Origin of the sequence: Streptomyces sp. NPDC006450, assembly GCF_040612195.1 — a bacterium.
GTDB lineage: Bacteria > Actinomycetota > Actinomycetes > Streptomycetales > Streptomycetaceae > Streptomyces.
Window position 1 is genome coordinate 1 of sequence record NZ_JBEXPT010000031.1, and the last position, 56,358, is coordinate 56,358.

General features: G+C 72.2%; 45 protein-coding genes. 17 read left to right on the forward strand and 28 right to left on the reverse strand.

Going from position 1 to position 56,358, the window contains the following annotated elements; translation table 11 throughout:
• The coding region (locus ABZY57_RS12905; protein WP_356511143.1) for a hypothetical protein at positions 1-269 on the forward strand (269 nt) is incomplete at its 5' end.
• Between the two features lie 176 nt (positions 270-445).
• Here ABZY57_RS12905 and ABZY57_RS12910 read toward each other — a convergent pair.
• Positions 446-1,453 (reverse strand): stage II sporulation protein M, encoded by a 1,008-nt coding sequence (locus ABZY57_RS12910; protein WP_356511145.1) that lies wholly within the window; start codon positions 1,451-1,453, stop codon positions 446-448.
• Positions 1,454-1,567: 114 nt separating this feature from the next.
• Between ABZY57_RS12910 and ABZY57_RS12915 the strand changes: the two genes are divergently transcribed.
• A complete protein-coding gene (locus tag ABZY57_RS12915; RefSeq protein WP_356511147.1) occupies positions 1,568-2,497 on the forward strand; it encodes an RDD family protein in 930 nt (309 codons plus the stop codon).
• Here the strand turns inward: ABZY57_RS12915 and ABZY57_RS12920 are convergent, their stop codons facing one another.
• Together ABZY57_RS12920 and ahcY are read right to left on the reverse strand one after the other, a co-directional pair.
• Complete coding sequence (locus ABZY57_RS12920; protein ID WP_356511148.1) at positions 2,498-3,118, reverse strand: hypothetical protein; 621 nt, start codon at positions 3,116-3,118, stop codon at positions 2,498-2,500.
• Positions 3,119-3,230: 112 nt separating this feature from the next.
• A complete protein-coding gene (ahcY, locus tag ABZY57_RS12925) occupies positions 3,231-4,682 on the reverse strand; it encodes an adenosylhomocysteinase (RefSeq protein WP_356511149.1) in 1,452 nt (483 codons plus the stop codon).
• A gap of 354 nt (positions 4,683-5,036) precedes the next feature.
• On the opposite strand from ahcY, the gene ABZY57_RS12930 reads away from it, so the two are divergent.
• Positions 5,037-7,088: a fructose-specific PTS transporter subunit EIIC gene (locus ABZY57_RS12930; protein ID WP_356511151.1), complete on the forward strand. Its 2,052-nt coding sequence runs from the start codon at positions 5,037-5,039 to the stop codon at positions 7,086-7,088.
• A gap of 60 nt (positions 7,089-7,148) precedes the next feature.
• Here ABZY57_RS12930 and ABZY57_RS12935 read toward each other — a convergent pair whose 3' ends face one another.
• The 6 genes from ABZY57_RS12935 to ABZY57_RS12960 all read right to left on the reverse strand — a co-directional run bounded on the left by ABZY57_RS12935 (position 7,149) and on the right by ABZY57_RS12960 (position 13,014).
• Complete coding sequence (locus ABZY57_RS12935) at positions 7,149-8,093, reverse strand: cation diffusion facilitator family transporter (protein ID WP_356511152.1); 945 nt, start codon at positions 8,091-8,093, stop codon at positions 7,149-7,151.
• Between the two features lie 93 nt (positions 8,094-8,186).
• Positions 8,187-9,359 (reverse strand): mannose-6-phosphate isomerase, class I, encoded by a 1,173-nt coding sequence (gene manA, locus ABZY57_RS12940; RefSeq protein WP_356511154.1) that lies wholly within the window; start codon positions 9,357-9,359, stop codon positions 8,187-8,189.
• Positions 9,360-9,398: 39 nt separating this feature from the next.
• On the reverse strand, positions 9,399-10,532 hold the full coding sequence (locus tag ABZY57_RS12945) for an SIS domain-containing protein (RefSeq protein ID WP_356511155.1): 1,134 nt from the start codon (positions 10,530-10,532) through the stop codon (positions 9,399-9,401).
• 83 nt (positions 10,533-10,615) lie between these two features.
• Entirely contained in the window at positions 10,616-10,801 is a 186-nt protein-coding gene (locus ABZY57_RS12950) for a Trm112 family protein (protein ID WP_215149771.1), read from the reverse strand.
• 389 nt (positions 10,802-11,190) lie between these two features.
• Positions 11,191-12,561 carry a phosphomannomutase/phosphoglucomutase gene (locus tag ABZY57_RS12955; RefSeq protein WP_356511157.1) on the reverse strand — a complete coding sequence of 457 codons (1,371 nt, stop codon included), beginning with the start codon at positions 12,559-12,561 and terminating at the stop codon, positions 11,191-11,193.
• Between the two features lie 78 nt (positions 12,562-12,639).
• Positions 12,640-13,014 (reverse strand): DUF3499 domain-containing protein, encoded by a 375-nt coding sequence (locus tag ABZY57_RS12960; RefSeq protein ID WP_356511159.1) that lies wholly within the window; start codon positions 13,012-13,014, stop codon positions 12,640-12,642.
• 225 nt (positions 13,015-13,239) lie between these two features.
• On the opposite strand from ABZY57_RS12960, the gene ABZY57_RS12965 reads away from it, so the two are divergent.
• Entirely contained in the window at positions 13,240-13,623 is a 384-nt protein-coding gene (locus ABZY57_RS12965) for a metallopeptidase family protein (protein WP_356511220.1), read from the forward strand.
• 150 nt (positions 13,624-13,773) lie between these two features.
• Here the strand turns inward: ABZY57_RS12965 and ABZY57_RS12970 are convergent, their stop codons facing one another.
• The 3 genes from ABZY57_RS12970 to ABZY57_RS12980 all read right to left on the reverse strand — a co-directional run bounded on the left by ABZY57_RS12970 (position 13,774) and on the right by ABZY57_RS12980 (position 19,521).
• Positions 13,774-15,261, reverse strand: coding sequence for a DUF5719 family protein (locus tag ABZY57_RS12970; RefSeq protein ID WP_356511161.1), 1,488 nt, complete (start codon positions 15,259-15,261; stop codon positions 13,774-13,776).
• The gene (locus ABZY57_RS12975) at positions 15,258-18,911 is read right to left on the reverse strand and encodes a glycosyltransferase family 2 protein (RefSeq protein ID WP_356511162.1); all 3,654 of its coding nucleotides are present in this window, start codon (positions 18,909-18,911) and stop codon (positions 15,258-15,260) included. The genes ABZY57_RS12970 and ABZY57_RS12975 overlap by 4 nt, the downstream gene beginning before the upstream one ends.
• 346 nt (positions 18,912-19,257) lie before the next feature.
• Positions 19,258-19,521 (reverse strand): WhiB family transcriptional regulator, encoded by a 264-nt coding sequence (locus ABZY57_RS12980; protein WP_112450237.1) that lies wholly within the window; start codon positions 19,519-19,521, stop codon positions 19,258-19,260.
• A gap of 660 nt (positions 19,522-20,181) precedes the next feature.
• Here ABZY57_RS12980 and ABZY57_RS12985 point away from each other — a divergent pair.
• The 3 genes from ABZY57_RS12985 to ABZY57_RS12995 are packed head-to-tail and all read left to right on the forward strand — an operon-like array spanning position 20,182 to position 23,044.
• The gene (locus ABZY57_RS12985) at positions 20,182-20,733 is read left to right on the forward strand and encodes a cysteine dioxygenase family protein (RefSeq protein ID WP_356511164.1); all 552 of its coding nucleotides are present in this window, start codon (positions 20,182-20,184) and stop codon (positions 20,731-20,733) included.
• Between the two features lie 50 nt (positions 20,734-20,783).
• Positions 20,784-21,743 (forward strand): 2-phospho-L-lactate transferase, encoded by a 960-nt coding sequence (gene cofD, locus ABZY57_RS12990; protein WP_356511166.1) that lies wholly within the window; start codon positions 20,784-20,786, stop codon positions 21,741-21,743.
• Positions 21,740-23,044, forward strand: coding sequence for a coenzyme F420-0:L-glutamate ligase (locus tag ABZY57_RS12995; RefSeq protein ID WP_356511168.1), 1,305 nt, complete (start codon positions 21,740-21,742; stop codon positions 23,042-23,044). Before cofD ends, ABZY57_RS12995 begins: the two co-directional genes overlap by 4 nt.
• Before the next feature lie 39 nt (positions 23,045-23,083).
• On the opposite strand, the gene ABZY57_RS13000 is transcribed toward ABZY57_RS12995, so the two are convergent.
• Complete coding sequence (locus ABZY57_RS13000) at positions 23,084-24,166, reverse strand: DNA-3-methyladenine glycosylase 2 family protein (RefSeq protein ID WP_356511170.1); 1,083 nt, start codon at positions 24,164-24,166, stop codon at positions 23,084-23,086.
• Between the two features lie 302 nt (positions 24,167-24,468).
• Positions 24,469-25,905 carry a peptidoglycan recognition protein gene (locus ABZY57_RS13005; RefSeq protein WP_356511172.1) on the reverse strand — a complete coding sequence of 479 codons (1,437 nt, stop codon included), beginning with the start codon at positions 25,903-25,905 and terminating at the stop codon, positions 24,469-24,471.
• Positions 25,906-26,054: 149 nt separating this feature from the next.
• On the opposite strand from ABZY57_RS13005, the gene ABZY57_RS13010 reads away from it, so the two are divergent.
• The 4 genes from ABZY57_RS13010 to ABZY57_RS13025 all read left to right on the forward strand — a co-directional run bounded on the left by ABZY57_RS13010 (position 26,055) and on the right by ABZY57_RS13025 (position 31,995).
• Entirely contained in the window at positions 26,055-26,804 is a 750-nt protein-coding gene (locus ABZY57_RS13010; RefSeq protein ID WP_356511174.1) for a TIGR03089 family protein, read from the forward strand.
• A 179-nt stretch (positions 26,805-26,983) separates the two neighbouring features.
• Complete coding sequence (locus ABZY57_RS13015) at positions 26,984-28,255, forward strand: LCP family protein (RefSeq protein WP_356511176.1); 1,272 nt, start codon at positions 26,984-26,986, stop codon at positions 28,253-28,255.
• Positions 28,256-28,477: 222 nt separating this feature from the next.
• Positions 28,478-30,214, forward strand: coding sequence for an LCP family protein (locus ABZY57_RS13020; RefSeq protein WP_356511178.1), 1,737 nt, complete (start codon positions 28,478-28,480; stop codon positions 30,212-30,214).
• A 101-nt stretch (positions 30,215-30,315) separates the two neighbouring features.
• Positions 30,316-31,995, forward strand: coding sequence for an LCP family protein (locus tag ABZY57_RS13025; protein ID WP_356511180.1), 1,680 nt, complete (start codon positions 30,316-30,318; stop codon positions 31,993-31,995).
• Positions 31,996-32,097: 102 nt separating this feature from the next.
• Here the strand turns inward: ABZY57_RS13025 and ABZY57_RS13030 are convergent, their stop codons facing one another.
• Positions 32,098-33,123 (reverse strand): glycosyltransferase family 2 protein, encoded by a 1,026-nt coding sequence (locus ABZY57_RS13030; protein ID WP_356511182.1) that lies wholly within the window; start codon positions 33,121-33,123, stop codon positions 32,098-32,100.
• A gap of 141 nt (positions 33,124-33,264) precedes the next feature.
• Here ABZY57_RS13030 and ABZY57_RS13035 point away from each other — a divergent pair, with 141 nt between their 5' ends.
• Positions 33,265-34,794, forward strand: coding sequence for an LCP family protein (locus tag ABZY57_RS13035; protein WP_356511185.1), 1,530 nt, complete (start codon positions 33,265-33,267; stop codon positions 34,792-34,794).
• 12 nt (positions 34,795-34,806) lie between these two features.
• Here the strand turns inward: ABZY57_RS13035 and ABZY57_RS13040 are convergent, their stop codons facing one another.
• A complete protein-coding gene (locus ABZY57_RS13040) occupies positions 34,807-35,616 on the reverse strand; it encodes an SGNH/GDSL hydrolase family protein (protein ID WP_356511187.1) in 810 nt (269 codons plus the stop codon).
• 112 nt (positions 35,617-35,728) lie between these two features.
• Positions 35,729-36,271 (reverse strand): acyl-CoA thioesterase, encoded by a 543-nt coding sequence (locus ABZY57_RS13045; RefSeq protein ID WP_356511189.1) that lies wholly within the window; start codon positions 36,269-36,271, stop codon positions 35,729-35,731.
• 106 nt (positions 36,272-36,377) lie between these two features.
• Here ABZY57_RS13045 and ABZY57_RS13050 point away from each other — a divergent pair, with 106 nt between their 5' ends.
• Entirely contained in the window at positions 36,378-37,727 is a 1,350-nt protein-coding gene (locus ABZY57_RS13050) for an LCP family protein (protein ID WP_356511191.1), read from the forward strand.
• 76 nt (positions 37,728-37,803) lie between these two features.
• Here ABZY57_RS13050 and ABZY57_RS13055 read toward each other — a convergent pair whose 3' ends face one another.
• Positions 37,804-38,886, reverse strand: coding sequence for an NDP-sugar synthase (locus tag ABZY57_RS13055; RefSeq protein WP_356511193.1), 1,083 nt, complete (start codon positions 38,884-38,886; stop codon positions 37,804-37,806).
• A 251-nt stretch (positions 38,887-39,137) separates the two neighbouring features.
• A complete protein-coding gene (locus tag ABZY57_RS13060; protein WP_266878075.1) occupies positions 39,138-40,310 on the reverse strand; it encodes an acyl-CoA dehydrogenase family protein in 1,173 nt (390 codons plus the stop codon).
• 251 nt (positions 40,311-40,561) lie between these two features.
• Between ABZY57_RS13060 and ABZY57_RS13065 the strand changes: the two genes are divergently transcribed.
• On the forward strand, positions 40,562-41,905 hold the full coding sequence (locus ABZY57_RS13065; protein ID WP_356511196.1) for a UDP-glucose/GDP-mannose dehydrogenase family protein: 1,344 nt from the start codon (positions 40,562-40,564) through the stop codon (positions 41,903-41,905).
• A gap of 152 nt (positions 41,906-42,057) precedes the next feature.
• Entirely contained in the window at positions 42,058-43,380 is a 1,323-nt protein-coding gene (locus ABZY57_RS13070; protein ID WP_356511198.1) for a glycosyltransferase family 87 protein, read from the forward strand.
• Between the two features lie 65 nt (positions 43,381-43,445).
• Here ABZY57_RS13070 and ABZY57_RS13075 read toward each other — a convergent pair whose 3' ends face one another.
• The 4 genes from ABZY57_RS13075 to ABZY57_RS13090 form a co-directional block, all read right to left on the reverse strand.
• Positions 43,446-44,522, reverse strand: a complete 1,077-nt coding sequence (locus ABZY57_RS13075) for a membrane dipeptidase (RefSeq protein WP_356511200.1) — start codon at positions 44,520-44,522, stop codon at positions 43,446-43,448.
• A gap of 205 nt (positions 44,523-44,727) precedes the next feature.
• Positions 44,728-45,930 (reverse strand): dipeptidase, encoded by a 1,203-nt coding sequence (locus tag ABZY57_RS13080; protein WP_356511202.1) that lies wholly within the window; start codon positions 45,928-45,930, stop codon positions 44,728-44,730.
• Positions 45,927-46,466: a 5-(carboxyamino)imidazole ribonucleotide mutase gene (purE, locus tag ABZY57_RS13085; protein ID WP_356511203.1), complete on the reverse strand. Its 540-nt coding sequence runs from the start codon at positions 46,464-46,466 to the stop codon at positions 45,927-45,929. The genes ABZY57_RS13080 and purE overlap by 4 nt, the downstream gene beginning before the upstream one ends.
• Before the next feature lie 342 nt (positions 46,467-46,808).
• Complete coding sequence (locus tag ABZY57_RS13090; RefSeq protein ID WP_356511205.1) at positions 46,809-47,948, reverse strand: 5-(carboxyamino)imidazole ribonucleotide synthase; 1,140 nt, start codon at positions 47,946-47,948, stop codon at positions 46,809-46,811.
• A gap of 212 nt (positions 47,949-48,160) precedes the next feature.
• On the opposite strand from ABZY57_RS13090, the gene ABZY57_RS13095 reads away from it, so the two are divergent.
• A complete protein-coding gene (locus tag ABZY57_RS13095) occupies positions 48,161-48,709 on the forward strand; it encodes a GtrA family protein (RefSeq protein ID WP_356511207.1) in 549 nt (182 codons plus the stop codon).
• 106 nt (positions 48,710-48,815) lie between these two features.
• On the opposite strand, the gene ABZY57_RS13100 is transcribed toward ABZY57_RS13095, so the two are convergent.
• Positions 48,816-50,081: an ATP-binding protein gene (locus ABZY57_RS13100; protein WP_356511209.1), complete on the reverse strand. Its 1,266-nt coding sequence runs from the start codon at positions 50,079-50,081 to the stop codon at positions 48,816-48,818.
• Between the two features lie 39 nt (positions 50,082-50,120).
• Positions 50,121-50,798, reverse strand: coding sequence for a response regulator transcription factor (locus ABZY57_RS13105; protein WP_243335168.1), 678 nt, complete (start codon positions 50,796-50,798; stop codon positions 50,121-50,123).
• A 494-nt stretch (positions 50,799-51,292) separates the two neighbouring features.
• On the opposite strand from ABZY57_RS13105, the gene ABZY57_RS13110 reads away from it, so the two are divergent.
• Positions 51,293-52,789 carry an oligopeptide:H+ symporter gene (locus ABZY57_RS13110; RefSeq protein WP_356511212.1) on the forward strand — a complete coding sequence of 499 codons (1,497 nt, stop codon included), beginning with the start codon at positions 51,293-51,295 and terminating at the stop codon, positions 52,787-52,789.
• 84 nt (positions 52,790-52,873) lie between these two features.
• Here the strand turns inward: ABZY57_RS13110 and ABZY57_RS13115 are convergent, their stop codons facing one another.
• The 3 genes from ABZY57_RS13115 to ABZY57_RS13125 form a co-directional block, all read right to left on the reverse strand.
• The gene (locus tag ABZY57_RS13115; RefSeq protein WP_356511214.1) at positions 52,874-54,163 is read right to left on the reverse strand and encodes a hypothetical protein; all 1,290 of its coding nucleotides are present in this window, start codon (positions 54,161-54,163) and stop codon (positions 52,874-52,876) included.
• Positions 54,160-55,422 carry a hypothetical protein gene (locus ABZY57_RS13120; RefSeq protein WP_356511216.1) on the reverse strand — a complete coding sequence of 421 codons (1,263 nt, stop codon included), beginning with the start codon at positions 55,420-55,422 and terminating at the stop codon, positions 54,160-54,162. Before ABZY57_RS13120 ends, ABZY57_RS13115 begins: the two co-directional genes overlap by 4 nt.
• The coding region (locus tag ABZY57_RS13125; protein ID WP_356511218.1) for a hypothetical protein at positions 55,419-56,358 on the reverse strand (940 nt) is incomplete at its 5' end. The genes ABZY57_RS13125 and ABZY57_RS13120, both read right to left, overlap by 4 nt.

Genomic DNA, 56,358 nt, shown 5'->3' on the forward strand with positions numbered 1-56,358 from the left:
AAGGAACCTCATCCACCGAAATGGACGGGGTATCAACTTTTGGCGTTGATTTTTGGCACGCTGTTGAGTTCTCAAGGAACGGACGCTTCCTTTGTACTCACCCTCTCGGGCTTTCCTCCGGGCTTTCGTTCTCGCGTTTCCGACTCTATCAGAGTCAGTCTCGCTTGTTTTCCGCCTTCCAGTTCTTCGCTTTCGCGTTTCCCTTTCCGGCGAGTCCGACTCTATCAGAAGATTTCCACCGGATTTCCCGGCTTCAGTTTCCTGAATGAAGAGTTGGTTGTGCCCGCTTGGAATTCAATTCCTGGGGCGAGAGAGACTCTAAACCATCACTGCCGAACTTGTCCAGTTCGAGGCAACCGTTCGAATCTACCTCCCCGCAGCCGTCGTGTCAACGGTGTTTGCGGGACGACGAGGAGACTAGCAGCTCAGCACGGCCCTACGCACATCAGGCCGCGGTGGGGAGCGTCGCCGTCCGGTCGGCCTGCTCCACGTCGCCCGTGTCGCCGGCTCGGGCCGCGCGGCCGCCCAGGACGTAGACGTAGAGCAGGAAGGCCGCCTCGGCGGCCACGCCGATGCCGATGCGGGCCCATGTGGGCAGGCCGGAGGGAGTGACGAAGCCTTCGATCAGGCCGGAGAGGAAGAGGACCGCAGCCAGGCCGACGGCCATGCCGAGGGCGGCGCGGCCCTGTTCGGCCAGGGCCACGCGGCGGGTTCGGGGGCCGGGGTCGATGACCGTCCAGCCCAGGCGCAGGCCCGTACCGGCGGCCACGAAGACGGCGGTCAGTTCGAGCAGGCCGTGCGGGAGGATCAGGCCGAGGAAGACGTCGAGGCGGTCGGCCGAGGACATCAGGCCGATGCCGACGCCCAGGTTGAGCATGTTCTGCCACAGGATGTACAGGACCGGCAGGCCCAGGAAGCCGCCCAGGACCAGGCAGATCGCGGCGGCCTGGGCGTTGTTCGTCCAGACCTGGGCCGCGAAGGACGCCGCGGGGTGGCTGGAGTAGTACGTCTCGTACCCGCCGCCCGGCTTCGTCATCGCCTTCAGGTCTTCCGGAGCGCCGATGGCGTTCTGGATCTCCGGGTGGGTGGCTATCCACCAGCCGACGAGCACACCGACGGCGGTGGAGATCAGTGCCGTGGGTATCCACCAGCGGCGGCTGAGGTAGACGGCGGCCGGGAATCCCGAGGTGAAGAAGCGGGCGGCGTCGCGCCAGCCGGACCTGCGGGTGCCCGTCACCGTGGCCCGGGCTCGTGCGACGAGCTGGGTCAGGCGGCCCGTGAGCATCGGGTCGGGGGCACTGGACTGGACGAGGGAGAGGTGGGTGGCCGTGCGCTGGTAGAGCGCGACGAGTTCGTCCGCTTCGGCTCCCGTCAGGCGCCGGCCGCGGCCCAGCAGCTGTTCCAGGCGGGCCCACTCGGCCTGGTGGGCCGCAACGAAGACGTCGAGATCCATGCGGTTGGCGCTCCCCTGCCCCTGGTCCCTCTGGCATTTTCTCCTGCTTGCCTCGTCAGCTTGGCAGACTGGAGGCCGATGGGGCGGGGCAGGTCACGTGAAGGGTGTGCATCGGTGAGCGATCTGGTGACGGGGGACGCGGTCGTCCTGGGGCTGCGGCCGGCGAGACTGCCGAGCCGGGCGCTGGCGATCCTGCTCGACCTGGTCGTGTACGTCGCCGGGTACCTGCTGATCTCCGTAGGGCTGGTCCTGGCCACCGCTTCGATGGACGGGGCGGCCCGGGCGGCCGTGTCGGTCGCCTCCTTCGTCCTCATCATGGTCGGCGTGCCGATCGCGGTGGAGACGCTGAGCCACGGGCGTTCGCTCGGCAAGCTCGCGTGCGGGCTGCGCGTGGTGCGCGACGACGGCGGGCCGATCCGCTTCCGGCACGCGCTGGTGCGCGGGGCCTTCGGTGTCTTCGAACTGCTGCTGACCTTCGGATCCGTGGCCTGCATCGCATCGCTGTTCTCCGAGCGGGGGCGGCGGCTCGGGGACGTGTTCGGCGGGACGCTGGTCGTCCGGGAGCGGGTGCCGGGGGCGCGGGTGATGCCGGTGCCCCCGCCGCCGCCATGGCTGGCCGGGCGGTTCGGCGGGCTCGACCTGTCCGCGGTGCCCGACGGGCTGTGGCTGGCGATCCGGCAGTACCTGACGCGCATGGACCAGCTCGATCCGCAGGTGGGCGCCGCGATGGCGGCCCGGCTCGCGGACGACCTGGTGGCGCGCACGGGGGCTCCGCCGCCGGCCGGGGTGCCCGCCGCCGCGTTCCTGATGGCCGTGGTGCACGAGCGGCAGTCGCGGGACGCCGCGCGGGCCTTCCGGCAGCAGCCCGCTCCCGGGGCGGCTCCGGTTGCGTACGGGCAGCCTTCGCCCGTGGTGATGCCGGCCGTGGCGGCTCCCGCGGTGGTGCCCGTCGCGGCTCCCGCGGCTCCGGTGGCACCCGCGTCCGTACCCGCACCCGTACCTGCGGAGCCGCCGAAGGCGACCGGGTTCGCGCCGCCCGCCTGACTAGTCGGTGAAGGCGGAGGGCGGGGTCTCCAGGTGTTCGAGTTCGATGCCGGGGGCCGAGAGGACCACGTCCCCGGCGATGTGGACCGTGTGGATCTCTCCGGTGTCCAGGGCGGTGACCCGGTACTCGTCGACCAGCAGCGGGCCGCTGTCCGTGGGGTGCTCCGCGCGGTGCAGGAGGGCCCAGGCCTGGTCGGTCGTACGGGCCGCCAGGACGGGGTCGGTCAAGGCGACCAGGCGGACGCGGGTGGCGGGGGCGCCGGGGGTCAGGCGCAGCAGCCGGGCCGTGGCGACGAGGAAGGCCGGGGAGGTGCCGGTGAAGCCGGCGGCCCCGGGGACGTTACCCTCGGTGGCTTCCGCTCCGGCGGGGTCGGTGCGGACCCAGGTGATCCCGTCGATGGCGGCGCCGCGGACCTGCCAGCTGGAGGCGTTGACCTCGAGGCGGATGGGGCGGCCCAGTTCGTCGACGGCCAGGTCGACGGAGCCGCGGTGAGCGCCGTCGGGTGCGGTGAGCTGCGAGACGTAGCGCCAGCCGGAGGGGCCCGGGGCGCAGTGGAAGTGCTCCTCGCCGAGGGGGGTGTGGTCGTGCGGGTCGTGGAGCGAGTAGCGGCCTCGGGGCATGGGCGTCTTCCTGGGTTTCGGGCGGGTACGGGGCAGGCCCCCGGCACGGATGCCGGGGGCCTGACGCGTGGGTGCTGCTGGGTGCCGCGTGGGTGCTGCGGATCCGTGGGGATCAGTAGCGGTAGTGGTCCGGCTTGTACGGGCCGTCCACGTCCACGCCGATGTAGGCGGCCTGCTCCGGGCGCAGGGTGGTCAGGCGGACGCCGAGGGCGTCGAGGTGGAGGCGGGCCACCTTCTCGTCGAGGTGCTTGGGGAGCACGTAGACGTCGGTGGGGTACTCGGCCGGCTTGGTGAAGAGCTCGATCTGGGCCAGGGTCTGGTCCGCGAAGGAGTTCGACATGACGAAGGACGGGTGGCCGGTGGCGTTGCCCAGGTTCAGCAGGCGGCCCTCGGACAGGACGATGAGGACCTTGCCGTCGGGGAACTTCCAGGTGTGGACCTGGGGCTTGACCTCGTCCTTGACGATGCCCTCGATCTTCGCGAGGCCGGCCATGTCGATCTCGTTGTCGAAGTGGCCGATGTTGCCCACGATGGCCTGGTGCTTCATCTTGGCCATGTCGGCGGCCATGATGATGTCCTTGTTGCCGGTGGTCGTGATGAAGATGTCGGCCGTCGCGACGACGTCGTCCAGGGTCGCGACCTGGTAGCCGTCCATCGCCGCCTGCAGAGCGCAGATCGGGTCGATCTCGGTGACGATGACGCGCGCGCCCTGGCCGCGCAGCGACTCGGCGCAGCCCTTGCCGACGTCGCCGTAGCCGAAGACCACGGCGGTCTTGCCGCCGATGAGGACGTCGGTGGCGCGGTTGATGCCGTCGATGAGGGAGTGGCGGCAGCCGTACTTGTTGTCGAACTTCGACTTGGTGACGGCGTCGTTCACGTTGATCGCCGGGAAGAGCAGGGTGCCCTCGGCCATCATCTCGTAGAGGCGGTGGACGCCGGTGGTGGTCTCCTCGGTGACGCCGCGGATCTCGGACGCGAGCTGCGTCCACTTCTGCGGGGCCTCGCCCAGGGTGCGGTTGAGGAGGGTCAGGATGTGGGCGTACTCCTCGGAGTCCGCCGTCGACGGGTCCGGAGCGGCGCCGGCCTTCTCGAACTCGACGCCCTTGTGGACGAGGAGGGTGGCGTCGCCACCGTCGTCGAGGATCATGTTCGGGCCGCCGGTGGGGGTGTTCGGCCAGGTCAGCGCCTGCTCCGTGCACCACCAGTACTCTTCCAGCGTCTCGCCCTTCCAGGCGAAGACGGGGACGCCCTGCGGGTTCTCCGGGGTGCCGTTCGGGCCCACCGCGATGGCGGCGGCCGCGTGGTCCTGGGTGGAGAAGATGTTGCAGGAGGCCCAGCGGACGTCGGCGCCGAGGGCGACGAGGGTCTCGATGAGGACGGCGGTCTGCACGGTCATGTGCAGGGAGCCGGTGACGCGGGCGCCGGCGAGCGGCTGGGTGGCCGCGTACTCCCGGCGGATCGACATCAGGCCGGGCATCTCGTGCTCGGCGAGGGTGATCTCCTTGCGTCCGAAGACGGCGAGGGAGAGGTCCGCGACCTTGAAGTCGGTAAATGCGGCAGTCATGTGGGTGCTGCTCCTCGTGAGGTGGAGAGGTGGGTACGGCTGAGCCGCGCACCGTCGTCCAGACGGCGCACAAGGCACTCAGTCCGTCGGGGGTCCTCTCTCCCCTCGGCCGGTCTCGAAGACCGCCCGACCGCCATCAGCAGCGACGCCTGACACTGATGACGAATCTACACCGATCGGCGGAGCACGGCCCAGGTGACCTGAGGGCAAGTCTGGTGTGGAGTTCGGGGCCTCCGGCGGAAGATTAGGGGCCTTTCGGACTTTTGATCCACCCCTTACCTGCAGGAGGATGCCGGTGGGTCGGGTTGTACGCGCGATCCCGCAGGACAACGCATGTGGCGTGAGGAGATTCCAGTGACCAGTCCGGCAGGCCCTCCCGAAGGCGGGGACGCGAGCGGGCGGAAGCCCGTGAAGATCGTCGCCGTGACCGCGTGCCCCACCGGTATCGCGCACACGTACATGGCCGCGGAGAAGCTGCAGCAGGCCGGCGACCGCCTCGGCGTCTCGATCAAGGTGGAGACCCAGGGTTCGATCGGGGCGGAGAACGTGCTCTCTGACAACGATGTCAGGGAGGCCGACGCCGTCATCGTCGCCGCCGACAAGGAGGTCGACCTCGACCGGTTCGCCGGCAAGCGGGTGCTCTCCACCGGCGTCGCGGACGGCATCCACAAGCCGGAGGAACTGATCCGGCGCGCGCAGGGCGCGCCGGTGCAGGCCGGGACCTCGGCGGCGCCGGGCAGCGGCGGCGGTGGCAAGCAGCGCAGTCAGGCGTACAAGGCGCTGATGAACGGCGTCTCCCACATGATCCCGTTCGTGGTCGTGGGCGGTCTGCTGCTGGCCGTGTCCCTGTCCCTCGGCGGGCACGCGGACGCCCAGGGCGGACTGGTCATTCCCGAGGGGACCTTCTGGTTCTACGTCAACAAGCTCGGCGTGACCGGCTTCTCGCTGATGCTGCCGATCTTCTCCGGCTACATCGCCTACGCGCTGGGCGACCGGCCGGCCCTGGTACCCGGCATGATCGGCGGCTTCCTCGCCGCGGACGCGGTGCACATCTACGGGGCCGAGGCGAACGCCGGCTTCCTGGGCGCCATCGCGACGGGCTTCCTCGCGGGCTATCTGGTCGTGTGGATCAAGAAGGTCAAGGTCCCCAAGGTCATCCAGCCGATCATGCCGATCATCGTGATCCCGATCGTGTCGACCGTGGCGCTGGGCCTGTTCTACATCTATGTGATCGGCAGGCCGATCTCCTGGCTGTTCACCACCCTGACCGACTGGCTGAACGGGATGACGGGCTCCAGCGCGATCGTGCTGGGCACCCTGATCGGGCTGATGATCGCCTTCGACATGGGCGGTCCGGTCAACAAGACCGCGTTCCTCGTCGCCGTCGGCCTCATCGGCACCAACAACCACGTCATGGGCATGGCCGCCGCGGCCATCCCCGTCATGCCGCTCGGCCAGGGCCTGGCCACGCTGCTGCGCCGCAAGGTCTACAGCGACGAGGAGAAGGAGACCGGGCTCGCCGCCCTGTTCATGGGCTTCTTCGGCATCTCCGAAGGAGCGATCCCCTTCGCCGCGGCCCGGCCCGCGCAGGTCATCCCCGCGAACATGCTCGGTGGCGCGGTGGCCGGTGCGATCGCCGGTGTGGCCGGGGTGCAGGACTCGGTGCCGCACGGCGGGCCGATCGTCTCGCTGTTCGGTGCGATCAGCGGAGTCGCGATGTTCTTCGTGGCCATCGCCGCCGGTACGGTCGTGACCGCGCTGACCACGAACGCGCTGATCGAGTTCAAGCTGCGCCGGGAGGGCGCCGCCTCCGCTCCCGCGGTCCTCGCGCCGGAGCCGGCCCTGGTCGGCGCGGGTGCCCCCGTGGGCGCCGGTGGGGGTGCGGGCGCCGGGACGGCCGTACGGGCGCAGCCGGCCGCAGCGGCCCCTGTGGCCGCGGGCGGACCGCCCGAGGTGCTGTCGGGGTACCTCACCGAGCAGACCGTGAAGACGGAGCTGGCCTCGGACTCCAAGGAGGCGGCGATCCGCGAGATGGCCGAGATGCTGGCCACGACCGGCAACGTCACCGACGTGGACGAGCTCGTACGGGTCGCCCTGGCCCGGGAGGCGCAGGGGACGACGGGCCTCGGCGAGTCCATCGCGATCCCGCACGCCAAGACGGACGCGGTGACCCGCCCGACGGTGGGCTTCGCCCGGTCCGACGAGGGCATCGAGTGGGGTGCGCTGGACGGGACGAAGGCCCGGCTGGTCTTCATGATCTCCGTGCCGGAGGCCGCCGCCGGGGACGAGCACCTGCGGATCCTTGCGCTGCTGTCGCGCAAGCTGATGGACACCGGCTTCCGGGAGCGGCTGCAGGCCGCGCCCGGCAAGGCCGCGATCCTGGACGTGCTGCGCGAGATCCAGTAGCCGCGGAACGTGAAGAGCCCCCTGCGTGCGTGCAGGGGGCTCTTCGTGTCGGGCGTGGGGTCAGTGGCCCGGGTTGGTGCCCTTGGCCGCGGCCTCGGCGTTGAAGATGTCGGGCTCCAGGTAGATCACGCGGGCGATCGGGACCGCTGCCCGGATGCGGGCCTCGGCGGCGTTGATGGCGTTGGCCACCTCCGTCGCGGTGTCGTCGCTCTGGACGGAGATCTTCGCGGCGACCAGGAGCTCCTCGGGGCCGAGGTGCAGCGTGCGCATGTGGATGATGCCGGTCACGACGTCCCCGTCGACGACGGCGGCCTTGATCTTCTCCACGTCCTCGGTGCCCGCGGCCTCGCCGAGCAGCAGGGACTTGGTCTCGGCGGCGAGCACGATGGCGATGGCGATCAGCAGGACGCCGATGCACAGGGTGCCGATGCCGTCCCAGACGCCGTTGCCGGTCAGCAGGGCGATGCCGACGCCCCCGAGGGCGAGGACGAGGCCAATGAGGGCGCCGAGGTCTTCGAGGAGGACCACGGGGAGCTCGGGGGCCTTGGCGCGCTTGATGAACTGGCCCCAGGTGAGGCTGCCGCGGATCTCGTTCGACTCCTTGATCGCGGTGCGGAAGGAGAAGGACTCCGCGATGATCGCGAAGACGAGGACGCCGACCGGCCAGTACCAGTGCGTGATCTCGTGCGGCTCGTGGATCTTCTCGTAGCCCTCGTAGATGGCGAACATGCCACCGACGGTGAACAGCACGATGGAGACGAGGAAGGCGTAGATGTAGCGCTCGCGCCCGTACCCGAAGGGGTGTTCCGGGGTCGCCTCGCGCTTGGCCTTCTTGCCGCCCAGCAGGAGCAGGCCCTGGTTTCCGGAGTCCGCCAGCGAGTGGACGCTCTCCGCGAGCATCGACGACGAGCCGCTGAAGACGAAGGCCACGAACTTGGCTACCGCGATGGCCAGATTGGCGGCGAGTGCCGCCACGATCGCCTTGGTACCGCCCGACGCGCTCATGGTTGCGATGTATCCCTTCCTCGGTGCGGCGCCCCGGGCCGGGACGCCGCGCTACGGCCGCAGATTCTCACAGCCACCGAGAGGGACGGTACGTCAGACCACCACAGTGGCACGGAAGACGGTGCCGATTCCGGACAGTTCGACCTTTTCGCCGGCCGGTACGAAGACCGACTCGCCGGGTGCCAGGGCCAGTTCGCCGGACTTCGCGGAGTTCGCCGTCGGGGAGCCCGCCGTACACAGCAGGATCTGCGCGGTGGCGTCGGGGACGACCCGGGGTGCGCCGCCGGGGGCCAGGACGAAGCGGGAGAGCCGGAATTCGTCGATGGGGGTCTCGTAGACCTCCTCGCCGTTGCCCTCCGGACGCAGGATGCCGGGGTCGCCGGGCTCGAAGAGGGTGACCTTCAGGAGCTCCGGCACGTCGATGTGCTTGGGGGTGAGCCCGCAGCGCAGGACGTTGTCGGAGTTGGCCATGAGCTCGACGCCGAGGCCGTCGAGGTAGGCGTGCGGAATGCCGGCGCCGAGGAACATGGCTTCACCGGGCTGGAGTTGCACGTGGTTGAGGAGCATCGCGGCGATGACACCGGGGTCGCCCGGGTAGTGGTGGACGAGTCCGGCGTACGGGGCGTACGGGCCCCCGAGCCGCTCGGCGGCGGCCGCGGCCTCGGCGACCGTATGGGCCGTCTCGGCCCGGTCGGCGGTCAGGACGGCGGTGAGCACCTCGCGCAGGGCCGCCTCCTCGGGGTGTGCCCGCAGGAGGTCGGCGTAGGGCTTCAGGGAGTTGACGCCGAGGCCCTCCAGCAGGGCGGCGGCCTCCAGCGGCGGGCGGAATCCGGACAGGCCCTCGAAGGGGGTGAGGGCGCAGACCAGCTCGGGCTTGTGGTTGGCGTCCTTGTAGTTGCGGTGCGGTGCGTCGATCGGGACGCCGCGGCGCTCCTCGTCCTCGAACCCGGCCTTCGCCTGGGCGAGGTCGGGGTGGACCTGGAGGGAGAGCGGGGCGCCGGCGGCGAGGACCTTGAAGAGGAAGGGGAGCCCGGGGCCGAACTTGCGGACGGCGGCGGCTCCCAGTTCGCCTTCGGGGTCGGCCGCGATGACGTCCGAGAGGGACCTCTCGCCCGCTCCGCGATCGAGGCGTGAGGGGGCGCCGGGGTGGGCGCCCATCCACAACTCGGCCTGGGGTTCGCCGGTCGGTGCGACTCCGATGAGTTCGGGGATCGCGGTGGTCGATCCCCAGGCGTAGGGGCGGATCGTGTTCGTGAGGCGGTCCATCGGTCGTCTTCCTGGGCTAGAGGGGCGCGTTCGTGCGCCTCAGCTGTGTCCCCCGGAGGCCAACGCCAGGTAGGCGGTGGCGAAATCCGTGACGGCGAGGAGTTCGGCGAGCTGCTCCAGCTCTGTGCCCTCCTCCGGTGCGAGCTCGCTGATGGCCGTGTCGTGGCTGAGGGCGAGCTCTCGTGCGGCAGGGGCGGCTGTCAGTCCGCCTGCGGGCCGGTCGCGCAGCAGGACGATGCGTGCGCGAAGGGCCTGCGGTTCTTCCACTCGGTCGCGGAAGAAGTCGTCGGGGTCGGCGCCGGCGGCGAAGGCGCCGGCGAGCAGGACCCCGTGGGCCGGGAGGGCCTCGGGAAGGTCGGCGGCGAGTGCGGGCCGGCCGGCGAGTTCGGCGAGGGTGGCGGCGAAGCGGCGCCCGGCGGGTCCGGCGGCGGCGCCCTCGCTCCAGATGAGCGGGAGGGAGTCGGCGAGCTCGGCGGCCAGGGTCTTGGCCGGGTTGGTGTAGGTGGCGATGGCGGGGCCGCAGCGTTCGGCCGTGCGGTCGAGCCGGTCGGCGACGAGCTGCAGGGTGTGCGGGGCGGCGGTGATCAGGCCGACCCGGTCGAGGAGCACCAGCAGCGGGGTCAGCAGGGCCCAGAGGGCGCCGGGGCCGGCCGCGGCCGACTCGTCGTACTCCTGGTACGGGGCCTTGGCCATCGGTACGAGGAGCCCGTGCGCGCCGTCCACCGCTTCGCTCAGCGGCGAGCGTTCGGGGGCGACGGCGACGACGGTGGAGCCGCGCCGGTAGGCCTGCTCGGCGAGGACCGCGAGGCCGGGCTCGGTTCCGTCGGTGGTGGCGATGAGCAGCAGGTCGACGGGGCCGGCCCAGCCGGGCAGGGTCCAGCGCAGGGCCCCGGCGGCGTGCGCGACGCCGGTCGGGTGCAGCCGGATGACGGGCGCGGAGGCGCCGGCGAGCGCCCCGAGCAGGTCGGCGACCCCAGAGGAGGCGGTGCCGGGCCCGGCGATGAGGACCGCGCGGGGGCGGCCGTCGGGGTGCAGGTCGGCGAGACCGGCCTCGGCGGCGTGCCGGGCCGCGGTGCGTACCCGTGCGCCCGCGTCGGCAGCGCCGCGGAGCAGGCCGCGGCGGTCGGCGCGGGCGAGATCGTCAGGTGCGTCGAGGAGTGACTCGTCGAGCATGGCGGCCTCCGGCTATGTCTGTGACGGAACCAGTGTGGTGACGGAACCAGTCTCGGCTTTTGCGCGGGGTGGCGACAGGAGGCTCAGGCGGGGCGGCGCGCCTCGTCGACGAGGAGCACGGGGATGCCGTCGCGGACCGGGTAGGCGAGACCGCAGTCCTGGCCGGTGCAGATCAGCTCGGGAGCCGTTTCGTCCGCCGACTTGTCCTGGAGGGGGGAGTGGCAGGCGGGGCAGGCGAGGATCTCCAGCAGGCCGGCTTCGAGCGGCATGGGGTGCTTCCCTTCGGGGATGAGGATCGGGCCAGGTCAGCCTACCGCCGAGTCACCTCTGGTGACGGGTGGAGGAGCACCTCTGGTGACGGGTGGAGGAGTACCTCTGGTGACGGGTGGAGGAGTACCCCCGGTGCCGGGTGGAGGAGTACCTCTGGTGCCGGGTGCAGGAGCACCCCCGGTGCCGGGTGGAGGAGCACCCCCGGTGCCGGGTGCAGGAGCACCCCCGGTGCCGGGGGCGTGGAGGAGCACTCGGCGTACGGCAGGGATCAGGTGCGGCGGCGCTGACGGGCTGCGCCGCGGACCCCGCGCCTCGAGCTCCGGCAGGCTGTTCCTGCCGGCCGGAGCCTGTGGGCACGGGCGTCGTGGTGCGCGGGGCCGTCTGTGGTTTACGCGCGGATGAGGGCCAGGACCTCGTCGCGGACCTTGGCGAGGGTGGCCTCGTCGCGGGCTTCGACGTTCAGGCGGAGCAGCGGCTCGGTGTTGGAGGCGCGGACGTTGAACCACCAGTCGGCGCTGGTCGCGGTGAGGCCGTCCAGTTCGTCGAGGGTGACGCCCTCCATGGAACCGTAGGCGGCCTTGACGGCGGCGAGGCGGGCCGTCTGGTCGGCGACGGTCGAGTTGATCTCGCCGGAGCCCGCGTAGCGGTCGTAGGAGGAGACCAGGGCCGAGAGGGGGCCGTCCTGGCCGCCGAGGGCCGCGAGGACGTGGAGCGCGGCGAGCATGCCGGTGTCCGCGTTCCAGAAGTCCTTGAAGTAGTAGTGCGCCGAGTGCTCGCCGCCGAAAATGGCGCCGGACTTGGCCATCTCCTCCTTGATGAAGGAGTGGCCGACGCGGGTGCGGACGGGGGTGCCGCCGTTCTCGCGGACGACCTCGGGAACGGACCAGGAGGTGATCAGGTTGTGGATCACGGTGCCGGTGCCGCCGTTGCGGGCCAGTTCGCGGGCGGCGACCAGGGCGGTGATGGCGGACGGGGAGACCCCCTCGCCGCGCTCGTCGACGATGAAGCAGCGGTCGGCGTCGCCGTCGAAGGCGATGCCGAGGTCGGCGCCCTCGGCCAGGACGCGGGCCTGGAGGTCGACGATGTTCTTCGGGTCGAGGGGGTTGGCCTCGTGGTTCGGGAAGGTCCCGTCCAGTTCGAAGTACATGGGGACCAGGTCCAGCGGGAGGCCCGTGAAGACGGTGGGGACGGTGTGCCCGCCCATCCCGTTGCCCGCGTCGACGACGACCTTGAGCGGACGGACGGCGGTGAGGTCGACCAGGCCCTTCAGGTGATCGGCGTAGCCGGTGAGGGTGTCCTGCTCGGTGACGGTGCCCGGGACGGTGCCCTCGGGGATCGCCGGTGCGCCCTCGTCGCTCCACTTCTCGGCGAGCTCGCGGATGGTGGAGAGGCCGGTGTCCTGGCCGACCGGGGCGGCGCCGGCCCGGCAGAGCTTGATGCCGTTGTACTGCGCCGGGTTGTGCGAGGCCGTGAACATCGCGCCGGGCAGGTCCAGCTTGCCGGAGGCGTAGTACAGCTGGTCGGTCGAGCACAGACCGATGAGGGTGACGTCGACGCCACGGGCGGCCGCGCCGCGGGCGAAGGCCTGGGACAGGGCCGGGGAGGAGGGCCTCATGTCGTGGCCGACGACGATGGCCGAGGCGCCGGTCACCTCGACGAAGGCGGCCCCGAACAGTCCTGCCAGGTGCTCGTCCCACTCGTCCGGCACGACGCCCCGTACGTCGTACGCCTTGACGATGTTCGAAAGATCGGTGGCCACTGCCTGCCCCCCTGAAGGTGATGTGCGGTGAGGCAAACCTACCGTGGACGCCGTGCGGCTTCTCGGATCAGCCCGATGTCAGGCGTCCGGCGAACGCAGGACGCGCAGGTGTCCGCGCCGGGTCTCCCCGGTGCTGGGACCGCCCTGACCGCTGCCGCCGGACCCGGCCGCGCGCTCCGGCGGACGGGCCGCCTCGCGCACGGCGTTGGCGAGGGCTTCCAGGTCGTCACCGGTGGGACGCGAGGGCGCCGAACCATCGGTGAGGCGTACGACGTCCCAGCCGCGCGGGGCGGTCAGGCGCTCCGAGTGCTCGGCGCAGAGGTCGTAGCAGTGGGGTTCGGCGTAGGTGGCGAGCGGGCCGAGAACTGCGGTCGAATCGGCGTAGACGTACGTCAGAGTCGCGACGGCAGGGCGGCCGCACGCGGTGCGCGAACAGCGACGTACAAGGCTCACGACGTTGGACGGTACCGCACTCTTGACCGGGCCGCGACGACTCTCCCCCGGCCGCTCCCCCGTGTCGTGCGATCTCCCCCGCCCCGGCGCGGATGTGCGGGCTACGCTGCGGGGGTGACGGACAGCACTCTGCCTCCCCCTCCCGTGCCCCCTGCCGCCTCCCTGCCCGGCGGGTCCGCCGCCGGTGAGCCGCGGGTGCGGCGGCGCGACCGGCACGGCCGCGGGATGCGCGGCCCGGTGGCCCCTCCGCAGGTACCGCTGTCGGCGAGCCGGGGGGAGCTCTTCGGAGACCTCGTACGGGACTCCGTGGAGCGGCTGGAACGGCGCTGGCCGCAGCTGGCGGAGGTGGAGTTCATGATCGGCGACGTGCCCGGTCCGCCGGGCGGCGCCGAAACCGGCTGGAACGACGAGGCGGTGCCGCTGGGCGCGCTGGCGGAGGCCGGCGGTGGTCGGCCGGCCCGGATCGTGGTGTTCCGGCGGCCGGTGGAGATCCGGGCCAAGTCGCGGGACGAGCGGGCGATGCTGGTGCACGAGATCGTGGTGGAACAGGTCGCGGAGCTGTTGGGGCTGTCGCCCGAGACGGTGGATCCGCGGTACGGGACGGACTAGCGGGGCCGGTCCGCGGCGGATCGCGCTGCGTTGCCCTGCGGGGCCGTCCCCTACCCGCCCTTCCACCGTTCCCAGGGCTCCGTCCCGACCCGGTCCTCGAACGCGCGGCGGCTCACAGACGCAGCCGCCGGACCGGAATCGCCCGGGGGGTTACCCGGTGAGGACCGAGAGGTCCTGGGTGGCCTTGGGGACCGAGACCGTGGAGTGGTCGTCGGAGAGGGTCTGGGTCGTGAACATCGGGATGCCGTCGCGCGGGATCGTCAGGGTGCGGGACGCGTGGACGGGGCCGCCGGAGACGGTTTCCACCGTGAGGGCGTAGGCGCCCTTGCCGCCCGCCGGGGCGAGGGTCAGGGTCTGCGTGGTGCCCCCCTTGACCGTGACCTCCTGGGAGGCGGGTTCGCCGCCCTCGGTGCCCGGCGAGGCCGTCACCTTGACCTTCGCGTCGGCCCCGGCCGGGGCCGTCAGCGACAGCAGGGTGGCGTTCGCCTCGGGGCGGTTGTCGGCGACGGTCGCCCGCGCACCGATGGGGGCGGCCGCCTGGATGAAGCCGATCTCCTGCTTGGCGCCGGTGCCGCGGACCACCCGCAGCGCCGCGACCACCGGGACGGTCTTCTTGACGTCGGCCGGGGACAGGACGAGGGAGCCCGGTTCGCCGCGGGTGACGTCCTTGAGGTCGACGCTCGCGGTCATGCCGGCCTTGACGTGGAGCTGCTCGCTGCCCGCGGGGCTGATCGAGCCGGTCGGCCCGGCCAGCTTCACCTTGAGGTCCGCGTCCTCGTCGCCGGGGGCGAAGGCGACCAGGCGTACGGAGGTGGCGTCCGCCGGGATGCCGGGCAGGACCAGGGTCCCGGTCGGGTCCACGGAGGCGGGCAGCCAGTCGGAGCCGACGCCTTCCTCGCCCGACCGGGCGGTGGCCCCGACCCGGCCCGCACGGGTGGTCACGTGCGCGGTGAGGTCCGCGAGCTGCGCGCCGGGGGCGAGGGAGGCCAGGGAGATGGCCTTGGTGGACTTCGGGTCGATGCGGATGTTCTCGCTGGTGCCCGCTTCGGCCTTGACCGTGCCGTCCGGGCCGAACATCTTGATGTCCACCACGGCCGCGGTGTCGTCGGGGTTGGTGAGGTGGACGTAGTCCTCGCGGCCCTTGGCGGTGCTCACGCCGGGGAACCAGAAGTCGGTGCCGGGCGCGGTGCAGCCGACGCCGAGCACGCCGCGCGTACGTCCGACCGAGACCACGGTGGTCTGCTGCGCGCTCCAGCCGGGGGCGAGGAACCCGTCGGCCACGCCGCTGAGTGCGGGGGCCTCGGCGCCGGAGGCCTTGGCGCCCATGGGCTTGCCGGGCTCCTTGAGTTCCAGGACGGGCTTGGCTTCCTTGGTCGCGCCCAGCAGCCGGGCCGTGCCCTTGCCTCCCGGGGCGGCCGCGCCCGGGGTGATCGACGTGTACAGGGTCTCGGCGATGTCGGAGGTGCTGGGCGCGGGGCACACCAGCAGGGACCGCTCGACCGGCATCCGGGCCGCCGGCTTGCCCGCCGCGGCCGTGGAGGCCCCGTCGGCGGCCGGTGCGGTGAGGGTGGCGAGGCCGGTGACGGCGGCCAGGGCGGCCGTGACGGCGGCGAGCGTGAGGGGTACGCGCTGCTTCACTGCTGGGTGCTCCCGTCCGGACGCGGGGCGTGCTGGCCGCCCTGCTGTCCGTCGTGCCGGCCGTAGGTGTCGTAGCCGTCGTAGCTGTCGTCGGGGCTGGGCTGCTGGTAGGGCGGGTACGGCTGCTCGTACTCCTGCTGGGGCGGGTACGGCTGCTCGTACTGCGTGCCCGGGTGGCCGGTGTACTGCTGCTGCTCGTACGGGTACTGGTCGTACTGCTGGGGCTGCTGGGGCTGCTGCTCCTGGCCGCCGTAGGCGTAGCCGCCCTGGTCTCCGTACGCCGGCTGCTGGTAGGCGTACGCGTCCTCGCCGTACGTCGGCTGCGCGGGGATCTGCGCGTACGGGTCGGCCGCGACGGCCGCCTCGGCGGGGGCGGACCCGGACGGGGCTTCCGCCTCGGACTGCTCGCGCAGGCGGCGGGCCCGGCGGCCTGCGCCGGGCTCCTCGGAGGCGGGGGCCTCCTCCTCGGGCAGGTCGTCGTCGAGGCGGGCGCGGCGGCCCGGCAGGGCCATCACCAGGAGCACCAGGGCGAGCAGGCCCTGGGCCCAGTGCCAGGCGGTCAGGGTGAGGGCGTCCTCGTGGACGAGGTCGAGCTCGCCGGCGGCGGCGGGGAGTTCGAAGCCCTGCGCCCAGCCGTCGAGCGTCCTGGCCTTGAGCGGCTTGCCGTCGAGGGTGGCCCGCCAGCCGGGGTCGGCCCGGTCGGCGATGCGCAGGACGCGTCCGGCCTCGCCCGCCGGGATCTTGGTGCGGACCTCGACGGGGCCGGAGGCGACGGGGATGGGTGCTTCGCCCGGCTTGCCGGAGACGATGACGGCACGGGCGACCTGCCGGTCGACGCGCCACAGGGCGCTGCCTTCGAGCTTGCTGAGGCGGCTGAGGCCGGGGGTGGCGTCGAGGACGCGGCCGATCTCCTGGGGGGCGCCGTCGCGGACCAGGACGTAGCGGATGGCGAAGCCGCCGAGCTGGTCGGTCTGGTCGGCGCCGGAGCCGGCGACGAGGCTGGAGACGACCTTGTCGAGGCGGGCGTCGCTGCCGGCCCGCTCGGCGAGTTCGGCGTCGCCGAGGCGGCCGCCGGAGCCGCGGACCAGGCTGTACGAGAGGGCGGCCGGGGAGTCCGCTCCGATGACGAGGGTGCGGGCCTGGTCGCGGGTACCGCTCTCCTCGGCGACAAAGGCGGGGACCTGGACGGGGTCGCGGCGCTCCAGCGGTCCGGCGGCTCCGCTGAGCATCCAGCCGGCCGCGCCGACGAGAGGTCCGGCGGCGGCGGCGAGCGCGATCAGGGCGGCGAGGGGCTGGCGCCAGCCGAAGCTGCGGGCGGCGACGCGCTCCTTGGCCCCGTCGGCGCCGATGACGGCGGCGGCCAGCAGGGCGAGTCCGTAGACGAGGGTGGCGGGACCGGCCCAGGTCGTGCGGTTGACGAGGACAGCCAGGACGAGTGCGGCGAGCGCGGCGGCCCAGGCGGCGCGTACGGCGAACTGCCGGTCGGCGCGCAGCAGGGCGGCCAGGGCGGCCAGGACGACGCCGAGCAGGATCAGACCGCCGGCGGTGCGGGGGCCGCCGGGGCTGAGGCCGAGCAGGTCCAGGGCGGTGGCGGAGCCGGCTCCGTAGGGCAGTCCGGCCTCGCGCAGGAACCTCGCGGGGTGGGTGAGCAGGCTCAGCGACCAGGGGGCGAGGACGAGGAGGGGGACGCCGAGCGTCGCGAGGAGGCGCGGGCCGTACGTCTTCCACTGCGCGCGGCGCAGGACCAGCGCGGCGGTTCCGAGGACGGCGGCGAGCGGCCAGATGACGGGGGTGAAGGCGGTGGCCAGGGTCAGCAGGAGGGTGTGCGTCCAGGCGGAGCGCCAGCTGCCCTCGCCCTCGCCGAAGCCGAAGGCGGCGACGGCGGAGCGGGCGATGAGCGGGAGCAGGATCGCGAGGACCGCGGTGCCGAGGCGGCCGCCGGCGAGGGCTCCGGTGACGGCGGGCAGGAAGGCGTAGGCGACGGCGGCCCAGGCGCGCAGCAGCCGGGACTCCACCAGGGGCCGGGAGGCGAAGTAGGCCGTGAGGCCGGCGAGCGGGACCGAGCAGACGAGCAGCAGCGTCAGGGCGGCGTCGGTGGATCCGAGGAGCAGGGTGGAGAGGGCGCCGAGGACGGCGAGGTAGGGCGGTGCTCCGGCGGTGGTGCCGGTGCCGACGGGCTGCCAGTCGTCGGCGTAGACCCGCCAGAGGTCGAGTCCGCCGCCGGGGGCGGGGAGCAGGGCCCCGCCCATGAGGGAGCCGCCGCCGAGGAGGGAGCGGCAGGCGATGACGGAGACGAGCAGGAGGAGGGCGAAGAGGACGGGCGCGGGCTTGCGGGCGATCCGCTTGAGGCGCGCGAACTGTTCGATCTCCAGGTAGTCGGCGTCGTCTCCGCCGGGTCCCGATTCGACGGCTCCGCCGTGCCGGCCGGCGGCGCTGCTCTCGGCGTCGCCGTCGGCGCCGAAGTAGCCGGCGATCTGTTCGGCGTTGGCGCGAAGGCTGGCTCCGGGCGGCGGGAAGAGGGGGCGCAGTTCCTTGGCGGAGACGGCGGCGCGGCCTCTGCGGCGGCGCGCTCCGAGGATCCGGCCGGGGCGCAGCAGGGTGGCGAGGAGGCCGGTGATCTCGTCGACGGCCTGTCCGGGTGCCTTGCCGACGAGGTAGGCGAGGGTGCGCAGGACGGTGCCGAAGAGGATGCGCAGCAGGACGTACGGGAGGGCGCGGCCGGGGCTGTTGGCCAGCATCGTGTAGACGGCGCCGGCCTTGTCGACGCGGTGCGGGCTGGCGGCGGAGCGGCCTACGCAGTCGACGGTGCGGCGTTCGCGGGCGGAGGCCTCGGCGTGCCGCATGACGGCGTCGGGGGCGATGAGGACGGTGTGCCCGGCGCTCTGCACGCGCCAGCACAGGTCGACGTCGTCGCGCATGAGGGGCAGGCGGCGGTCGAAGCCGCCGAGGGCGTCGTACACGTCGCGGCGGATCAGCATGCCGGCGCTGGACACGGAGAGGACGGGCTGGACCTGGTCGTGCTGGCCCTGGTCCTGTTCGCGCCGGTCGAGGCCGGTCCAGCGGCGGCCGCTGCGGGCGATGGTGACGCCGACTTCGAGGAGCTGCTTCTTGTCGTACCAGCCGCGCAGCTTGGGGCCGATGACGGCGGCTTCGGGGTTCTCGTCGGCGACGCGCAGCAGTTCGGCGAGGGTGTCGGGCTCGGGCGCGCAGTCGTCGTGGAGCAGCCAGAGCCACTGGACGGGTTCGCCGTGGGGCAGGTCGGGGAGGTCGTACGTGTCGTCGCGCCAGGTGCGGCTGACGGGGTCCCAGCCGGAGGGGCGCTTGAGGTACGGGAGTTCCTCGGGGGTCAGGGTGCCGGCGGTTCGGGTGGCTTCGTCGACGGCGGCGCCGAAGCCGGTGCGCCGGGCGAGGTGCAGGACGCGGTCCTCGCCGAGGGCTTCGCCCAGCAGGCGCGCGGAGTCGTCGGCGCTGCCGGTGTCGGCGGCGACGTGGCTCTGTGCGGGGCGTTCCTGGCCGAGGAGACCGGCGAGGGTCCGGGGCAGCCAGCGGGCGCCGTCGTGGGCGACGAGGACCGCGGTGACGACGTGCCGGGGGAACTCTGGGGCGGCGGCAGCCTGGTGGGAGGCGCTCGACTGGCTGTGCAGGGACATCGCGGTACGGGCCCTCCGGCCGGGGGTCCGGGGGTGGTGTGCCCTCGGAGGCTGCTGGACAGCGCCCCACCCTAACGGCTGGGAACACAGCGGTCCGCCTCCTGCGGGGAAGGTGCGGGAGGCGGACCGTTTGCTCTGCTCGATGCCGTGCTGTTCGTGCCGTTCGCTGTACTGCGTTTTGTACCGATGCGTGCACTACGACCGCTGCCGTGCGTGAGGCCGGGTGCACAGGCGGCTATGCCTTCGGGCGGGCCGTCGGATATGTCGCCGGATATGTCGTGGGCCGTACCGCGGGCCGTACCGCGGGCCCTGCCGTGGGCGCCGTTCGGTGCGCGCCGTGGGCGCTTCAGACGGCGGCCTTCTTCAGGCGTCGCCGCTCGCGCTCGGACAGGCCGCCCCAGATGCCGAATCGCTCGTCGTTGGCGAGGGCGTACTCAAGGCATTCGGAGCGGACTTCGCAGGCGAGGCAGACCTTCTTGGCCTCGCGGGTCGAGCCGCCCTTCTCGGGAAAGAAGGACTCGGGGTCGGTCTGGGCGCAGAGAGCTCGCTCCTGCCATCCGAGCTCTTCGTCCGCCTCCTCGACCAGCAGTTCCTGAACCAGCTCGGTCATGTGCGCCCCTCGCTCTGTCTGTGCGTCCCCGTGGTCATGCCGTCACTCATCGCTACGTAACGACACGAGTGAAATTACAAGTGCGGGGCTCCAGCGCAGTCAAGCCGAGATCTGCTATTGGGCCCCTTATTCACTCTGCGGAACCAAGCCTATGCAGAAAGTGTTCAAATCGCCAAAAATCGTGACACATGCCACAGGTGTCACACATGGGACTCCCTCTCCCGTGGTCGACGCGTCACTCTGTGGTGGGGTTCCGATCCGGCCGAAGAAGCGGCGCAGATCACATTTCAGCCACGGAACGACATCGCACGGCTTTACGGGTTTGAGAGCCCGCCACAGCGGACTGTGACGCGACTCGAAGCGCCACATCCCCTGGCTTCGACTGCACAAACCTTTCTCCGGGCACGGTAACCGGATGAGGTGAAACTTTTCCACCAAATCGGACATTGGGTTGACAGTCCGGCCCCCCACCCGGTCTTCTTGTAGCCATGTCAGCGCCCTCAGCCGCCACCCGAACCCCCATTCGTGGGTTCCTGTGCGCTGCCCAGGTTCGCTGTTGCTGTTGCAGCTGTTGATGCCTCGGGAGCTCCGGCTCCCCTGAGCTCCAGCTCGTCCCCGCAGCAACCGCCGCACGACTGACATCCGTCGAGGAACCCCCCGATGAACAGCACCAGCACCCTGAACGCCACCCCCGCCACCGCCCTGGCCACCGTCCCGGCGCGTGTCGAGAGCGACCTCCAGATCGCCGGCGACATCCTCTCCGTCCAGCACCTCCTGCAGCCCGCCCGCGAACACCCGGCCACCGTGTCCGAGTTCGTGGGCCTCGCGCGCTCCATCGCCGCCGACCGCTCCGAGTGGGAGCACCTGGTCCGGTACGACGCCACGACCCGCTGGTACCACCGCCTGCGCACCGGCCCCGGCTACGAGGTCTGGCTGCTCAGCTGGGTCCCCGGCCAGGGCAGCGGCCTGCACGACCACGGCGCCTCCTCCGGGGTGCTGACCGTCCTGGACGGCGAGCTCACCGAGCACACCGCCCGCGGCTCGCTCACCCTCGGCGCCGGCTCCCAGCGCGTCTTCGCCCCCGGCTACGCCCACGAAGTGCAGAACGACAGCCTCGACGGGGCCGTCAGCCTGCACGTGTACTTCCCCGGCCTGACCGAGATGCCGATGCACAACTGCTCTCCGGCCCGGCCCGAGGCCCTCGCCATCTGATCCAGGACGCCGCCTGCTGATCCCGGACGGCGCCTGACAGACTTCGCCGTATGCGCATTGTTGTTCTGGCCGGCGGCATCGGCGGCGCCCGTTTCCTCCGAGGTCTCCAGTCCGCCGTTCCCGACGCGGACATCACGGTCATCGGCAACACCGGTGACGACATTCACCTGTTCGGGCTCAAGGTCTGCCCCGATCTGGACACCGTGATGTACACCCTCGGCGGTGGCATCAACGAGGACCAGGGCTGGGGCCGCACCGACGAGTCCTTCACCGTCAAGGAGGAACTCGCCGCGTACGGGGTCGGACCGACCTGGTTCGGCCTCGGTGACCGCGACTTCGCCACCCACATCGTCCGTACGCAGATGCTCGGTGCGGGCTACCCGCTCAGCGCCGTCACCGAGGCGCTCTGCGACCGCTGGCAGCCCGGAGTCCGGCTGCTCCCCATGTCCGACGACCGGGTCGAGACCCACGTCGCGATCACCGACTCCCAGACCGGCGAGCGCCGGGTCGTCCACTTCCAGGAGTACTGGGTCCGGATGCGCGCCGCGGTGGACGCCGAGGCCGTCGTCCCCGTGGGCGCCGAGCAGGCGAAGCCCGCACCCGGCGTCCTGGAGGCCATCGCGGCCGCCGACGTGATCCTCTTCCCGCCGTCGAACCCGGTGGTGTCGGTGGGGACCATCCTCGCCGTACCGGGCATCCGCGAGGCCGTGGCCGCCGCGGCGGCTCCCGTCGTGGGGCTCTCCCCCATCGTCGGCGGCGCTCCCGTGCGCGGGATGGCCGACAAGGTGCTGGCCGCCGTCGGCGTCGAGTCCACCGCCTCGGCCGTCGCCCTGCACTACGGCACCGGACTGCTCGACGGCTGGCTCGTCGACACCGCCGACGCGGACGCCGTCGCCGAGGTGGAAGCCGCCGGCATCACCTGCCGGGCGGTGCCGCTGATGATGACCGACCTGGCCGCCACGGCGGACATGGCGCGGGCCGCGCTGGAACTGGCGGAGGCCTCCCGGTGAGCGCCCCGCACGGGCCCTCGTACGAGGTCCGGGCCCTCGGCGGGATCCCCGAGGTGCGGCCCGGCGACGATCTGGCGGCGCTGATCGCGGCCGCCGGGCCGGAGCTCCGGGACGGCGACGTCCTGCTCGTCACCTCGAAGATCGTCTCCAAGGCGGAGGGCCGGATCGTCCGCGCCGATTCGCGCGAGGCGGCGATAGACGCCGAGACCGTACGGGTCGTCGCGCGCCGGGGGGCGCTGCGGATCGTGGAGAACCGGCAGGGGCTGGTCATGGCGGCGGCCGGGGTCGACGCCTCGAACACCGAGGCGGGCACCGTGCTGCTGCTGCCCGAGGATCCCGACGCGTCGGCCGCCGCGATCCGGGCGGGGCTGCGGGAGCTGCTGTCCGTGGACGTGGGCGTGATCGTGACGGACACCTTCGGGCGGCCGTGGCGCACCGGCCTCACCGACGTGGCGATCGGCGCCGCGGGCGTACGGGTCCTGGACGACCTGCGCGGTGGCGCCGACGCCCACGGGAACCCGCTGAGCGCGACGGTCGTCGCGACCGCCGACGAGCTGGCCGCCGCCGGCGACCTGGTCAAGGGCAAGGCGGAGGGACTGCCGGTGGCGGTGGTGCGCGGGCTCGCGCACGTACTGGGCGAGGGCTCCTCGGGGGCCGATCTGGTGCGCTCGCCGGCCGACGACATGTTCCGGCTGGGCACCTCGGAGGCGGTACGGGAAGCGGTGACGCAGCGGCGTACCGTACGGGCCTTCACCGCCGAGCCGGTGGACCCGGGCGCGGTCCGGCGCGCGGTGGCGGCGGCCGTGACGGCCCCGGCCCCGCACCACACGACGCCGTGGCGGTTCGTCCTGCTGGAGTCGGCGGGTGCACGGCTGGAGCTGCTGGACGCGATGCGGGACGCCTGGATCGAGGACCTGCGCCAGGACGGGAAGTCCGAGGAGTCCATCGCGAAGCGGGTCCGGCGGGGCGACGTCCTGCGGGCCGCGCCCTACCTGGTGGTGCCCTGCCTGGTCATGGACGGCGCGCACGATTACGGGCACGCGCGGCGGGACGCGGCGGAGCGGGAGATGTTCGTCGTCGCGATGGGCGCGGGCGTGCAGAACTTCCTGGTGGCGCTGGCCGGGGAACGGCTGGGCTCCGCGTGGGTGTCCTCGACGATGTTCTGCCGGGACGTGGTGCGCAAGGTGCTCGGGCTTCCGGAGGACTGGGACCCGATGGGCGCGGTGGCCGTGGGGCACGCCGCGCTCGCTCCGGCGGAGCGGGCGGGGCGGGCGGCGGAGGAGTTCATCGAGGTGCGGTGACCCGCTGGTGCGGGCCTTGGACGGGTGGGGCGGGCGTCGTCAGAGCCTGCCGATGTCGCTCCGGGGCATCCGGGGGGCTCGGCGGGGCGGGGCGGCGCCGGCCAGGAGGATGAGCCGGGCCGCGCGGTGGCGCTGGCCGGCGTACGGGGCGAGGAGCTCCAGCATGGCGGCGTCGTCGGCGTCCCGGTCCCCGGCCAGGGCGTAGCCGACGATGCCGGGCAGGTGGAGGTCGCCGGTGGTGACGGCGTCCGCGGCGCCGTTGCTGCGCTGGAGGGTTTCGGCGGAGGTCCACGGGCCGATGCCGGGGATCGCCTCCAGCCGGGCGGCGGCCTCCGGAAGGTCCATGGCCGCGGCCTCTTCGAGGCGGGCGGCGAGGCGGGCCGCGCGGACGATGGTGGCGGAACGCTTGGCGTCGACCCCGGCCTTGTGCCAGTCCCAGGAGGGGATCAGGGTCCAGGTGCGGGGGTCGGGCATGACGTAGAGGCCGGTGCCGCCGCGGCCGGTGCTGTCCGGGGAGGGGCCCGGGGCCGGCTCGCCGTACTGGCGTACGAGGCGGCGCCAGGAGCGGTACGCCTCGTCGGCGGTGACCTTCTGCTCCAGGACCGTGGGGATCAGGGACTCCAGGACCAGGCCGGTGCGGGTCAGGCGCAGGCCGGGGCGGCGGCGGTGGCTGGCGTGCAGGAGGCGGTGGCGGGGGACGAAGGAGGCCGGGTCGTCGGCGGAGCCCAGCAGTTCGGGCAGGCCGTCGAGGATCCAGCCGGCGCCGGGGCCCCAGGCGGTGGCGGTCACCTCGGCCCCGTCCAGCATGACGCGGAGCGTGGCCGGGCCGCAGGGGGTCCGGCTGGCGCGCCAGACCGCTCCCGCGGTGGCGCGGAAGGTGGGGTCGCCGGGTCCGCGTCTGAGCGGGCCGAGGGTGAGGCCCAGGTCCACCGGGCCGGGTGGGGTCCAGGTGCGGGTGCGGGGCGTGCCCGGGGTGTCGGCCTGGGCGGGGCCCGTGCCGGGGGCCGGACCGGTGGCCCGGGCGGCGCCCGGGCCCTGGCCCGCGGGTGGGGTGGGGTCGGGCACGGCGGTGCGGCCGCCGCGGATGGCGTTGCGGGTGAGGGGGTCGTAGCGGCCGGCCATGTCTCCGAGCGTAGCCCCGCGGGGCCGTGCCCTCCCCCACCCGTCCCGTTCCCCGGGACTGTGCCCCGGACCCCGTGCCTCGAACGCCGGCGGGTTGGGTCTTCCAGCCCCTCCGGCGTGCGAGGAGCGGGGGTCCGGGGCGCAGCCCGGGGAACGGGCGAAGGGTGGGTAGGGGACCTCGCCCCGCAGGGCACGAGAAGCCGCACCCACCCACTCCGTGCCGGGACGGCAGTGGCGGCAGCGCCGACCGGCCACCGCCGGACGGAGTCCGGCGCAGCGGCGCGCCGAAGAGGGTGTGCCGCTCAGGGGCGGCCCTGGAGTTTGGCCGAGGCGGTGCGGGTGGGGGGGAGCTGGGTATAGAGGCGGCGGCCGGGGCATTCCGTGGCGAAGCCGTCCCGGTGGCCCGAGATGACGTTCAGGCGGACGTTGCTGCCCTTCGCGAAGAGGTTGCCGCCGCCCGAGCGGAGGGTGGTCTTCGCGCGGGGGTCCGCTCCGAAGAGGCCCAGCTTCCAGGCCGTGAGGCGGGCCACCGCGTCCACCGCCGCCTTGGGGGGAGCCGTGGACGCGAAGGTGCCGATGACCGCCACGCCCATGCTGTCCGTGTTGAAGCCCATGGTGTGCGCGCCGAGCACCGCCTTGGCGACTCCGCCCGCCCGGCCCTCGTAGACGGTGCCGCACTTGTCGACGGCGAAGTTGTAGCCGATGTCGCGCCAGCCGCTGCTGACCACGTGGTAGCGGTACAGGCTGCGCAGGACCGCGGGGGCGTCCTTGCAGGCGTAGTTGTTGCCCGAGGCGGTGTGGTGGACGAAGGCGGCCTTGACCGTGTTCGTGTAGACGAAGGTCTTCTCGCGGAGGCTCTCGTCCGCGCCCCATCCCTTCCGGGTGACGATCCGCGGGCGCGGACCGATGTACGGAGCGGCGGCCGCTTCGAGCCGGCTGTCGGCGAGAACGGCGTCGGCGGTGGAGTCGGCCTTGTTGAGGTCGGGGATCTCGTTGGCGCCCAGGGGGGCCATCGGGACGTTCGCGGAGGAGGACTCCGTCATCTCCATCGTCATGCCGGGGAGGAGGGCCAGTTCCCCCTTCTCGTCGTCGGCCGGGGTGGCGGGGTGGTCCGGTGCGGCCTCTTCGGACGTGCTGCCGTTCTTGCCGTCCGGCTGGGCGTGGGTGGAGTCTCCCGGGTCCACCAGTTCGATGCGCATGCCCGTCGGGAGCCCGCTGCTCACCACGCGGCCGCCGGGTTCCGCCTGGACGCGGACCTCGATGCCGTCGGACTGCCCGACCCACAGGGGGGCGGTGCTGCCGCGGACCCGGCCGGAGCTGCGTTCGACCGTGTCGGGGTCGGCCGCGTGTTCGCTGTTGTGGGTGTCGACCTCCTGCCATTCGGACCAGGCCGAGGTGGCCACGGAGCGGGTGCGGACCTGGACGCGGCCGTCGAGGTGGGTGCTCGCGTCGTCCCAGACGACACCGACCAGCGAGAAGGTCTTGACCTCGCGCGCCGACAGTCCCCGCGTCTCGGGCAGCCGGGGCGAGGTGCTCATGCCGGGGACCCCGGGGGTGCGGTCCGCCGCGGGTCCCACGGGGACGAGCGGCAGCGACTGGGTGGAACCGGCGGGGGCCGAAGGGGCTGCCGAGCCCGTGACCGCTGCCGGGTGTGCGAGGGCCGTGGAGGAGAGCGCGAGCGGCAGGGCCAGTGCGGCAGCCGTCGCGACGCCGATCGAGGAAGCAAGGAAGGCACGCATGGAAAGGATGCTGAGTACTCCCCGGGGCCGCCGCCATCCGAGAACTGACGTACCGTCCGGCCCGGCGGGGGTACCCCTCCCCCGTACGGGGGATCGTGCTGCGGCCGTACGGAGGAGGGGCGCGGGCTGCCCCGCGTAGGCTCTCGTCCGTGAACGCCACTGACCGCACCCCTGCCGACCTGCTGCGATCCGCGCTCGCCGCCGATCCCGGCCGCCCGCTCGTCACCTTCTACGACGACGCCACGGGCGAGCGCGTCGAATTGTCCGTCGCCACCTTCGCCAATTGGGTGGCCAAGACCGCCAATCTGCTCCAGGGCGACCTGGGCGCCGAGCCCGGCGACCGGCTCGCCCTGATGCTCCCCGCGCACTGGCAGAGCGCCGTGTGGCTGCTCGCCTGCGCCTCCGTCGGGGTCGTCGCCGAGGTCGGCGGGGATCCGGCGGACGCCGACCTGGTGGTGAGCGGGCCGGACACGCTGGAGGAGGCCGCCGCGTGCTCCGGGGAGCGGGTGGCGCTCGCGCTGCGGCCGCTGGGCGGGCGCTTCCCGCAGGCGCCGGCCGGGTTCGCCGACTACGCCGTGGAGGTGCCGGGGCAGGGCGACCGCTTCGCGCCCTTCCAGCCCGTGGACACGGACGGCCCGGGGCTGGTGGTCGGCGGCGAGGAGCTCTCGTACGCACGGATCTGCGAGCGGGCCCGCGAGGACGCGGCGAAGCTCGGCTTCGGCGAGGGGGCGCGGGTGCTGTCCCGGCAGGGCTACGACACCTGGGAGGGGCTCTCGGCCGGGCTCTACGCGGCGCTGGCCACGGGCGGCTCCGTGGTGCTGTGCCGCAATGCCGGGGACCTGGCGGACGGGGCGCTGGCGCAGCGGATCGAGAGCGAGCGGGTCACCCACACGGTCTGACCCCGCCCGACTCCGCCGTCACCCACTCCGCCCAACGCCGGATCTGGGCGATTTGTCACCCACATGGCCCTATCGCAGGTCGCGCCCCCGGGCCGCATCGATCACCCGGGGGCAGGATCGGCACAGGCCGTACTCACCCGTACGGCCCGTACCGGTTCGGGTGAGGGGACGGAACGCGAGTGACGGACAGTGCGGGCATACCGGGCGGCACCGATGCGGCCGGAGGCGGAGAGCCTCCGAACGGCCGCAGGCGGCGCCGGCTGCTGCGCTGGATCGGACTCGGGACCGGCCTGTTCGTCGCCGTCGGGACGGGCACGGGCTGGTGGATCTACTCCAAGCTCGACGGGAACATCGCCGAGGACACCTCCGCCGCCGCCGAGCTGCGGCGCTACGACAAGGAGCGCCCGGCCCACCTGGCGGGCGGCACGCAGAACATCCTGCTGATCGGCTCGGACTCCCGCACCGGCGCCGGCAACGCCCGGTACGGGCAGGACAAGGGCACGCAGCGCTCGGACACCACGATCCTGCTGCACCTGCCGGCGGACCGGAAGAGTGCGACGGCGGTGTCGATACCGCGGGACCTGATGACGGAGATACCCGCCTGCCTGAAGTCGGACGGCAACCGCACAAGGGAGCAGTTCGCCCAGTTCAACTGGGCCTTCGAGTGGGGTGGGACCGCCTGCACGGTCCGTACGGTCGAGGCGATGACCGGGATCCGGGTGGATCACCACATGGTGCTGGACTTCAACGGCTTCAAGAAGATGGTGGACGCCATCGGCGGGGTGGAGGTCTGCCTGAAGCGGCCGGTGGACGACACCGAGGCCAAGCTGAAGCTGCCGGCGGGCCGGCAGATCCTGCAGGGCGAGCAGGCGCTGGGCTTCGTACGGGCCCGCCACAGCCTGGGCAACGGCAGCGACACGGACCGGATGGAGCGCCAGCAGCTGTTCCTCGGGTCGCTCGTCAAGAAGGTGCAGAGCAACGGCGTGCTCCTCAATCCGGCGCGGCTGTACCCGCTCCTCGACGCGGCGACCTCCTCGGTGACCACCGACCCGGGCCTGGCCTCGCTGCGCGGGCTGTACGAACTGGTCCGGGGCGTGCGCGACATCCCGACCGACCAGATCAAGTTCCTCACGGTGCCGCGCCGGCCGTACGCCGCCGACGCGAATCGGGATGAACTCCTCCAACCGGACGCCACCCAGCTCTTCCAGCGGCTGCGGGCGGACCAGCCGCTCACCATCGCCCCGCCCGCGCCCGCGCCCACGGCCACGGCCACGCCCGCTCCGGCCTCCCGGCCGGCCGGGGGACGGGACGGCGAGCGGGACGAGGAGCGGGACGAGGCGGCGGCCGACGGGAAGGATCCCGCCAGGACGGACGCCCCGGGAACCGCGGAACCCTCCGGTCCCGTCCCCACATTCACCGGTACCACGGCCGGTGTGGCCGACTGCCGGTAAAGCAATCCCAAAAGCCGGTGCCCGGGCCGAGCTTGTTGGGGCGATTGCCCCGTTGTAAGTGCGTGGAATTCATCACCAGCATGGTTTGCGGCGAACCTGTCCGGATAAGGTGAGCGATCCGGCGCCCGGCCAGCACAGAGGCCGTGTGCCAGCAGCCGGATCGTTGACCGTGCGCCTGGGGGAGGCGCGTCGCGAAGCACCGACGGAGGATTCGAGCAAACCGTGGATGCGCAAAGCCGTGGCCGGGCCGACGAGATCGACCCCGCAGACCAGTGGGTACTCAACCCCCGCACCGGCAACTACGAGCTGCGACTGGAAGATTCCGCTGCGCAAGCACCCTCGCAGCGATCCGTCCCCCGCGCGGCCCCCCGCAGGGCCCCCGCCCCTCCCCGCTCCCCCGCGGCCCCGTCCCCCGCGGTCCCCGGACCGCGCCGCGGTGACGGCCCCCCGCCCGGCGGAGGCCGCCGCGGCGGGCGTTCGCGCAAAGTCGGTGGCGGGGGCCGCAAACGGGCCCTGGCCATCACCGGCGGAACCCTGGCGGTGCTGCTGATCGGCGGCTCGGTGGCGGGGTACCTCTATTACGACCACCTGAACGGAAACATCAGGGTCACCGACGTCGGTGACGCGGGCACCAGCGGCGGTTTCAAGAAGGACCAGCCGATCAACATCCTCGTCATCGGCACGGACAAGCGCAGCGGTACGGGCAACGAGGGGTACGGGGACGCCGGCAGCGTCGGCCACGCCGATACGACGATCCTCTTCCACGTCTCGAAGGACCGCTCCAACGCCACGGCGCTGTCCATCCCCCGCGACCTGATCACCACCCTGCCGGTCTGCCCCACCAAGCAGCCGGACGGTTCGACGAAGGACATCCCCGGCGAGCGCGGGGCCCGCTTCAACACCAGCCTCGGGCAGGCGGGCCGCGACCCGGGCTGCACGATGCGCACGGTCAAGGAGCTCACCGGGATCCAGGTCGACCACTTCATGATGGCCGACTTCAACGCGGTCAAGAACCTGAGCACGGCGGTCGGCGGGGTGCCGGTGTGCGTGGCCAAGGACGTCAACGACAAGGACTCCAAGCTCAAGCTGACGGCGGGCGAGCACCGGCTGCAGGGCGAGCAGGCGCTGGCCTTCGTCCGCACCCGGCACGCCTTCGGCAACGAGAGCGACCTCGACCGCATCAAGACCCAGCAGCAGTTCCTCGGTTCGATGATGCGCGAGATGAAGTCCAAGGAAACCCTGACGAGTCCGAAGAAGTTCTTCTCCCTCGCGGAAGCCGCCACGAAGTCGCTGAGCGTGGACTCGGGGATAGGGTCGATCGGAAAACTCACCGATCTTGCGGGCGAGTTGAAGAACATAGACCTCAAGAACATCACCTTCACCACGCTTCCGGTCCTCGACAATCCGGCGGAGAAGATCAAATCCACCGTGGTCGTCAACCAGGCACAGGCCGAACCGCTGTTGCAGATGATCCGCGGGGACGTCTCCCTCACCGAGGTCGAGAAGAAGGAACAGGCTGCGAAGGACGCGGCGGCCTCGGACGCGAAGGCCAAGCTGGACGCCCTCCTGCAGGGCACCCGCGCGGCGGCCAAGGACGTCCGGGTCGACGTCTACAACGGCGGCGGCCCGGCCGGATCCGCGTCCGGCACGCTGAACTGGCTGCAGAACACCAAGGGGGTGCCCAAGTCCAGCAACCTGGGCAACGCGCCCGCCAAGGTGGATGCCACGCAGCTGGAGTACGCGCCCAACCAGGCCGACCAGGCCAGGGCGCTGGCGGACATGATGGGGCTGCCGGCGACGGCACTGAAGATGGGCACGGCCGACGCCGCGCCCAGGACGCCGATGAAGTTGACCCTCGGCGCGGACTTCAAGGGGGCGGGGGTCTCCTTGACGGCGCCTCAGAAGGCGCCCGAAGGCGTCCAGCGGGTCGAGGCGGACAAGGCCGTCTGCGCCAAGTGACCGACAGGCGGGCCGACCGGCCCTCCGCGGTCACGAAATGACGTGCCGGAAACCGTCGGACCGGCACACTACCGACACACAGTGATCGTGATGGGGGACGCGTGAGGCACAGCAGCGTGCAAGGAGAGGGGGCGCCGGGACGGGCCGGCGACGGCATATCCGGCGCCGGCACCCGTCCGACGGCCACCAGTGCCGTACCGGCGCCGAGGTCGGCCTCCGGCCACCGCCGCGGCGGGGGCGGGGGCGGGGGCGGCAAGCGCCCGACCCGGCGGGGGCGGCGCCGCGTACTGCGCTGGACGTCCTCCATCCTGGCGCTGCTCATACTCGGGACGGCGGCGGCCGGTTACCTCTACTACCGCCACCTCAACGGCAACATCCGCAGCGGCCAGCGCCTGAGCGGCGACAGCGGGGTCGCCAGGGGCGAGGCCGACGCCGCGGGCCGGCGCCCGATCAACATCCTGATGCTCGGCTCCGACCTGCGCGACGAGGCGAACGCGAAACTCGGCGGCGGCTGGGACATGATCGGCGGCCCCGTGCGGGCCGACGTGCAGATGCTGGTCCACATATCGGCGGACCGGAAGAACGCCTCGATCACCACCGTTCCGCGCGACACCATCGTGGACATCCCGGAGTGCACCGATCCCGCGACGGGCACCAAGTACAAAGCCACCAAGATGATGATCAACGAGAGCTTCGCGCGCGGGGGTCCCGGCTGCACCCTGGCCACCTGGGAGAAGATGGCCAACGTCTACATCGACCACTGGATGCTGATCGACTTCGTCGGTGTCGTGAGCATGGCCGACGCGATCGGCGGCGTCGACGTCTGCGTCAACCAGAACGTCTTCGACCAGTCGAAGCCGGGGTCGGGCACGGGCGGCTCCGGCCTCAAGCTGAAGGCGGGCACCACCAGGGTCCAGGGCGAGCAGGCGCTCCAGTGGCTGCGCACCCGGCACGCCTTCGGCAGTGACATGGGCCGGGCCAAGGCGCAGCACATGTACATGAACTCGATGATGCGCGGGCTCAAGAGCCAGAACGCCTTCACCGACCTCCCCCGCCTCACGGGCCTGGCCGAGGCGGCCACGAAGGCGCTGAAGGTCTCGGAGGAGATCGGGTCGGTCAAGAAGCTCCTCGACCTCGCCCTGCTGCTCAAGGACGTGCCGGTCAACCGCATCACGACGGCCACGATCCCGGTGCTGCAGGCCCCGAGCGACAAGGACCGGCTGATCCTCAACCCGACGGACGCCCCGAAGGTGTGGAAGCTGATCCGCGAGGACGTCGCCATGGACAAGAACGGCGCCCCGGCGGCGGCCGCGAGCGGATCGCCCTCGCCGCCCGCGCCCTCGTCCGCGCCGAGCTCGCAGCCGGCCTCCGACCCCGCGAAGGTCGCCGTACAGGTGGTCAACGGCACGGGTGTCGGGGCGCCGCCGGTGGGCAAGCGGGCCACGGCCGTCGCGGGCCAGCTCGTCGCCAAGGGGTTCGCGCTGGCCAAGGCGGACACCACGCTCATCCCGGAGAAGGCGACGGTCGTCCGCTACGGCACGGACGCCCAGGCCGCCGACGCGCAGAGCGTGGCCGCGGCGCTCGGGATCCCCGCCGCCTCCGTGCAGAAGTCGCCCTCGGCAGCCAAGATCACGGTCCTGGTGGGCGCCGACTGGCGCGAGGGCACCGTCTACCCGCAGCAGGCGCCGCCCGAGGCCGGCTCGGTCCCCGAGACGGCCGACGTGCTCAACGGCACGGACACCAGCTGCATGGACGTCTACGGGCCGTACCAATGGAAGTGAGACGCCGGAGGACGGGCTCAACGAAACGCTGACGCCTTCAAGCACCGAAAGGGGTGGCCCGGTCCGACGAGGACCGGGTCACCCCTTTCGTGTGGAGCGGGCTCAGAGCTCGGCGGCGTCCCGGCTCACCGACGGGCGGCGGCTCGCGATGACCTTGGCGGCGAGCGAGCGCGGGCTGGTCAGGAAGCCGTAGCCCCAGCACATGTGCATGGTCGCCAGGGCGACGGGGATCCGCAGCCGGGCCCCCGGCGACAGCCCCTTGCCGGCCGGGAGGGAGCCGGCGGTGATCGCCGCGAGGTAGCCCGCCGGAACGACGAAGCCCCACGGGGTGAGGGCCGCTCCGACGACCAGACCGGCGGCGATCGCGCAGACGGCGGCCGGCGGGGCGAGGTAGCGCAGGTTGATGGAGCCCGAGTGGTAGCGGGCCACCACGTGGCGCCAGCGCCCGTAGTCCTTGTACTGCTTGGCGAGCGCCCGCACCGAGGGCCGCGGTCGGTACTGGACCTTCAGATCCGGCGAGAACCAGATCAGCCCGCCGGCCTCGCGGATGCGGAAGTTCAGCTCCCAGTCCTGGGCGCGGATGAACTCCACGTTGTACCCGCCGGCGGCCTCCAGGGCCTCCCGGCGGAACACCCCGAGGTAGACGGTGTCGGCGGGGCCGGCCTTGCCCCCCGTGTGGAAGGCGGCGTTGCCGACGCCGATCCGCGAGGTCATCGCCGCGGCTACGGCGTCCTCCCAGGCGTTCTCGCCCTCGGCGTGCATGATGCCGCCGACGTTCTGCGCGCCGGTCTCCTCCAGGAGGCGGACCGCGGTGGCGATGTAATCGGGGGAGAGCATTCCGTGGCCGTCCACGCGCACCACGATCGGATGGCGCGAGGCCTGGATGGCCGCGTTGAGGGCTGCGGGGGTGCGGCCGGTGGGGTTCGGGACGGTGTGGACCCGGGGGTCCTCGCGTACCAGCTCGGCGGCGATCTCGTCGGTACGGTCCTTGGACGGCCCGAGGGCGATCACCACTTCCATCTCACCCCCGTACTCCTGTCCGAGGATGTGGTGGACCGAGTCGCGCAGATGGCGCTCCTCGTCGAGTACCGGCATGATCACCGAAACTGCGGGCTGCTGGACGGGCATGTGGTCCTTCAAGGTCGGGTATCGGTGTCACGTTACCGCGTACGGGGGAACCGGGTGCGCGCCGGATGAGCAGTACGGACAACGGCTGATCGTATGGACCTACTGTTCTGACGAATCTGCCGAACGTGCGAGGTGTCCCCCGTGCCCCAGCCGCACCGTCCCACCCGACCCGCCCTGCCCGCCCGGTCCGCCCGGCCGTCGCAGCGCGCGCCGCGGCCCGGCGGTCCGGCAGCGCCCCGGGCGGGCGGGAACCGGCCTGCGGACAGACCCCGTTGGGGGGTCCGGCTCGCCGCCGGGCTGTCGCTGCTCGTCCTGGGGTCGGGCGCCCTCGGGCACGCCGTGATGACCGGGCTGGACACCGGCATCCAGCGCGTGGACCCCTTCAAGGACATGAAGAACCGCCCGCAGGCCGGGCACGGGGTGAACTTCCTCCTCGTCGGCACCGACGGCCGCGACAAGATCACCGCCGAGCAGAAGCGCGAGTACCGGCTGGGCGGCGCGCCCTGCCACTGCACCGACACCGTCATGCTGGTCCACCTCTCGGCGGACCGGGCCCGGGCCAGTGTGGTCAGCCTCCCCCGCGACAGCTTCGTGGAGCTGCCCGCGCACGTGGACGGCTCCAGCGGCAAACCGCACGGGGCCCACCCCGTGAAACTCAACGCCGCCTACGCCGAGGGCGGGCCCCAGCTGACCGTGCGCACCGTCGAGAACATGACCCGCGTGAAGATCGACCACTACCTGGAGGTCGACTTCACCAGCTTCATGAAGACGGTCGACGCCATGGGCGGCGTGGAGATCTGCACCGCCAAGACCATGCACGACCCCAGCACCGGTCTCGACTTGCTCCCCGGTACCCACCGGCTCAGTGGCGGCCAGGCCCTGCAGTACGTGCGCTCGCGCCATGTCGACGGGGCCTCGGACCTCGGCCGGATGCAGCGCCAGCAGCGGTTCATCGCCGCCCTGATCAAGCAGGCCACCGGGGGCGGGGTGCTGCTCAACCCCGTCAAGTTCAAAGAGGTCAGCTCCACCCTGCTGAGCTCGGTCCGGGCCGACAGGGGCTTCGGCTCGGAGCAGATGCTGGCGCTCGGGCAGGCGATGCGCGATTTCACCCCGTCCTCCTCGGAGTTCGCCTCCGTGCCCGTCGGCAACCCCTCCTTCCCGGTCAAGGGCATCGGCTCCACCGTGAAGTGGGACGAGGCGAAGGCCGCGAAGCTCTTCCAGGCGCTGCGCGAGGACCGGCCGATGGCCCCGCCGCCGGTTGCCGCCGCCGGGCGTCCGGTGCGCCGGGAGCCGGCGGTGCCGGTGGACGTGCCCCCGGGGCAGGTCCGGGTCCAGGTGGAGAACGGCACCCGGATCGACGGGCTGGGCACCCGGGTGGACTCGGCGCTGCGCGCCACCGGCTTCGACACCACGCGGGCTCCGGGGAACGGCGCGAGCCGGGAGGTCAAGCGCACGGTGATCACCTACGACCCGCGCTGGGACCGGTCGGCCCGTACGGTTTCCACCGCGCTGCCCGGCAGTGAGATGCGGGCCGTGCGGGGGCAGGGGCGGACCATCGTCGTCATCGCGGGCGCCGACTACCGCAAGGTGGTGGCGGTGCGCGCGGAGGACCCGTACCAGGGCGAGTTCGGTGTGGTCACCGGTGACCAGGTGGTCTGCGGCGGCTCCTGACGGCGCCGGCCCTCAGCCGAACCAGCGCGCGGCGTGGGCCTGCTCCAGGGCTTCGTAGAAGGCGTCCGCCACCTTCGCGTACCCGCTGTCGTTCGGGTGCAGGCCGTCGGCCAGCTCGGCCGGCATGGACGCGTCCGCCCGGTCCGCGGGTGTCAGCCAGGGGGCCTTGACGAACTTGAAGTGCCTGCCCTGCTCCTGCTCCCGTGCCTCGATCCGCTTGAGGCGCCGGTTGTAGGCCGCGATCGGCTCGGAGATGTCCTGGTCCTTCGAGCCGGGGGTCGAGGGGACCAGCCCCTGCATGATGACGGTGACCTCCGGGCGCAGGGTGAAGATCCGGTCGACCAGTTCCTCGGCCTCGTCCGCGGCCTGGTCGGGGTCGCCGCCGCGGTTCAGGTTGTTGAGGCCGATGTGGAGCAGGACCACGTCGGGCCTGGCGGCCGCGACCCACCGGTCCACCCCGGCCCGGAGCCGGCCGACGGTGTATCCGGGGTGCCCCTCGTGCTCGTTGTCGGCCATGGGGCCCTGGGCGCGGGAGCCCACGAAGTCGATGGCGTACGCCGAGTGGCCGGCGACCAGACGCCCCAGCGGCAGCCGGTAGCCGCCGAAGTCTGAGCTCCCCACTCCCGCGGTCGTCGAAGCGCCGAGGGGCATGACGCGCACCGTGCGGGGCGCACGCGTCTCGGAGGAGGCCTCGGGGGAGGCCGTCGGGGACGGCGGGGCCACGGCGGGGGCCTGGTCGGAGGCGGCCGTCAGCAGCGGAACCGAGACGGCGAGACCTGCGAGGCCGGCGACGCCTGCGAACACGGCCGAGCGGCGTTTCATGAGGCCTTCCGGGTGGGGCGGGGCGGCTGATGCGGGCGGAACGGCGCACCGGGACGGGAGCGCGGGCCCGAAAGCGCGGGGGGACTCGGGAGCGCGGGGAGAAGCGGGCGCACTAGACGTCGGCGTCCAGTCCCTGTGCGGAGCGCTCTTCCCGCAGGTCGCGGATGGCCTGGCGGCGGGCGAGCCGGTGGGTGCGCCGGATCTGCGCCTCCTGGTAGCGCCGCTCGTCCCGCTCGGTCTCCCGGATCACCTGCGGGACCTGGCGGGGCTTGCCGTCGGCGTCGACCGCGGTGAAGACCAGGTAGGCGCTGCCGACCTGGGTGGCGGGGGTGGACTCGTTCCACCGCTCCGCGAGGACGCGTACGCCGATCTCCATGGAGGAGCGGCCGGTCCAGTTGCACTGGGCCTTGACGTGGACGAGGTCGCCGACGCGGACGGGGGCCAGGAAGGCCATCTCGTCCATGGAGGCGGTGACGGCCGGGCCTTCGGAGTGGCGGCCGGCCACGGCGCCCGCCGCGTCGTCCACCAGCTTCATGATCACACCGCCGTGCACCGTGCCCAGGAGGTTGGTGTCGTTGGCGGTCATGATGTGGCTCAGCGTGGTGCGGGAAGCCGAGATCGGCTTCCCGCGCAGCTCGCCCGGTATCTCTGTCATGGAGACAGCTTAAGTGCGGCCCGCCGGCATCAGCTCTGCAACAGCACCGGTACGAACAGCCGCCGGGGCTGTTCCGCGGCCCTCCCGGCCAGGCATTCTTGGGCACATGAGTGACTGGGACGGGTGGAGCGGCGAGCAGGACCAGCGTGGCCGCCGCGATGACGGGTACGGCCGCGGCAGCGGCCAGGCGGAGCCGGAAGGCGCACGGCGGATGAGGCACGTCCAGCGGCCCGGCCCCGGCGCCCAGGCGTCCCGGCTTCCCCAGCAGCCGCCGCAGCCCCCGCGCGGCCCGGCTCAGCCGCCGGCCGGGCCCGCCTACGTGCCCCCGCAGCAGGACGGCTCGTACAGCGGCGGCGGCTACGACAGCGGCTACAACACCGGCCAGGTCTACGGCGGCGGCCACGGCGGCCGCCCGCCCGCCGGGCCTCTCGGGCAGGGGCCTGGCGGCCCCGGCGGCCCGGTCCGGCCGGCGGCGGCCCCGGACTGGCGCAAGCGGATCAAGATCGGCTCGATCGTGCTGGTCTCGGGCCTGCTCGTGACGGGCATCGGCACGTACTTCTGGGCCGACTCCAACGTGCGCCGCGAGGTCGACCTCTCCAAGGTCATCGAGCGCCCGAAGGAGGGCGACTGCACGACCTACCTGATCGTGGGCTCCGACAGCCGTGAGGGCATGTCCGCCGAGGACAAGAAGAAGCTCCACACCGGCTCGGCCGAGGGCAAGCGCACCGACTCGATGATGATCCTCGCCAAGTGCTCCAGCGGGAACACGATGATCTCCCTGCCGCGCGACTCGGACGTGGAGATCCCGTCCTTCGTCGGCTCCGAATCGGGCAAGAAGTTCGCGGGCACGGGCAAGCGGACCAAACTGAACGCGGCGTACGCGCAGGACGGCCCGGAGCTGCTGGTGCGGACGGTGGAGTTCAACACCGGCCTGCGCATCGACCACTACGCCGAGATCGGCTTCGCCGGCTTCGCGAACATCGTGGACGCGCTGGGCGGGGTGGAGCTGAACATCGAGAAGGGGTTCAAGGACGAGAAGTCCGGGGCCGACTTCAAGGAGGGCACCCAGACGCTGAACGGCGAGCAGTCGCTGGCCTACGTACGGACCCGCTACGCCTTCGCCGAGTCGGACCTGCAGCGGACCAAGAACCAGCAGAGGTTCCTGTCGGCGCTGGCCAGCCAGGCGGCGACCCCGACGACGATCCTGAACCCGTTCTCGCTGTACCCGGTGCTGGGCGCGGGCCTGGACACGCTGATCGTGGACAAGGACATGTCGCTGTGGGACATGGGGTCCATGTTCTTCGCGATGAAGGGCATCAGCGGCGGTGACGGCGTGTCCATGAACATGCCGATCTCCGGTCAGCGCGGCGGCAACCTCGTCTGGGACAAGGCGAAGGTGCAGCAGCTCGTCCAGCAGATCCAGAAGGACGAGAAGGTCACCGTCCGCGGGAACTGAGGCGGGAACCGGCTCCGCGGGAGCCGGTCACGGAGGCGGGGCGCCCGGGTCCGGGCGCCCCCGCTCCGGAGAGGGCCTAGGCGTCGGGGGAGAACCGGATCGCCGCGTCGGGCAGCCGCGCGCCGCACCAGATCCGGGCGCCGGAGCGGAGCTCGTTGTCGGCCCCCACGACGGCTCCGTCACCGATGACGGCGGCGTCCAGTACGGTCCGGGCGCCCACGGAGGCGCCGGCGCCGATCAGACTGGCGGACACCTGTGCGTCGGGTCCGACGACCGCGTCCGCCAGCACGATGGAGCCCTGGACGACCGCACCCGCCTCGACGCGGGCTCCGGCGCCCACGACGGTGCCCCCCGACAGCTTGGCGCCGGGCGCCACGTGGGCTCCGGGCAGGACGAGGGACTCTCCGCGGCGTCCGGGGACGGCCGGGGAGGTGACGACCCCGCGGACCAGGTCGGCGGAGGCCTGGATGATCGCCTCCGGCTTGCCGAGGTCCATCCAGTACGTGTTCTCGGTGACCCCGTGCAGGGTGGCCCCGGAGGCGAGCAGGCCGGGGAAGGTCTCGCGCTCCACGGAAACGGACCGGTCGGCCGGGATGGTGTCGATCACGCTGCGCCGGAAGACGTAGCAGCCGGCGTTGATCTGGTCGGTGATGATCTCCTCGGGCGTCTGCGGCTTCTCGGTGAAGGCCAGCACCCGCCCGTGGGCGTCGGTGGGGACCAGGCCGAAGGCGCGCGGATCGTCGACCCGGACCAGGTGCAGGGAGACGTCGGCGTCGGCCGCCTTGTGCGATTCGACGAGCCCGGCGATGTCCAGGCCGGTGAGGATGTCCCCGTTGAAGACGAGCACGGAGGAGTCCGGGCCTCCGGTGAGCAGCCGCGCGGCGTTGCGGATGGCGCCGCCGGTGCCCAGCGGCTCGTCCTCGACGACGTACTCCAGGTGGATGCCGAAGGCGGATCCGTCCCCGAAGTAGGGCTCGAAGACCTCGGCGAGGTAGCAGGTGGCCATCACGATGTGCGTGACGCCGGCCGCGGCGGCGCGGGCTATCTGGTGGGCGAGGAAGGGAACACCTGCCGTGTGGACCATCGGCTTCGGCGTGTTCACCGTGACGGGGCGCAACCGCGTCCCCTGTCCGCCGACCAGCAGGATCGCTTCCGTCATTTGCGTTCTCCCCAACCGGTTCCGGCGTACGAAGGTCCAAATTTAGCCCATCCGAGTGGCGTCCTCGGGGCCCGAGGCGGATGGACGGTCCGGGCCGCACACCCGCGGCGCCGAAGCGCCCGGCGTGCCCCCAAATGACCGGGCCGCGCGGTCGCCCCGCGCGGAGCGCCCCGGGCGGGCGCCCGGCCCCGCACGCGAACGACCCCCGGCGCGGTGTCAGGGGTCGTTCGCGTTGGCGCAGGTCAGGCAGGCTACGGCAGGTTGCGGGCCATGACGATCCGCTGCACCTGGTTGGTGCCCTCGTAGATCTGGGTGATCTTGGCGTCGCGCATCATGCGCTCCACCGGGTAGTCCCGGGTGTAGCCGTAGCCGCCGAGGAGCTGGACGGCGTCCGTGGTGACCTCCATGGCCACGTCGGAGGCGAAGCACTTGGCCGCGGCGCCGAAGAAGGTGAGGTCCTCGTGCGGGCCGCCGCCGGAGACGCGCTCCGAGCGGGCCGCGGCCGAGTAGGTCAGCTGGCGGGCGGCCTCGATCTTCATGGCCATGTCCGCGAGCATGAACTGCACGCCCTGGAAGTCGCCGATCGGCTTGCCGAACTGCTTGCGCTCCTGGACGTAGCCCTTGGCGTAGTCCAGGGCGCCCTGGGCGATGCCCAGCGCCTGGGCGGCGATGGTGATGCGGGTGTGGTCGAGGGTCTTCATCGCGGTGGCGAATCCGGTGCCCTCGGCGCCGATCATGCGGTCGGCCGGGATGCGGACGTTGTCGAGGTAGACCTCGCGCGTCGGGGAGCCCTTGATGCCGAGCTTCTTCTCCGGGGCGCCGAAGGAGACGCCCTCGTCCGACTTCTCGACGACGAAGGCACTGATGCCCTTGGAGCGCTTCTCCGGGTCGGTGACGGCCATGACCGTGTAGTACTCGGAGACGCCGGCGTTGGTGATCCAGCGCTTGACGCCGTTGAGCACCCAGAAGTCCCCGTCACGCACGGCACGGGTCTTCATGCCCGCGGCGTCCGAGCCCGCGTCGGGCTCGGAGAGGGCGTACGAGAACATCGCGTCGCCCTTGGCCAGCGGGCCGAGGTACTTGGCCTTGAGCTCCTCGGAGCCGGAGAGGATCACCGGGAGCGAGCCGAGCTTGTTGACCGCCGGGATCAGGGAGGAGGACGCGCAGACGCGGGCCACCTCCTCGATCACGATCACGGTGGCGAGGGCGTCGGCGCCCGCGCCGCCGTAGGTCTCGGGGACGTGGACGGCGTGCAGGTCGCTGGCGACGAGGGCGTCCAGGGCCTCCTGCGGGAAGCGGGACTCCTCGTCGACCGCGGCGGCGAAGGGCATGATCTTCGCCTCGGCGAGCGCGCGGACGGACTCGCGGAGCATGTCGTGCTCCTCGGCCGGGCGGTACAGGTCGAAGTCGGCAGAACCCGCCAAGATCTCTCACTCCCCAGGTGGTGCGTGGTGTTAACTACCGTTAAGTAGCCCAAGCTTAGTGTCCGGCCGCCGACCGCGACACGGCCGTCGCACGTGAGTTGCATGACAGCGGAGCCGGTGAGGGCGTCGGGCACGCGTCGACGGGGTGTCCGCGGGGTGGCGGGCCGGTGGCGGACTCCGGAATGCATCCCCGGCCACCGGCCCGACTATGCTCGGTTGCCGCGAACGGCCCCGCACCTCCAGGAGCATTCATGGCCCCCCTCAAGATCACTGTGATCGGCACCGGATACCTCGGCGCAACGCACGCCGCGGCAATGGCCGAGCTCGGGTTCGAGGTGCTCGGGCTGGACGTGGTGCCCGAGAAGATCGCCATGCTGGCCGCCGGCCGCGTCCCCATGTACGAGCCGGGGCTGGAGGAACTGCTGGCCGCCCACGTGGCCGGAATTCCGGGCTCCACGGGCCGGCTGCGCTTCACGACCTCTTGGGAGGAGGTCGGCGCCTTCGGCGACGTCCACTTCGTCTGCGTGAACACCCCGCAGAAGCACGGCGAGTACGCCTGCGACATGAGCTACGTGGACTCCGCCGTGGAATCGCTCGCCCCGCACCTGACCCGGCCCGCCCTGGTCGTCGGCAAGTCCACCGTGCCCGTCGGCTCCGCCGAGCGCCTCGCCGCGAAGCTGACCGCGCTGGCCCCGGCCGGCGAGGAGATCGAGCTCGCCTGGAACCCCGAGTTCCTGCGCGAGGGCTTCGCCGTGCAGGACACCCTGCACCCGGACCGGATCGTCATCGGCGTCGACGGCGAACGCGCCGAGAAGGTCCTGCGGGAGGTCTACGCGACCCCGATGGGCGAGGGCACCCCGCTGGTCGTCACCGACTTCCCCACCGCCGAGCTCGTCAAGACCGCCGCCAACTCCTTCCTCGCCACGAAGATCTCCTTCATCAACGCCATGGCCGAGGTCTGCGAGGCCGCCGGCGGCGACGTGGTGAAGCTGGCCGAGGCCATCGGCCACGACGAGCGCATCGGAAAGAAGTTCCTGCGCGCCGGCATCGGCTTCGGCGGGGGCTGCCTGCCCAAGGACATCCGCGCGTTCATGGCGAGGGCCGGCGAGCTCGGTGCCGACCAGGCCCTGACCTTCCTGCGCGAGGTCGACTCCATCAACATGCGCCGCCGCGGCCACATGGTCGAGCTGGCCCGTGACGCCGTCGGCGGTTCCTTCCTCGGCAAGCGCGTCGCCGTCCTGGGCGCCACCTTCAAGCCGGACTCCGACGACGTCCGCGACTCCCCCGCGCTGAACGTGGCCGGCCAGATCCACCTCCAGGGCGGCCAGGTCACCGTCTACGACCCCAAGGGCATGGACAACGCCCGCCGCGTCTTCCCCACCCTCGGGTACGCCGGCACCGCCCTGGACGCCGCCCGCGGCGCCGAGGTCGTCCTGCACCTCACCGAGTGGCGGGAGTTCCGCGACCTGGACCCGACCGCCCTCGGCGAGGTCGTCACCGACCGCCTCGTCCTCGACGGCCGCAACGCCCTCGACCCCGACCGGTGGCGCGCCGCCGGCTGGACCTACCGCGCGATGGGCCGCCCCCGCGCCTGACCACCCGATCCGCCCCCGCCGACCGGCAACCGGCAACCGCCGCGCAGTCCTTGATCCGCTTCGTTGCGGAATACACGGTTTCGCATCTCGTCACCGGATCGTTGGCCAGACCCCCCGGGACCGCGCGCAGGGGATCGCTAGACTCACGGCCGATGACCAGTACGAGCAGGACCATCGACTCCGCACTCCGGGGGCGCGCCGGCCGCCTGGCCATGGCGGGCTTCTGGCTGGCCACCCGGACCCTGATGGTGGTCCTCCTGGTGGTGAACCTGCACGGCACCTCCTCGGTGCGCGTGGAGATCACCCAGACCTACAACAACTGGTACGACGTCCTCGTCACGGGGACCATGCCGCACGACGACGTCATGTGGCAGTACCCGCCGGCCGCGGCGGCGATCTTCCTGTCACCCGACCTGCTCCCCTTCCTCAGCTACTTCCAGGCCTTCGTCGCCCTGACCGTGATCTGCGACGCGCTGATCGCCATCGGCCTGGTCCGCGCCGCCCGCCGCGCCGACGGCAGCCTGGCCGGCGCCGTGCTGTGGCTGACCACGCTGCCGCTGCTGCTGTCGCTGCCCTTCGGCCGCTACGACCTCCAGGTCACCCTGCTCGCCGTCGGCTCGCTGCTGTGCCTGCGCTTCCGCCGCAAGCTCGGCGGCGTCCTCGCCGGAGTCGGCGCCCTGGTCAAGGTCTGGCCGCTGCTCACGCTGATCGGCACCCCGCGCGGCCGCACCACCCGCGACGCCGTCGTCTCCGCCGTGGCGGCCGGGGCCGTCCTGCTCGCCGTGCTCGCACTGTTCTTCCGCGACACCCTCGGCTTCCTGGGCAACCAGGGCAACCGCGGCATCCAGGTCGAGTCCCTCGGCGGCTCGGCCCTGATGCTCGGCAAGCTCGTCGGTGCCTGGTCCGGGAAGGTCGAGGTCCGCTACGGCGCCTACGAGTACCTGGGCCCGTACGTCTCCAGCGTCGCCCTGCTCTCCGTCGGCCTCACGGTCGCCGGGTTCGCCTGGCTGCTGCTGTGGCGGGTCAAGGCACGGCGCTGGACGACCGCGACCCCGCTGGACGCCGCGCTGTGCGCCATCCTCGTCTTCACCATCACCAGCCGCGTGCTCAGCCCGCAGTACCTGATCTGGCTCGTGGGCCTCGCGGCCGTCTGCCTGACCTGCAAGCACACCACGCAGCGGCCGGTGGCCTGGCTGATCGTGGCCTCCACCGCGCTCAGCACGGTGATCTACCCGCTGACCTACGGCTCGGAGATCCTCCCGGGCACCGGCTTCGGCACGTTCCTGCTGGTGCTCCGCAACGGCCTGCTGGGCTGGGCCGCCGTCTGGTCCTGCCTGCGCCTGTGGCGGGCGAGCGCGAGCCCCGCCCCCGCGACCGGGAACGGCATCGGGAACGGGAACGGGAACGGGAACGACGCCGGGACCGCGGCGGCCCCGGCGCCCAAGGCCGGCTCCGAGGTGCCGGCGCGCGTCTAGCCGGCCCCTCGGGATCCTGCCCGGCCCGCGTCGTCCGGCAAGATCCGAGACGGCCTAGCTCCTGCTCAAGGCACCCTGCGGTGCTGCGCCGCGCGGGCCGTGAACTCCACGTCGCGCAGCACCCGCTGGGCGTTCTCCCAGGTCAGCAGCGCCAAGTCGGTCTCCGGCCAGCCCCGCTCCAGTAGTTCCGCGATCAGTCGCGGATAGCCCGAGGGGTCCGCCAGGCCCGCGGGCCTGGGGATGCCCGGCTCGGCGCCGAAGCCGGCGCCCAGGCCCACGCAGTGGGGGCCCGCGACGGCCCGTACGTGCTCCACGTGGTCCGCGACCGCGTGCAGGGAGTCCCCGGTGAGCGCGGTGTCGAAGCTGACCATCGCCAGGCCGTTCGCCGCGCGCAGCGCGAGCAGCACCTCGTCGGTCACGTTGCCGGGGTGCGGATTGAGGGCGGCCGCCCCGGTGTGCGAGATGATCACCGGCGCCTTGGAGGCCGCGGCGAGCTGGCAGGCCGGCGCGGGCGGGCAGCCCGTGAGGTCCAGCAGCATCGCCAGCCGGTTCATCTCCCTGACCACCTCGTGGCCGAAGGTGGTCAGTCCCTCCATCGCCCAGGGGGCCCCGGCCGGCGCGAGGATCCGTACGCCCAGTGCGTGGAACGCGCGCAGCGCGCCCAGCGAGTCCGTCAGGGTGCGGCCGGAGACGGGGCCGAGGAAGGAGGCGATGCGGCCCCGGTTGCGGGCGTCCGCCAGGTCGTCCGCGGTCAGCGCGAGGCAGAGGCTGTCGGGGTAGCGGCGCATCAGGGCCAGGGCCCCGTCGATCTGTTCGAGCGTGTCGGACACCACCTGGTCGGTGGCGTCCGCCTCGTGCGGCATGAGCAGCGACCAGAACTGGGCACCCACTCCCCCGGCGCGCAGCCGCGGGATGTCGGTGTCGACGCCCGCGTCCGAGGTGTCGATGTCGTGGTACGGGCTCTCGCGCAAGGTCCAGACGAGGGTGTTGCAGCCATCCGCGACGGGATGGTCGCACAGCAGGGCGGCGGCCCGGTCCAGGGCGCCCCCGAGCGATGTGCCGGTGGGATCCTCGGCTCCTAGGGAACCGGGGCCCACGGGGGTCACCGGGTTCGTGTGCGGTTCGTCCTGCAGGTCGGCCATGGCGTGCGCTCCGGTCTCGGCGGCTGTGTCGTTGCGAAAAGCAGCGGGAGAGAAGCAGGAAAGATGTTGCCACCGTGACATGTGGGACGCCGGAGGCGCCCGGCGGATGTGGCGTTCGGGTGTAACCGGCAGGTGTTCGCTGGTCACAGGCCGTGCGCCGGATCCGCCGGGCGGGCCGGTCAGGAGACGGCCGGGCTCCTCGGCCTCACGCCTGGAGCACCGCGTTGGACGGGCCCCGGGAGGCCGACTGCTCGCGCGCCACCGCTTCGGCGTCGCGCAGCGTCCGTACCGCGTTCGACCAGGTCAGCTTGGCCAGGTCGGCCTTGGACCAGTGGCGTGCCAGCAGCTCGGCGACCAGGTTGGGGTACCCGGCGACGTCGTCCAGCCCGGCCGGGGTGAAGGCGGTGCCGTCGTAGTCCCCACCGATGCCGATGTGGTCGACGCCGGCCACCTCGCGCATGTGGTCGAGGTGGTCGGCGACCGTGGCGGCCGTGGCCACCGGGCGCGGGCGCGCCTCCTCGAAGGCCCGGTGCAGGGCCATCGCCGCCGGGGTGGTGTCGAGGTGGTGGTAGCCGTGCGCGCGCAGGTTCTCGTCGGCGGCCAGGGTCCACTCCACGGCCGCCGGGAGGATGAACTTGGGCACGAAGGTGGCCATCGCGACCCCGCCGTTGGCCGGCAGCAGCGCCAGCACGTCGTCGGGGATGTTGCGCACGTGGTCGCAGACCGCCCGCGCCGAGGAGTGCGAGAAGACCACCGGCGCGGCCGTGACCGCGAGCGCGTCGCGCATCGTGGTCGCGGCGACGTGCGAGAGGTCGACGAGCATGCCGATCCGGTTCATCTCGCGGACGACCTCGCGGCCGAACTCGCTCAGGCCCCCGTGCCGGGGCTCGTCGGTCGCCGAATCCGCCCAGTCGATGGTGTCGTTGTGCGTGAGCGTCATGTACCGCACGCCGAGCTGGTGCAGGGCGCGCAGGGTGGCGAGCGAGTTGTTGATGGAGTGCCCGCCCTCGGCGCCCATCAGCGAGGCGATCCGGCCCTCGGCGCGCGCCGCCTCCATGTCGTCGGCCGTCAGAGCCCGCACCAGGTCGTGCGGGTAACGGTCGATCAGCTGGGCGACGACGTCGATCTGCTCCAGGGTGGCGCTGACCGCGTCGTCCCCCGCGTAGTCGGAGCGCACGTAGACCGACCAGAACTGCGCGCCGACCCCGCCGGCGCGCAGCCGGGGGATGTCGGTGTGCAGGTGGCCCTTCTGGTCGCGGCCGATGTCGCGCCGGTCCAGGTCGTAGCGCACGGTCTCGCGCAGGGCCCAGGGCAGGTCGTTGTGTCCGTCGACGACCGGGTGCCCGGCGAGCAGTTCGCGCGCCGCCTCCAGGTGCCGGGCGGCGCCCGTCCCGCCCTCCGTGCTCACTTGCCGAATCCGAACGACTCCTGGCCGGCGACCTTGTTGCGCAGCCGCTTGCCCTTCTCGGTGGCCTGGTCGTTGAGGTCCTGGAGGAAGTCGCTCATGCGCGCCCGCAGCTCCGGGTCGTGCGCGGCCAGCATCCGTACGGCGAGCAGCCCGGCGTTGCGGGCGCCGGCGATCGAGACGGTGGCGACGGGGATTCCGGCCGGCATCTGGACGATCGACATCAGGGAGTCCATGCCGTCGAGGTACTTCAGCGGGACCGGCACGCCGATGACCGGCAGCGGGGTGACGGAGGCGAGCATGCCGGGCAGGTGGGCGGCGCCGCCCGCGCCCGCGATGATCGCCTTGAGGCCGCGCCCGTCGGCCTGCTCCCCGTACGCGATCATCTCGCGCGGCATCCGGTGGGCGGAGAGTACGTCCACCTCGTAGGGGATCTCGAACTCGTCGAGGGCCTGGGCGGCCGCCTCCATGACGGGCCAGTCGGAGTCCGAGCCCATGACGATGCCGATGACGGGAGCTGCTGCGGGGGACGTGCTCATCCCAACTCTCCTTGCGTGGTATTTCCCGGGCTCTGCCGGGGGTGGAAAGGCATCGACGGCCCGGGGCCGCAGCGCGGCGGTCCGCCGCTCCGTGATGCCTTCACCTGGGGTCGCATGCGGGTGGTGACCACCCCTCGCGTCCAGGACGTGGGGGAATCCTCTGTGAAGCGGGCCTTCACGTACCGCTTCCTTCCGAACGGCGCGCAGGCGGCCGAGCTGTCGCCGGCGGTCGCTGCCCGTGGAACGGACGTCGGAGACCTCCTCTCGGCCGACACGCTCCGTGGTGAAGCCGCAACCCCCCACGCGAGGGTGGGAACCCCCTCCCGCGGGGGAGGGGGCAGGTCAAGCCTGGATGGTGCCTCTGAGGTAGCCGGCTGCGTGACGTGCTCGCTCCAGCACATCGTCCAGGTCGTCGCCGTAGGTGTTGACGTGGCCGACCTTGCGGCCGTGTTTCACGTCCTTGCCGTACATGTGGATCTTCAGCTGGGGGTCGTGGGCCATGCAGTGGAGGTACGCCGCGTACATGTCGGGGTAGTCCCCGCCGAGCACGTTCGCCATGACCGTCCAGCGGGCGCGCGGGCGCGGGTCGCCGAGGGGGAGGTCCAGGACGGCCCGTACGTGGTTGGCGAACTGGGAGGTGATGGCACCGTCCTGGGTCCAGTGGCCGCTGTTGTGCGGGCGCATCGCCAGCTCGTTGACCAGGATCCGGCCGTCGGTGGTCTCGAAGAGCTCCACGGCCAGGTGCCCGGTGACCCCGAGCTCCTGGGCGATGCGCAGGGCCAGGGTCTGGGCCTCGCCGGCCAGTTCCTCGGAGAGGTTCGGCGCGGGGGCGATCACCGTGTCGCAGACCCCGTCCACCTGGACGGACTCCACGACGGGGTAGGACACGGCCTGGCCGTGCGGGGAGCGGACGATGTTGGCCGCGAGCTCGCGGACGAAGTCCACCTTCTCCTCGGCCAGGACCGGGACGCCCGCCCTGAACGGGGCCTCGGCGTCCGCCTGCGTACGGACGAACCACACGCCCTTTCCGTCGTACCCGCCGCGCACCGTCTTGAGGATGACGGGGAACCCGCCGACCTCTTCGGCGAAGGCCGCCGCGTCCGCCGGATCGCTCACGATCCGGTGGCGGGGGCTGGGCGCGCCGATCTCGTCGAGCTTGGCGCGCATCACCCCCTTGTCCGCGGCGTGCATCAGCGCGTCGGGCCCCGGCCGGACGGGGATGCCGTCGGCTTCCAGGGCCCGCAGGTGCGCGATGGGCACGTGCTCGTGGTCGAAGGTGATCACGTCACAGCCGCGCGCGAAGGCGCGCAGGGTCTCCAGATCGCGATAGTCGCCGATGACGACGTCGCTCACGACCTGGGCCGCCGAATCCTGTGGGGTGTCACTGAGGATCTTGAATTTGATGCCGAGGGGGATACCCGCCTCGTGGGTCATGCGGGCGAGCTGTCCGCCGCCGACCATGCCGACTACCGGGAACGTCACTCCTCCAGGGTATCCGGCGGTATTCCGCCATCTGGACCCGCATGGGGGACGGTCCTGGCCGGTACCCGGCGCTCGCGGGTGGCGGGTGTGCCGTGTGTCGCACGGCGCCCGAAGGCGCAGACGTACCGGCGGGGCGACACTTAGCATGGGCGGGCACAGGTAGAAACGTGTGACGCCTCATACGGGGGCCCGAAGACAGGACTGAGCCTCATATGAGCAAGCCGGAGAACGGATCCGTCCTCGACCGCGTGCGCGACCTCGCGCGCGAGATCGCCAGGTTCGGTGCCGTCGGCGGGCTGGGGGTCCTGGTCAACCTGGGCGTCTTCAACCTGATCAGGCAGGTCACCGACCTCCAGGTGGTGCGCGCGAGCGTGATAGCCACTCTGGTGGCCATCGTCACGAACTACCTGGGCTTCCGCTACTTCGCCTACCGGGACCGGGCCGACCGGACCGGAGCGGGCCGCACCCGTGAGCTCGGACTGTTCGTCGCGTTCAGCGCGATCGGGCTCGTGATCGAGAACGGCATCCTGTTCACGGCCACGTACGGCTTCCACTGGGACGGGCCGCTCGCCTCGAACTTCTTCAAGTTCACCGGTATCGGCATCGCCACCGTGTTCCGCTTCTGGTCCTACCGGACCTGGGTCTTCAAGGCCCTGCCCGCGTCGGCCGCGGTGTCCCTGGTCGTCGAGCAGCGTGACGGCCAGACCCCGGCGGACATACCGGCCCCGCCTGCGCGGACCCCGGAGACCGCGGCGAACTGAGGCCGCTCTGCCTCTTGCCTCGGGTCCCCTGCCCCTGTCTCTTGCCTCTTGCCTCGCGTCCCCTGCCCCTCGCCCCATGCCCCTTGCCCCCTGCCCGCAGGCGCCCTCAGCGGACCGTCTGCTCCGGTTCGGGGCGCTCCTGCGCGGTCCGGCTGAGGAACAGGGCGAACACCGGCGGCCGGGTCTGGAGCAGCTCCAGGCGGCCGCCGTCGGCCTCCGCGAGGTCCCTGGCCACGGCGAGGCCGATGCCGGTGGAGTTGCGGCCGCTGATGGCCCGCTCGAAGATCCGGTTGCCGAGGTCCGGCGGGACGCCCGGTCCCTCGTCCGTGACCTCCAGTACGGCCTGGTTGCCGATCACCCGGGTCCGCAGGGCCACGGTGCCGCCGCCGTGCATGAGGGAGTTCTCCACCAGGGTCGCCAGGACCTGTGAGACGGCGCCCGGGGTGCCCACGGCGCGGATGCCGGTCTTCCCTGAGCGGACGACGGCCCGGCCGGCGCTGCGGTAGGCGGGGCGCCACTCCTCCAGCTGCTGTTTGACGACCTCGTCCAGGTCGAAGGGGACCGCCGAGCCCGTGCGCGGGTCCCTGGAGTTCGTCAGGAGGCGCTGGACCACGTCCGTGAGCCGTTCCACCTGGGTGAGGGCGATCGTCGCCTCCTCCCGTACGGTCTCCAGGTCGTCGGTGACGGTGATCTCCTCCAGCCTCATCGACAGGGCCGTCAGCGGGGTCCGCAGCTGGTGCGAGGCGTCCGCGGCCAGGCGCCGCTCGGCGGTGAGCATGCGCCCGATCCGCTCGGCGCTGGAGTCCAGTACGTCCGCGACCCGGTCCAGCTCGGGGACCCCGTACCGCTTGTGGCGGGGCCGCGGGTCACCCGATCCCAGGCGCTCGGCCGTCTCGGCGAGGTCGGTCAGCGGGGAGGCCAGCCGGTTGGCCTGGCGTACGGCGAGCAGGACGGCCGCCACGACGGCGAGCAGCGCGACGGCGCCGACCACGGCCAGGGTCCGGCCGACCTCACGGGTGACGGTGGAGCGGGACTCCTCGACGACCACGGTCTCGCCCTGCTCCCCGCGGGCGGTGCCCCGGATGACGCTCTCCGTGATGGGCGGGCCGATCTCGACGGGCTCCCGGCCGGGGATCGTGATCCGGGCGTACCGGCCGGGGTCGAGCTGTTCGGCGAGCGCGGCGGGGTCGACCTGCTTCTTCTCCAGGACGTCGCTCTCGACGATGCCCACCAGCCGCAGCGCCTCGGACTCGATGCGGTCCTGGGCGCTGCTGGTGATGGTGCGGGTCTCGACGATGACGAGGGAGACCCCGAAGACGGCGATGACGACGAGCACCACGGCGAGCGTGGAGTTGATCAGGCGGCGGCGCATGGCTCAGAGAATGCCCTAGATATGCGGTCCGGGGTGGTTTCAGCTCTTCTCGAAGCGGAAGCCGACCCCACGGACGGTGGCGATGTAGCGGGGGTTGGCCGCGTCGTCGCCGAGCTTCTTGCGCAGCCAGGAGATGTGCATGTCGAGGGTCTTGGTGGAGGACCACCAGGTGGTGTCCCAGACCTCGCGCATCAGCTGGTCGCGGGTAACGACCCGGCCGGCGTCGCGGACGAGGACCCGCAGCAGGTCGAACTCCTTCGCCGTGAGCTGGAGCTCCTCCTCGCCCATCCAGGCGCGGTGCGATTCGACGTCGATGCGCACCCCGTGGGTGGCGGGGGCCTGGGAGGCCTCGGTGGCGCCGCGCCGCAGCAGGGCCCGGACGCGGGCGAGCAGCTCGGCGAGGCGGAAGGGCTTGGTCACGTAGTCGTCGGCGCCGGCGTCCAGGCCCACGACCGTGTCGACCTCGTCGGCGCGTGCGGTCAGGACCAGGATCGGGAACCCGTGGCCCTCGGCGCGCAGCCGGCGGGCGACCTCCAGACCGTCCATGCCCGGCAGGCCCAGGTCCAGGACGACGAGATCGATGCCGCCCTGCAGTCCCGCGTCCAGGGCGGTGGGGCCGTCCTCCCGGACCTCGACCTCGTACCCTTCCCGGCGCAGGGCGCGGGCCAGGGGTTCCGAGATGGATGCGTCGTCCTCGGCGAGCAGTACACGCGTCATGTGGGTGATGGTAGTCCGCGGCGGGGGAAAGAAGAGGCCCGTGTGCAGACCCCTCTCTATCTGGGCTTACGAACTACTAACCACCTTCGAATGTGGCCCGCTGGTTCCACTCTCACCTGTGATCCATCTCTCAAGTGCATTCATATCCGGCACTGTCGTGTCGTATGGTGTCGAGACGCCTGATGCACTACCTCCACGAGACTTTCGAGCGAAAACCAGCCGAAAGTCTCTATTTCTGCCCTGATCGGGCAGGCATTGTTGTCACACCGCCCGTTCCGGGCCCGATGACAGTGAATGACCTATGGGCCGGGCCCTTCGCGCGATGGAGCGCGGAGGGCGTGGATCCCGGTTACGGATGTTCCTTCGTCTTCGCCCCCGCGGAGCGAGACCCCCCGGGCGTGGGGGCCGGGACACCCGCCGCCGGTACCGGCCACCCCTCACCGGGCGCCGTCGAGCTCACGAAGCCGCGCGTCCCGAGCAAGCAAGGATCGACCATGGCTTCCAGCCTGACGAAGGACTCGGCCGGTACCTCGACCGAGAAGACCTTCCTCGGACACCCCAGCGGCCTCGCCTTCCTCTTCATGACGGAGATGTGGGAGCGCTACAGCTTCTACGGCATGCGCGCACTCCTCGTGCTCTTCCTCGCCACCAACGTGGCCGACGGTGGTCTCGGGATGAACGACGCGACCGCGGTCGCGATCTACTCCGTGTACAACGCGATGGTCTACCTGCTCGCCCTCCCGGGCGGCTGGCTCGGTGACCGCGTGTGGGGCGCCCGCAAGGCCGTCGCCGTCGCCGGTGTCGTGATCATGACGGGTCACTTCCTGCTCGCGGTGCCCTCGTCGGTCTCGTTCTTCATCGGTCTGGCGCTCATCGCCGCCGGTTCCGGTGTGCTCAAGGCCAACATCTCCACGATGGTCGGCCAGCTGTACACCGACAAGAACGACCCCCGTCGTGACGGTGGCTTCACGATCTTCTACATGGGCATCAACCTCGGTGCCTTCGTCGCGCCGCTGACCATCGGCTACGTCGGCCAGGAGATCAACTGGCACCTCGGCTTCGCCATGGCCGGTGTCGGCATGGCCCTCGGCCTCGCCTTCTACTTCTTCGGCTTCCGCCACCTGAACCCGGTCTCCAACCAGGTTCCGAGCCCGCTGAGCGCCGCCGAGAAGTCCTCCGTCCTCAAGAAGGGCCTGATCTGGCTCGGCGTCGCCGCCGCCGCCTACGCGGTCATCGGCCTGGCCGGCATCTTCACGATCAACTACGCGCTGTGGCCGCTGACCATCGCCGGCCTGCTCCTCCCCGCCTGGGCGATCCTGCGCATCAAGCGCGACAAGGACCTGACGGGTGTCGAGCGCTCGCGCATGTCGGCGTACGTCTGGTTCTTCGCCGCCGCCGCGATCTTCTGGGCGATCTACGACCAGACCGGCTCCACGCTGGCCCTGTTCGCGAAGGACAGCACGGACAGCACGCTGTTCGGCTTCAACTTCCCGGAGAGCTGGTTCCAGTCGCTGAACCCGCTGTTCGTGATGGCCCTCGCACCCCTGTTCGCGATGCTGTGGGTGGCGCTGGCCCGTCGCTCCAAGGAGCCCACCACCCTCGCGAAGTTCTCCTTCGCGCTGGTCATGATCGGCGTCTCCTTCGGCGTCATGATGGTCGCCCAGGGCCTGGCCGGCGGCGACACGAAGGTCAGCCCGATGTGGCTGGTCGGTGTCTACTTCATCCAGACCGTCGGTGAGCTCACCCTCTCCCCCGTCGGCCTGTCGCTGACCACCAAGCTGGCTCCGCAGAAGTACGCCTCCCAGATGATGGGTGTCTTCTTCCTCGCGGTCACCGCCGGTGACTCCACGATCGCGCTGCTCCAGCTGCTCGGCGCCCCGACGGACACCCAGGGCTGGTTCGCCACCCAGGGCGTGCTCGCGGTGCTCGCCGGTCTCGCGATCTACATGTACCGCAAGAAGGTCCAGCCCCTCATGGGCGGCGTGCACTGACGCACCCCCCGACAGGGCGAACGGCCCGGCACACCGAAGGGTGTGCCGGGCCGTTCTGCCGTTCCGGGTCCGTCGGCTACGCCCCTACCGCTGGCCGCGCAGGCGGCGCCACGGGGTGAAGGTGAAGACCGCCGCACCGAGCAGGATGACCGTGCCGGCGACCAGGGCCAGGGCCTTGACCCCGCCGCCGTCCGACGCCCCGGTCTCGGCGAGGCCGCCCGAGGTGCTGCCGGACGTGCTGCCCGAGGTGCTGGACCCGGAGCCGCCGGGCTGGGCGGCGGTGTCCAGCGTGAGCGACACCGCGCTGGTGGTCGCGGCGCAGGGCACCACGATCGGGGCGGCGCCCGGCGCCATGACCACGTTGATCGTCAGCTGGCCCGGGGTCAGCGTGGTCCTGCCGGTCCTGCCCGGCTTGTAGGTGCCGGTCATGTCGTTGAGGCTGACCGGCGAGCCGGCCTTGATCGCCTCGGCGTTCGCCGGACCGGCGACCTTGACGATGCCGCTGTCGGCGCCGCCCAGCTTGATGTCCATCGAGGGCTTGAGGGCCCCCGCAGGAAGGTCCGCGGGGCTGTTCATCACGCCCTTGGCGGTCGTGGCGGTCAGGTCGTAGCTGCCGCCGTTCTTCTTCGCGTTGATCGTCACCTTGCCCTTCAGGGGGCCGCCGGGGATGAAGGCCCCGCAGTCGAAGGTGACGTCGACGGTCTGGCCCGGGAAGTCGCTCTGGCCCCCGCCGGACGGGGAGGGCGCCGGGCTGGTGGGCGGCCGGCTGCTCGGCGGGGCGCTCGTCGGCGGCTTGCTGGTCGGCGGCGGGCTCGTCGGCGGCTTGCTGCTCGGCGGCGGGCTCGTCGGGGGCTGGGTGGGGCCCCCGACCGTCACGTCGAGTTCCAGCGACGGCGCCGGGCTGTTGCCCGGGGTGCAGGTGGAGGTGGTACCCATCGCCTTGATCAGCAGGACACCGGCGGTGAAGGTGACCTTGCCGGACTTCTTGGGCGTGTACGTGCCCGACAGGTCGCTGATCTTGATGGGCGTGTTGGCCGGGATCGGTTCGGGGTTGGCCGGGCCGGTGACATCGACCGTCCCCGTCTCGGCGCCGCCCAGGACGATCTTCGCGCTCGGGGTCATCGCGCCCTTGCCGAGCTCGATGGGGCTGGAGGAGACGCCCTTCTGGAAGGACATCGTCAGCTTGTACCCGCTGCCCTCCTTGACGGCCTTGATGTCGATCGGCGAGACCGCCGACTTGTCCCCGATGGGGGTCTTGCAGTCGTACTTGACGTCGACCACGTCCGCCTGGGCGGGTGTGGCCCCCATGGCGATGCCCGCGCCGCCGAGCAGCAGCGCGACCGCGGCCGCGCTCGCCCTCCGTTGGGTTTTCACTGAAGTCCCTTCGTCGTCGGACTGTTCTCAGACGGTGCGGACGTCTGTGGTGCAGTTGCTTCTGTTCCCTGTGGTGCGGATGGCTCCTGTGGAGCAGATGGTGCGGGTGGTACCTGTGGTGCGTGATCCTTCGGCGATGCGGAGGGATCCGGTGTCCCCGGCGCGCTGTCCGGGGTGAACCACGGCAGTACCGCCGTGGTGGTCTGTGGGGGTTCGGCCGCCGGGGCGGAGCGGGCCCGTGGTCCTCGTACGGGTCCCCGCGCGGGCCCCCGTACCGCCGGGATCCGCGGCAGCCGGGCGGTCACCGCCACCGCCGGGTCGGCCTGCGGCCGGTGGCCGCGGTGGCGGCCCGACTCGCGGGGGCGGACCTTGTCGACGACGGCCATGCCGATCCGGAAGATCCCGGCCGGGATCACCAGGAGGAGCAGGCCCCAGAACAGCAGCACCCCGTACGGGCGGGCCACACCCCAGGGCTGTGTGGCCAGGACCGTCTCCCCGTACTTGAGGGAGAGGGTGTAGTCGCCGTGGGCACCGGCCGTCAGGGTGGCGTCGAGGGAGACCTCCGCCTTGCCCCCGGGTGGGATGGTGCCCCTCCAGCGGACCTCCTCCCAGGTCGGGGCGAACACCCCGTGGGCGGTGCCGAGCTGGAAGACCGGGTCCTTGACCGCGGCGGAGCCGAGATTGCCCACGGTGACCGTGAACTTCCGGCCGGGCGGGGCACCGAACCAGGTCAGCACCCCGTCCTCGCCCTTGAGCTGGACTCCGGTCAGCAGGGCGAGCCGGGCCGTGCCGCCCTCGGCGGGCAGGTCGGCCACCGGGTGGTCGGTGATCTTCAGCGGGGCCCCGACGGTGGACTGGTCCCCGTTGACGGAGGTCACGTTGACCACGCAGGGGCAGGGCTTGGGCGGGGCGACCACCGGGAGCTGGGCGGAGAAGTGCCCGTCGTCGGCGACCGAGACGGCCACGCCGTCGGCGTTGGCACAGCTGTTGGTGCCGCCGATCATGTTCTGCCCGCAGACCAGCAGCATCACCATGGTCTTGGCCCGCCAGCCCGTTCCGGTGACGGCTATCTCCGTACCCTTGGCGGCCTCCTTGAGCGAGAGGGCCACCGCGGGTTCGGCCCTGTCGTCCGCCGCGGCCGGGGGCGCCGCGGACAGCGCGAGCGCGCACGCCACCAGCCCCGCCGCCAGCCCCGCGCATCCCGCCGCGACCAGGGCCCTGACCTTGCCGCCGTGTCTCCCACCGGCCTTGGCGCTCACCTGGGTGCTCCCGTCAACTCGTGTTCCGGCGCTGGGGCTTCTTCGGGTACGGCGCTCCCGTGCGGCGCGGGCCCGGACCCCGGTCCCGACCTGCCGGACCGGGTCCGCCGCTTGCGTTCGAGGAGCAGGGCGGCCGCCGCGACGGCGCCGAGGCCCAGCAGCCCGAGGCCGGTCGTGCCCGCGATCCCCCAGGGCACGAACCAGGCCGAAGCCCTCCCCGTGGCGCGGGCGCCGCCGGGGGCCGTGACGGTGAGGGTCAGGGCGACCCGGTCGAACACGGGCGCGCCGGGCCAGGGTTCGGTCAGCTCCACGCGCTGGCCGGGCAGCACCTCGACCGGCAGGGTGCGGGCGCTGCGGCCCGCGACCTTGCCGAGGGCGCCCTCGGCACGGATGGCGAGCTCGGGGGCCAGGGCCACGTTGCCGCGGTTGACCACGGTGTACGCGACGCGCGCGGCCGCGCCCTTGCCCCGTACGGAGACGTCCTCGACGGTGAGCGCCGCCAGCGCCGGGCCGCCGACGCGCAGGTGGACCCGTACGCCCACCTCGCGGCCGGCCTCGGTGGCGACGACGGCGGCCGGGTGGTCGCCCGGCGGGGAGCCGGGCGGCACGGTGACGGTGAAGGGGACCACGGCGCGGGTGTGCGCCGGGACCTTGACCGTGGTGGCCGCGCCGAAGCTGATCCAGGGGCCCGCCCCGGTGCCGTGCCCTTCCGGGCCGCCTCCGGCGGCGGGCTCGGCGGGGCGCACCGCGAAGGCCCCGTCCGCCGTGTTGTAGACGTCGGCGCCGCGCAGGGTGATGGTGCGCTCGTGGTCGCTGGTGTTGGCCAGGGCGAGGCGGTCCTCCAGCACCGTGCCGGAGGGCCCCGCGAGGTAGAAGTACGGGCGGGCCCCGGCCTTCGCCGCCGCCGGCGTGCTCCCGGCGACGGGCTCGGCGGTC

What these genes read in the sequence shown, in the direction of transcription:
- ABZY57_RS12910 (WP_356511145.1), bottom strand. Translation starts at nt 1,453, where the DNA reads ATGGATCTCGACGTCTTCGTTGCGGCCCACCAGGCCGAGTGGGCCCGC.
- ABZY57_RS12920 (WP_356511148.1), bottom strand. Translation starts at nt 3,118, where the DNA reads ATGCCCCGAGGCCGCTACTCGCTCCACGACCCGCACGACCACACCCCC.
- ahcY (WP_356511149.1), bottom strand. Translation starts at nt 4,682, where the DNA reads ATGACTGCCGCATTTACCGACTTCAAGGTCGCGGACCTCTCCCTCGCC.
- ABZY57_RS12935 (WP_356511152.1), bottom strand. Translation starts at nt 8,093, where the DNA reads ATGAGCGCGTCGGGCGGTACCAAGGCGATCGTGGCGGCACTCGCCGCC.
- manA (WP_356511154.1), bottom strand. Translation starts at nt 9,359, where the DNA reads ATGGACCGCCTCACGAACACGATCCGCCCCTACGCCTGGGGATCGACC.
- ABZY57_RS12945 (WP_356511155.1), bottom strand. Translation starts at nt 10,532, where the DNA reads ATGCTCGACGAGTCACTCCTCGACGCACCTGACGATCTCGCCCGCGCC.
- ABZY57_RS12950 (WP_215149771.1), bottom strand. Translation starts at nt 10,801, where the DNA reads ATGCCGCTCGAAGCCGGCCTGCTGGAGATCCTCGCCTGCCCCGCCTGC.
- ABZY57_RS12965 (WP_356511220.1), top strand. Translation starts at nt 13,240, where the DNA reads ATGCGCGGCCCGGTGGCCCCTCCGCAGGTACCGCTGTCGGCGAGCCGG.
- ABZY57_RS12975 (WP_356511162.1), bottom strand. Translation starts at nt 18,911, where the DNA reads ATGTCCCTGCACAGCCAGTCGAGCGCCTCCCACCAGGCTGCCGCCGCC.
- ABZY57_RS12980 (WP_112450237.1), bottom strand. Translation starts at nt 19,521, where the DNA reads ATGACCGAGCTGGTTCAGGAACTGCTGGTCGAGGAGGCGGACGAAGAG.
- ABZY57_RS12985 (WP_356511164.1), top strand. Translation starts at nt 20,182, where the DNA reads ATGAACAGCACCAGCACCCTGAACGCCACCCCCGCCACCGCCCTGGCC.
- cofD (WP_356511166.1), top strand. Translation starts at nt 20,784, where the DNA reads ATGCGCATTGTTGTTCTGGCCGGCGGCATCGGCGGCGCCCGTTTCCTC.
- ABZY57_RS13000 (WP_356511170.1), bottom strand. Translation starts at nt 24,166, where the DNA reads ATGGCCGGCCGCTACGACCCCCTCACCCGCAACGCCATCCGCGGCGGC.
- ABZY57_RS13005 (WP_356511172.1), bottom strand. Translation starts at nt 25,905, where the DNA reads ATGCGTGCCTTCCTTGCTTCCTCGATCGGCGTCGCGACGGCTGCCGCA.
- ABZY57_RS13030 (WP_356511182.1), bottom strand. Translation starts at nt 33,123, where the DNA reads ATGCCCGTCCAGCAGCCCGCAGTTTCGGTGATCATGCCGGTACTCGAC.
- ABZY57_RS13040 (WP_356511187.1), bottom strand. Translation starts at nt 35,616, where the DNA reads ATGAAACGCCGCTCGGCCGTGTTCGCAGGCGTCGCCGGCCTCGCAGGT.
- ABZY57_RS13045 (WP_356511189.1), bottom strand. Translation starts at nt 36,271, where the DNA reads ATGACAGAGATACCGGGCGAGCTGCGCGGGAAGCCGATCTCGGCTTCC.
- ABZY57_RS13050 (WP_356511191.1), top strand. Translation starts at nt 36,378, where the DNA reads ATGAGTGACTGGGACGGGTGGAGCGGCGAGCAGGACCAGCGTGGCCGC.
- ABZY57_RS13055 (WP_356511193.1), bottom strand. Translation starts at nt 38,886, where the DNA reads ATGACGGAAGCGATCCTGCTGGTCGGCGGACAGGGGACGCGGTTGCGC.
- ABZY57_RS13065 (WP_356511196.1), top strand. Translation starts at nt 40,562, where the DNA reads ATGGCCCCCCTCAAGATCACTGTGATCGGCACCGGATACCTCGGCGCA.
- ABZY57_RS13070 (WP_356511198.1), top strand. Translation starts at nt 42,058, where the DNA reads ATGACCAGTACGAGCAGGACCATCGACTCCGCACTCCGGGGGCGCGCC.
- ABZY57_RS13075 (WP_356511200.1), bottom strand. Translation starts at nt 44,522, where the DNA reads ATGGCCGACCTGCAGGACGAACCGCACACGAACCCGGTGACCCCCGTG.
- purE (WP_356511203.1), bottom strand. Translation starts at nt 46,466, where the DNA reads ATGAGCACGTCCCCCGCAGCAGCTCCCGTCATCGGCATCGTCATGGGC.
- ABZY57_RS13095 (WP_356511207.1), top strand. Translation starts at nt 48,161, where the DNA reads ATGAGCAAGCCGGAGAACGGATCCGTCCTCGACCGCGTGCGCGACCTC.
- ABZY57_RS13100 (WP_356511209.1), bottom strand. Translation starts at nt 50,081, where the DNA reads ATGCGCCGCCGCCTGATCAACTCCACGCTCGCCGTGGTGCTCGTCGTC.
- ABZY57_RS13105 (WP_243335168.1), bottom strand. Translation starts at nt 50,798, where the DNA reads ATGACGCGTGTACTGCTCGCCGAGGACGACGCATCCATCTCGGAACCC.
- ABZY57_RS13110 (WP_356511212.1), top strand. Translation starts at nt 51,293, where the DNA reads ATGGCTTCCAGCCTGACGAAGGACTCGGCCGGTACCTCGACCGAGAAG.